General features: G+C 45.6%; 45 protein-coding genes and 1 riboswitch (1 of these 46 only partly in view). Of the genes, 13 read left to right on the top strand and 32 right to left on the bottom strand.

Features of this window, described 5'->3' with window-relative positions:
• Window positions 1-188, top strand: a 188-nt coding sequence (locus tag V7M78_RS08565; RefSeq protein WP_333648434.1) for a hypothetical protein, incomplete at its 5' end; no start/stop codon positions are given.
• Here the strand turns inward: V7M78_RS08565 and V7M78_RS08560 are convergent.
• Window positions 185-1,744: a plasmid pRiA4b ORF-3 family protein gene (locus V7M78_RS08560; RefSeq protein ID WP_333648432.1), complete on the bottom strand. Its 1,560-nt coding sequence runs from the start codon at window positions 1,742-1,744 to the stop codon at window positions 185-187. The genes V7M78_RS08565 and V7M78_RS08560 overlap by 4 nt on opposite strands.
• A gap of 295 nt (window positions 1,745-2,039) precedes the next feature.
• Here V7M78_RS08560 and V7M78_RS08555 point away from each other — a divergent pair, with 295 nt between their 5' ends.
• From V7M78_RS08555 to V7M78_RS08530, 6 genes are all read left to right on the top strand, one after another.
• The gene (locus V7M78_RS08555; RefSeq protein ID WP_333648444.1) at window positions 2,040-2,957 is read left to right on the top strand and encodes a phosphate ABC transporter substrate-binding protein; all 918 of its coding nucleotides are present in this window, start codon (window positions 2,040-2,042) and stop codon (window positions 2,955-2,957) included.
• Between the two features lie 77 nt (window positions 2,958-3,034).
• A complete protein-coding gene (gene pstC, locus V7M78_RS08550; protein ID WP_333648430.1) occupies window positions 3,035-4,024 on the top strand; it encodes a phosphate ABC transporter permease subunit PstC in 990 nt (329 codons plus the stop codon).
• Window positions 4,014-4,922 (top strand): phosphate ABC transporter permease PstA, encoded by a 909-nt coding sequence (gene pstA / locus V7M78_RS08545; protein ID WP_333648428.1) that lies wholly within the window; start codon window positions 4,014-4,016, stop codon window positions 4,920-4,922. The genes pstC and pstA overlap by 11 nt, the downstream gene beginning before the upstream one ends.
• A complete protein-coding gene (gene pstB, locus V7M78_RS08540; RefSeq protein ID WP_333648426.1) occupies window positions 4,919-5,683 on the top strand; it encodes a phosphate ABC transporter ATP-binding protein PstB in 765 nt (254 codons plus the stop codon). Before pstA ends, pstB begins: the two co-directional genes overlap by 4 nt.
• Before the next feature lie 35 nt (window positions 5,684-5,718).
• The gene (phoU, locus tag V7M78_RS08535; protein ID WP_333648424.1) at window positions 5,719-6,381 is read left to right on the top strand and encodes a phosphate signaling complex protein PhoU; all 663 of its coding nucleotides are present in this window, start codon (window positions 5,719-5,721) and stop codon (window positions 6,379-6,381) included.
• Window positions 6,382-6,567: 186 nt separating this feature from the next.
• Entirely contained in the window at window positions 6,568-6,990 is a 423-nt protein-coding gene (locus V7M78_RS08530; protein ID WP_333648422.1) for a GNAT family N-acetyltransferase, read from the top strand.
• A gap of 77 nt (window positions 6,991-7,067) precedes the next feature.
• On the opposite strand, the gene nagA is transcribed toward V7M78_RS08530, so the two are convergent.
• The 5 genes from nagA to V7M78_RS08505 form a co-directional block, all read right to left on the bottom strand.
• Window positions 7,068-8,207, bottom strand: coding sequence for an N-acetylglucosamine-6-phosphate deacetylase (gene nagA / locus V7M78_RS08525; protein WP_333648420.1), 1,140 nt, complete (start codon window positions 8,205-8,207; stop codon window positions 7,068-7,070).
• Between the two features lie 100 nt (window positions 8,208-8,307).
• Window positions 8,308-10,524 carry a sensor histidine kinase gene (locus tag V7M78_RS08520; RefSeq protein WP_333648418.1) on the bottom strand — a complete coding sequence of 739 codons (2,217 nt, stop codon included), beginning with the start codon at window positions 10,522-10,524 and terminating at the stop codon, window positions 8,308-8,310.
• Window positions 10,496-11,209 (bottom strand): response regulator transcription factor, encoded by a 714-nt coding sequence (locus V7M78_RS08515; RefSeq protein ID WP_333648416.1) that lies wholly within the window; start codon window positions 11,207-11,209, stop codon window positions 10,496-10,498. Before V7M78_RS08515 ends, V7M78_RS08520 begins: the two co-directional genes overlap by 29 nt.
• A 189-nt stretch (window positions 11,210-11,398) precedes the next feature.
• Complete coding sequence (locus tag V7M78_RS08510) at window positions 11,399-12,352, bottom strand: 3'-5' exoribonuclease YhaM family protein (RefSeq protein ID WP_333648414.1); 954 nt, start codon at window positions 12,350-12,352, stop codon at window positions 11,399-11,401.
• 47 nt (window positions 12,353-12,399) lie between these two features.
• Window positions 12,400-13,707: a S1C family serine protease gene (locus V7M78_RS08505; protein ID WP_333648412.1), complete on the bottom strand. Its 1,308-nt coding sequence runs from the start codon at window positions 13,705-13,707 to the stop codon at window positions 12,400-12,402.
• A gap of 352 nt (window positions 13,708-14,059) precedes the next feature.
• On the opposite strand from V7M78_RS08505, the gene V7M78_RS08500 reads away from it, so the two are divergent.
• The 3 genes from V7M78_RS08500 (at window position 14,060) to V7M78_RS08490 (ending at window position 18,904) form a co-directional block, all read left to right on the top strand.
• A complete protein-coding gene (locus tag V7M78_RS08500; protein ID WP_333648410.1) occupies window positions 14,060-16,450 on the top strand; it encodes an endonuclease MutS2 in 2,391 nt (796 codons plus the stop codon).
• An 18-nt stretch (window positions 16,451-16,468) separates the two neighbouring features.
• Window positions 16,469-17,179, top strand: coding sequence for a response regulator transcription factor (locus tag V7M78_RS08495; protein ID WP_333648408.1), 711 nt, complete (start codon window positions 16,469-16,471; stop codon window positions 17,177-17,179).
• A gap of 321 nt (window positions 17,180-17,500) precedes the next feature.
• Complete coding sequence (locus V7M78_RS08490; RefSeq protein ID WP_333648406.1) at window positions 17,501-18,904, top strand: sensor histidine kinase; 1,404 nt, start codon at window positions 17,501-17,503, stop codon at window positions 18,902-18,904.
• A gap of 79 nt (window positions 18,905-18,983) precedes the next feature.
• Here V7M78_RS08490 and V7M78_RS08485 read toward each other — a convergent pair whose 3' ends face one another.
• The 3 genes from V7M78_RS08485 to V7M78_RS08475 all read right to left on the bottom strand — a co-directional run bounded on the left by V7M78_RS08485 (window position 18,984) and on the right by V7M78_RS08475 (window position 23,533).
• The gene (locus V7M78_RS08485) at window positions 18,984-20,810 is read right to left on the bottom strand and encodes a flavocytochrome c (RefSeq protein WP_333648404.1); all 1,827 of its coding nucleotides are present in this window, start codon (window positions 20,808-20,810) and stop codon (window positions 18,984-18,986) included.
• 250 nt (window positions 20,811-21,060) lie between these two features.
• Window positions 21,061-22,362 (bottom strand): 2-hydroxycarboxylate transporter family protein, encoded by a 1,302-nt coding sequence (locus V7M78_RS08480; RefSeq protein WP_333648402.1) that lies wholly within the window; start codon window positions 22,360-22,362, stop codon window positions 21,061-21,063.
• A 1-nt stretch (window position 22,363) separates the two neighbouring features.
• Complete coding sequence (locus V7M78_RS08475; protein WP_333648400.1) at window positions 22,364-23,533, bottom strand: NAD(P)-dependent malic enzyme; 1,170 nt, start codon at window positions 23,531-23,533, stop codon at window positions 22,364-22,366.
• Window positions 23,534-23,718: 185 nt separating this feature from the next.
• Between V7M78_RS08475 and V7M78_RS08470 the strand changes: the two genes are divergently transcribed.
• Both V7M78_RS08470 and V7M78_RS08465 read left to right on the top strand, forming a co-directional pair.
• Complete coding sequence (locus V7M78_RS08470; RefSeq protein ID WP_333648398.1) at window positions 23,719-25,314, top strand: sensor histidine kinase; 1,596 nt, start codon at window positions 23,719-23,721, stop codon at window positions 25,312-25,314.
• Window positions 25,307-25,996 (top strand): response regulator, encoded by a 690-nt coding sequence (locus tag V7M78_RS08465; protein WP_333648396.1) that lies wholly within the window; start codon window positions 25,307-25,309, stop codon window positions 25,994-25,996. Before V7M78_RS08470 ends, V7M78_RS08465 begins: the two co-directional genes overlap by 8 nt.
• A 112-nt stretch (window positions 25,997-26,108) precedes the next feature.
• Here V7M78_RS08465 and ehuA read toward each other — a convergent pair whose 3' ends face one another.
• The 14 genes from ehuA to V7M78_RS08395 form a co-directional block, all read right to left on the bottom strand.
• The gene (gene ehuA, locus V7M78_RS08460) at window positions 26,109-26,876 is read right to left on the bottom strand and encodes an ectoine/hydroxyectoine ABC transporter ATP-binding protein EhuA (protein ID WP_333648394.1); all 768 of its coding nucleotides are present in this window, start codon (window positions 26,874-26,876) and stop codon (window positions 26,109-26,111) included.
• Window positions 26,877-26,898: 22 nt separating this feature from the next.
• Window positions 26,899-27,552 (bottom strand): ectoine/hydroxyectoine ABC transporter permease subunit EhuD, encoded by a 654-nt coding sequence (ehuD, locus tag V7M78_RS08455; protein WP_333648392.1) that lies wholly within the window; start codon window positions 27,550-27,552, stop codon window positions 26,899-26,901.
• A 1-nt stretch (window position 27,553) separates the two neighbouring features.
• Window positions 27,554-28,201 carry an ectoine/hydroxyectoine ABC transporter permease subunit EhuC gene (gene ehuC / locus V7M78_RS08450; protein WP_333648390.1) on the bottom strand — a complete coding sequence of 216 codons (648 nt, stop codon included), beginning with the start codon at window positions 28,199-28,201 and terminating at the stop codon, window positions 27,554-27,556.
• Between the two features lie 31 nt (window positions 28,202-28,232).
• The gene (gene ehuB, locus V7M78_RS08445; RefSeq protein ID WP_333648388.1) at window positions 28,233-29,153 is read right to left on the bottom strand and encodes an ectoine/hydroxyectoine ABC transporter substrate-binding protein EhuB; all 921 of its coding nucleotides are present in this window, start codon (window positions 29,151-29,153) and stop codon (window positions 28,233-28,235) included.
• A 213-nt stretch (window positions 29,154-29,366) separates the two neighbouring features.
• A riboswitch (cyclic di-AMP (ydaO/yuaA leader) is annotated at window positions 29,367-29,504 on the bottom strand.
• 144 nt (window positions 29,505-29,648) lie between these two features.
• On the bottom strand, window positions 29,649-30,143 hold the full coding sequence (locus V7M78_RS08440; RefSeq protein WP_333648386.1) for a tRNA (cytidine(34)-2'-O)-methyltransferase: 495 nt from the start codon (window positions 30,141-30,143) through the stop codon (window positions 29,649-29,651).
• 3 nt (window positions 30,144-30,146) lie between these two features.
• Window positions 30,147-31,316: an aminotransferase class I/II-fold pyridoxal phosphate-dependent enzyme gene (locus V7M78_RS08435; protein ID WP_333648384.1), complete on the bottom strand. Its 1,170-nt coding sequence runs from the start codon at window positions 31,314-31,316 to the stop codon at window positions 30,147-30,149.
• Window positions 31,313-31,795, bottom strand: coding sequence for an Lrp/AsnC family transcriptional regulator (locus V7M78_RS08430; RefSeq protein ID WP_333648382.1), 483 nt, complete (start codon window positions 31,793-31,795; stop codon window positions 31,313-31,315). Before V7M78_RS08430 ends, V7M78_RS08435 begins: the two co-directional genes overlap by 4 nt.
• Window positions 31,796-31,811: 16 nt before the next feature.
• Window positions 31,812-32,381 (bottom strand): AIR synthase, encoded by a 570-nt coding sequence (locus V7M78_RS08425; RefSeq protein ID WP_333648380.1) that lies wholly within the window; start codon window positions 32,379-32,381, stop codon window positions 31,812-31,814.
• A gap of 9 nt (window positions 32,382-32,390) precedes the next feature.
• Window positions 32,391-33,893 (bottom strand): VanW family protein, encoded by a 1,503-nt coding sequence (locus V7M78_RS08420; protein ID WP_333648378.1) that lies wholly within the window; start codon window positions 33,891-33,893, stop codon window positions 32,391-32,393.
• A 173-nt stretch (window positions 33,894-34,066) separates the two neighbouring features.
• A complete protein-coding gene (locus tag V7M78_RS08415) occupies window positions 34,067-34,783 on the bottom strand; it encodes a 3'-5' exonuclease (protein ID WP_333648376.1) in 717 nt (238 codons plus the stop codon).
• Window position 34,784: 1 nt separating this feature from the next.
• Entirely contained in the window at window positions 34,785-35,462 is a 678-nt protein-coding gene (nth, locus tag V7M78_RS08410; protein WP_333648374.1) for an endonuclease III, read from the bottom strand.
• Complete coding sequence (locus V7M78_RS08405; RefSeq protein WP_333648372.1) at window positions 35,417-37,222, bottom strand: B12-binding domain-containing radical SAM protein; 1,806 nt, start codon at window positions 37,220-37,222, stop codon at window positions 35,417-35,419. The genes nth and V7M78_RS08405 overlap by 46 nt, the downstream gene beginning before the upstream one ends.
• 1 nt (window position 37,223) lies before the next feature.
• Window positions 37,224-37,718, bottom strand: coding sequence for a deoxycytidylate deaminase (locus V7M78_RS08400; protein ID WP_333648370.1), 495 nt, complete (start codon window positions 37,716-37,718; stop codon window positions 37,224-37,226).
• A gap of 203 nt (window positions 37,719-37,921) precedes the next feature.
• A complete protein-coding gene (locus V7M78_RS08395) occupies window positions 37,922-38,983 on the bottom strand; it encodes an L-threonylcarbamoyladenylate synthase (RefSeq protein ID WP_333648368.1) in 1,062 nt (353 codons plus the stop codon).
• 182 nt (window positions 38,984-39,165) lie between these two features.
• On the opposite strand from V7M78_RS08395, the gene asnA reads away from it, so the two are divergent.
• Window positions 39,166-40,173 (top strand): aspartate--ammonia ligase, encoded by a 1,008-nt coding sequence (asnA, locus tag V7M78_RS08390; protein ID WP_333648366.1) that lies wholly within the window; start codon window positions 39,166-39,168, stop codon window positions 40,171-40,173.
• A gap of 54 nt (window positions 40,174-40,227) precedes the next feature.
• On the opposite strand, the gene V7M78_RS08385 is transcribed toward asnA, so the two are convergent.
• The 9 genes from V7M78_RS08385 to V7M78_RS08345 all read right to left on the bottom strand — a co-directional run.
• The gene (locus V7M78_RS08385; RefSeq protein ID WP_333648364.1) at window positions 40,228-40,923 is read right to left on the bottom strand and encodes an N-acetylmuramoyl-L-alanine amidase; all 696 of its coding nucleotides are present in this window, start codon (window positions 40,921-40,923) and stop codon (window positions 40,228-40,230) included.
• A 78-nt stretch (window positions 40,924-41,001) separates the two neighbouring features.
• Window positions 41,002-42,426, bottom strand: a complete 1,425-nt coding sequence (locus V7M78_RS08380) for a metallophosphoesterase (protein ID WP_333648362.1) — start codon at window positions 42,424-42,426, stop codon at window positions 41,002-41,004.
• 40 nt (window positions 42,427-42,466) lie between these two features.
• On the bottom strand, window positions 42,467-44,131 hold the full coding sequence (locus tag V7M78_RS08375; protein WP_333648360.1) for a glycosyl hydrolase family 18 protein: 1,665 nt from the start codon (window positions 44,129-44,131) through the stop codon (window positions 42,467-42,469).
• 512 nt (window positions 44,132-44,643) lie between these two features.
• Window positions 44,644-44,892: a hypothetical protein gene (locus V7M78_RS08370; RefSeq protein ID WP_333648358.1), complete on the bottom strand. Its 249-nt coding sequence runs from the start codon at window positions 44,890-44,892 to the stop codon at window positions 44,644-44,646.
• Window positions 44,893-44,996: 104 nt separating this feature from the next.
• Window positions 44,997-45,617, bottom strand: coding sequence for a hypothetical protein (locus V7M78_RS08365; protein ID WP_333648356.1), 621 nt, complete (start codon window positions 45,615-45,617; stop codon window positions 44,997-44,999).
• Window positions 45,614-47,161 carry a serine/threonine protein kinase gene (locus tag V7M78_RS08360; protein WP_333648354.1) on the bottom strand — a complete coding sequence of 516 codons (1,548 nt, stop codon included), beginning with the start codon at window positions 47,159-47,161 and terminating at the stop codon, window positions 45,614-45,616. Before V7M78_RS08360 ends, V7M78_RS08365 begins: the two co-directional genes overlap by 4 nt.
• Before the next feature lie 417 nt (window positions 47,162-47,578).
• Window positions 47,579-47,758 carry a putative ABC transporter permease gene (locus tag V7M78_RS08355; RefSeq protein ID WP_442914636.1) on the bottom strand — a complete coding sequence of 60 codons (180 nt, stop codon included), beginning with the start codon at window positions 47,756-47,758 and terminating at the stop codon, window positions 47,579-47,581.
• Between the two features lie 161 nt (window positions 47,759-47,919).
• A complete protein-coding gene (locus V7M78_RS08350; protein WP_333648352.1) occupies window positions 47,920-48,678 on the bottom strand; it encodes a hypothetical protein in 759 nt (252 codons plus the stop codon).
• A gap of 17 nt (window positions 48,679-48,695) precedes the next feature.
• On the bottom strand, window positions 48,696-49,058 hold the final stretch of the coding sequence (locus tag V7M78_RS08345) for a glycine-rich domain-containing protein (protein WP_333648350.1). It continues 1,026 nt past the right edge of the window; 363 of the gene's 1,389 nt are visible here — the last part of the coding sequence; its start codon lies off the right edge, out of view; it ends in the stop codon at window positions 48,696-48,698.

Here is a 49,058-nt window from a genome sequence, read left to right as displayed (position 1 = left end):
GCCTGAAAGAAGTTTTTGCCGCCGTTTTCAGCGGCGAGTTATATCATAACAAAGGGGGAGGGAAATGTCAACAACTTTTTAAAACTTTTTTGTTTATTTTGAAAAACGTGATTTTTGCAACAATTTCCACATTTAACCAGAGCCCGATCTTCTTAATTACAAAGACCAGGCTCCATGGAAAATCTTAGTTTTTCTTTCCGCAGCATTTCTTATGTTTTTTCCCACTTCCGCATGGACATGGATCGTTGGGATATACTTTTTCAATGTTTTTTCTTTGGACAGATTTCTCTTCCAGGCCCTTCATGACCATTTCATAAGGCTTATGGCCTCTGTTGAGCACCAGCCGGGTGTGATTCCAGACATCATTGATAATAGAAGAAAAGGCTTTTGTCTGTTCATCATTTTCAAATACAACTTCTGCCTCTTCCAGATCGTCAATTAGATCCTGAAGCTGCCCTCCTGTGCTGATTTCTGCCTGGACCTGATGCAGAATGTATGGAATCCTGTCTTCCGGAACATTCATTACTTCAGCCAGGAACTTGCCGAGACGGTCTAATTCCTCAGTCATGATAAAGCCTGAGTTGTCCGCCATGGAACGGATTTCTGACCGGGTGGGAATATAATAAGGAACCTTTTTCTGCATTTTCAGCAGTTCCCTAAGACCGTTCTGCTCCATCAGAGCGCCGTCTGCAAAATTGCCGTCTACGTATGCAACGAGACAGCGGTATGGTAAAAGAAGCTCATAGGCCTGATTCAGTTCTTCCAAAGTGAGCTTGGCGTCTTCGTACTTATTAAATGTTTCCAGCACGACAGAGGGAGGGGTAACTGCATACAGGAAATTGGCTGCCAAAAGGTAGTCCCCGATTTTACTGAGGCGTCTGCGCTTTTCTTCAAATTCCGGCGTATTCCATTCTTTGTATGCCTTTATTACTTCTTCTGCTGCCGCAAAACTGCCGTCAGCTCCCGCAGTCACATAGCCTCCTGCGTAAAGAAAGTCCATTCCTTCCAGTTCGGAGTCTAAAAGCTTATGGTTTCCTGCTGCAACCTGTTCAAACAGCTTAATTTCTGAATCACGGGCACAGAGGAAATAAGAGCTCATAACTTCCTTATCTAAAATATGGGCGATAATCTGTTCTGCCAGCTCTTCCTTTTTTAACTTAGAAAGTCCGCTCATGTGGTGTCTTCTTCCGATCTCCAGAAGGCTGTTTTTGTCATAGCAGTCATATATGTCCTTGATATGGACTTCTTCCTGTCCCTGATTTCCATTGCCGCTCAGGCGTTTGTTGACATCTTCTATATGATAAGGCTTAATCTTTTTTGATGCTTGTTCTAAAAGCTCATAGTATCCGGCCATGTCCCCACAGCTTTCCGGAATGGAATCTCCCTTGAACTTAATGACCTGGGCAAAGCTTTCCTTATAATCTGCGATCACGTCTTCCACCTGGATGGCATAGTCCCAATTATGACAGGTATATATAAATTTATTGGCGCCGGACACCAGCTTGTCAATGGCTGTACCGGTCAATATATATTTAGAATTTTGAAGTCCGCCCTCTTCACTTGGAGCAACCCGTACTCCTTCGGACCGGAATTCAAATTCATACAGGTGATCATCGGTCCGGCAGAATGCGGCCTGAATAATCCGGTGCAGTTCTTCAAACGTAATTCCTTCCGGTACAAGAACCCTCCTCCAAACCGGCGGCTTACTACCTTTGATCGTGATTTTCAATTGATATGCTCCCATGAAAACGTCCTCCTGTTTCCCTCCGTTCCTGTACATTTCTGATTAAGGAACGTTTCTTCTTTCTTCTTTTTAAGATCAAGTGTACGTTACAATTTACCACATTTTCGCCCATTCTGTCCAGTCCATCCCTTGTTTTTTTGCAAATCAGGCTAACTTTTCTGATTTATTTCAAATAGCAGCTTTACACAACCTTTACATTTTCTATACAGAAACATGATATCAAAAGAATTTAGAGGCTGATATACTTCATCATGTAAGCGAAAGCAATTTATGAGAAAAGAGGAGAATAACAATGATGAAAAAAAGATATGGCAAAGTATTTGCACTTGCAGGAGCAGCAGCTTTGATTATGGGAAGCTTAGCCGGATGCGGCAGCAGTAATACAGAGACAAAAGCCCCTGAGACACAGGCTTCAGCCGCAGGAACATCTGCCGGAACCACTGCAGCAGCTTCCAGCGAAGAAGCAGCAGCTGATTTAAAGGGTTCCATCAGCATGGTAGGTTCCACTTCTATGGAGAAGTTCGCAACTGCTTTAGGTGAAATTTTTATGGAAAAATATCCTGACGTTACCGTTCAGAGTGAATTCATCGGATCTGGCGCAGGAATTGAGGCAGCCGGAAACGGTTCTGCAGATATAGGAAACTCTTCCCGTAACTTAAAGGATGAGGAAAAAGCAAGTGGCATTGCTGAAAACATCGTTGCAATCGATGGAATCGCAGTGGTTACCCACACTGGTAATACAGCAGAGAGCCTGACAAAAGATGAACTGATTAACATTTACAACGGAACAATCACTAACTGGAAAGATGCAGGCGGCGCTGATCAGCCAATCGTTGTAATCGGACGTGAAGCCGGTTCCGGTACAAGAAGTGCATTTGAAGAGCTGTTAAAACTGGAAGACGCATGCAAGTACAGCAATGAATTAGACAGCACCGGTGCAGTTATGGCCAAGGTAGCTTCTACTCCCGGCTCCATCGGATATGTTTCCTTAGACGTTCTTGATGACTCAGTAAAAGCCCTGAGCCTGGAAGGTACAGCACCTACTCCAGAAAACATCAAGGCTGGTTCTTACTTCTTAAGCCGTCCCTTCGTTATGGCTACTAAGGGAGAAATCTCTGAGCAGAAGGATGTGGTACAGGCATTGTTTGAGTTTATCCACTCTGACGAAGGAAAAGAGCTGGTTGAATCCGTTGGCCTGATTCCGGCTAACTAATAAATAAAAAGATAACATAACAGAGGGATACAGCAGCCAATCCTGTTGTATCCCCGTTTTACGAAAGGAGCTTGTTTATGCAACCAAAGTCTTATTCCATATTCGGAGGACAGGGAAGCAAATCAGGCGTGGAAAGAACTGCAGAAGTGGTCTTTACTATCTGCGGTTCCTTTGCCGTTCTGGCTGTTGCTTCTATCAGTCTTTACATGCTTCTCAGCGGTACTCCGGCGCTTTTTAAGGTGGGAATCCTGGATATTTTGTTCGGTACTGTCTGGCAGCCACAGGCAGCTGTGCCCAGCTTTGGTATCCTCTATGTTATTTTAACTTCCATTGTAGGAACAGCCCTGGCAATTCTTATCGGAGTTCCCATCGGAGTCATGACCGCTGTTTTCCTGGCGGAAACTGCTCCCGCCAAGCTGGCAGGGGTGGTGCGCCCGGCAGTGGAGCTGCTGGCAGGTATTCCTTCTGTTGTTTACGGACTTCTTGGAATCCTGATCTTAAACCCTCTTATGTATAAGCTGGAATTGAAACTGTTTGCAGGCTCCCAGACCCACCAGTTTACAGGAGGCGCAAATTTGATTTCTGCGGTTCTGGTTCTGGCTTTGATGATTCTTCCTACGGTAATCAATATCAGCGAAACAGCCCTCCGCTCTGTGCCTGGGCATTTCAGGAGCGCTTCCCTGGCCCTTGGGGCCACCAAGATCCAGACTATTTTTCATGTGGTGATTCCGGCTGCAAAATCAGGCATCATCACCTCTATCGTACTTGGAACAGGGCGGGCCATCGGTGAGGCCATGGCTATCAGCCTGGTTTCCGGAAGCGTGGTAAATATGCCGCTTCCATTTAACTCTGTCCGCTTTCTGACCACTGCCATTGTATCAGAAATGTCCTACTCTTCCGGACTCCACAAACAGGTGCTTTTTACCATCGGACTTGTTCTGTTTGCATTTATTATGATCATTAATGTTTCCCTCAGCAGACTGTTAAAGAAGTCCGCAGTAGAGGCAGACCGGCCCATAAAAGTCAAGGGAAGCTCAAAGAAAGGAGATGAACGCCATGACCAATAATTTAGTCATTCCAGCCCAGCAAAATCCTGCTGCTTCATACAGCATTTACAACCGGAAAACCAGGATTTCAGATATGGTTCTGACAGCACTCATTTATTTGTGCGCTTCTGTCTCCATTCTGGTCCTGATCGGAATTATGGGCTATGTATTTGCCCGGGGAATTTCCCAAATCAACGTAGAATTCTTGACCACCGTTCCCAGCACAATTAAAGGAACCTTTGGTATTATCGGAAATATTGTAAATACTTTATATATCGTTATTATCACATTGCTGATTGCCACTCCCATGGGCGTGGGGTCTGCCATTTACTTAAATGAATATGCAAAGGGAGGCAGGGCAGTCCGTGTGATCGAATTTACGACAGAAACTTTATCCGGCATTCCTTCTATTATCTTTGGTCTGTTCGGCTACGTATTTTTCGGAACCACTTTAAGGCTTGGATATTCCATTCTCACCGGTTCCCTGACCTTGTCCCTTATGATCCTGCCCCTTATTACCAGAACCACCCAGGAAGCTTTAAAGACCGTTCCTGAAAGCTACCGGTCAGGTGCTTTGGGCATCGGAGCTACCAAGTGGTATATGATCCGGACCATTCTTCTTCCCAGTGCCATGCCCGGTATTGTTACGGGTGTTATTCTGTCCATCGGACGAATTGTGGGAGAATCTGCTGCCCTTCTCTTTACGGCAGGAAGCGGCTACCTTCTTCCAAAGGACTTTTTCGGAAAAGTATTGGAATCCGGCGGAACCTTGACTATTCAGCTTTACTTATCCATGCAGAAGGCCAAATACGACCAGGCTTTTGGAATCGCAGTTGTTCTTCTGGTCATTGTACTGGCAATCAATGGATTGGCAAAGTTTCTCTCCCATAAATTCAATACGGAGGTTAAAGAATCATGAGTACTAATACGGTTAAAATTTCAACAAGCAATTTAAATCTTCACTACGGCACAAATCATGCGTTAAAAAATATTAGCTTAGATCTTTATAAAAATAAAATTACTGCCTTTATCGGGCCTTCCGGCTGCGGAAAATCCACTTATTTAAAAACCTTAAACCGGATGAATGACCTGGTTCCCGGGGTTGTTATTGAGGGAGAGGTTTTACTGGATGGGGAAAATATTTACGATCCAAGAGTGGATACCACCCTTCTGCGCAAGAAAATCGGAATGGTATTCCAGCAGCCTAATCCATTTCCCATGAGCATTTATGACAATGTGGCTTATGGACCCAGAATCCACGGCATTAAGAATAAATCAGAGCTTGACGCCATTGTGGAAAGAAGCTTAAAGGGAGCGGCTCTTTGGGATGAGGTTTCAGACCGGCTGAAAAAATCAGCTCTGGGCCTTTCCGGAGGCCAGCAGCAGCGCCTTTGCATTGCCCGGGCCCTGGCTGTTGAACCGGAAGTTCTTCTCATGGATGAGCCTACTTCGGCCTTAGATCCTATTTCTACTTTAAAAATTGAGGATTTAATGGATGAATTGAAGGAGAAATATACAGTGGCAATCGTTACCCACAACATGCAGCAGGCCACCAGAATTGCAGATCACACCGCATTTTTCCTGGTGGGAGAAGTGGTGGAATACGCTCCCACTACTGAGCTGTTCACCGTGCCCAAGGATTCCAGAACCGAGGACTATATTACAGGACGTTTTGGCTGATCCGGCTTATTTATAGAAGAAGAGGAGATACGAACATGTCAATGAGAGTTAATTATGAACATGAATTGGGTCTTTTAAATAATGACATTAAGGAAATGGGGAGGCTGGTTGAAAACTCCATTGAACAATGCTTTATCGCTTTTGAAGACCAGAATTTTGAAAAAGCAGAGGATATTATCAAAGGGGACAGGACCATCAATGACCTGGAACGTTCTATTGAAGCCCGCTGTCTGTCCCTGATCCTGCGCCAGCAGCCGGTTGCTGGGGACTTGAGAGTGGTTTCCAGCGCCCTTAAGGTGGTTACTGACTTAGAGAGAATCGGCGATCACGCTTCTGACATTGCAGAACTGGTTCTGCGCTTAAAGGGAGAACACGTTTACCATGTGATCCGCCACATTCCGGCTATGGCCGCAGCGGCGAAGGAAATGGTTCACGCTTCTATCGAGGCTTTTATCAATCAGGATTTAGAGGCCGCAAAGGAACTCCAGAAAAAAGATGATGTGGTGGATGAACTGTTTGACAAGGTGAAAACTGATGTGGTGGAATTATTAAAACAGCCCAGCGGACACATTGACCAGTGTATCGATCTGCTGATGGTGGCAAAATATCTGGAGCGTATTGGAGATCACGCTGTCAATGTATGTGAATGGACGGAATTTGCTAAGACAGGGGCTTTGAAGAATGTGAGGATTCTGTAGGGGGTGTTGAAAATGTCAATTTGACATTTCATTATGTTTTTTATATAATTACATTAAAAATATAAACGCTGTGCTTTCTTCACCGGATGAAGGCATATAAGGCATTCAGGAATAAACCGCAGGTACGGTGTGATTTTCACACTATAAGGTTTGTTCCTGGGTGCTTTTTGTTTTGAGGAGGTTCATATGATAATAAAAAAGTACAATTATTTACCGGAAGAAGCTTCGCAAATAAGAATAGACGTGTTTGTGGAGGAACAGGGATTTTGCCATGAATTTGATGCTGTTGATGATACTGCTGTACATCTGGTGATGTTTGATGAGTCATCGCCTGTGGCTACATGCCGTTATTATTGGAATGAAGACAAGAATTCCTACGCTGTGGGACGGATTGCTGTCAGGAAGGAGTATCGCGGAAAAGAGATGGGAGCTAAAATCTTATCAGAAGCCGAAAGACAGATAAAAGAAACAGGCGGACAAGAAGCATATCTATCCGCCCAGGTCAGAGCTGCCGGGTTCTATAAAAAGCAGGGATATTCTGTCTCAGGAGAAGAATATGGAGATGAGCACTGTCCTCATATCTGGATGAGAAAACGTCTTGAAAGCTGATTATTTGTCCAAAAAATCAGGGCTGAAGGCTAAAAACATTCCTTCAACCCTGATTCTGTTTACATAACTCTATGTTCTTACAGCATAGCCGCTCCTCTACAATATGTCTGCACCACATCATAGGAATCTTCAAGGACTACCATATCTGCATCGTATCCGGCAACCAGTCTTCCCTTTCTGTCGTCCACGCCAAGGCACTTTGCCGGGTTGATGGTACAGGAATTCAGCGCCGAATCAAAGGGCACCATAGCCTCTTCCACCAAAATCTTCAGACCTATATTAGACTTCAGCGTACTTCCCGAAATCGTATCCGTTCCCTTCAAATATGCCAGACCATTTTCCCTGATCTCAATACTATGACCGCCTAACTGATATTCATTTCCCGCAGGGCAATGCTTTGCGCAAAGAGAATCCGTAATCATGATGGCATGATCTTTTCCCTTTATGGTGTAATAATTATTAAGCGCCGCCAAATGGGAATGGCAGCCATCGCAAATGATCTCACCGTATATATCACGAACTCTGAATGCAGTTCCCACCAGCCCCGGATCCCGGTGATGATAGGGTGTCATGCCGTTATATACATGGGTCATAGAGGTTGCCCCGTTTGCAATCCCCATAAGCGCCTGCTCATAGGTGGCAGATGAATGACCCATGCTCACCACCACTCCGGTATCCTTGCAATACCTTGTCAGGGCAAAGTTCTCATCATGCTCCGGAGCAAGGGTAATGTATTTAATCATGCCCTTGGCCGCTTCCTGATATTTCTGAAACTGTGTTATGGAAGCGGATGCAATTGCCTCAGGAGGCTGGGCCCCTTTGTACTTCATGTCCAGGTAAGGCCCTTCAAAATGAATTCCCAGGATCTCTGCCCCTTCATATCCGTTTTCCGCCACAAAGGCCACATTGGCAACTGCTTTCTCCAATACTTCCGGCATCTGGGTCACTGTGGTAGGAAGGATGGAGGTTACTCCTTCTTCTGGTATCCGTCTCATCCAGTTCCGCAGCCCCTCCGGTTCTCCGTCATTGGTATCGTATCCATAAGCCCCGTGAGTATGAATATCAATAAATCCGGGAACGATCCGTTTATCGCCATAATCCCGGTCTGCCTCCGACTCTCCGTAAGGGCGGACCGCATTGATCTTTCCGTCTACGATCTGAAGCTGTGCCGGGATGAACTGGCCTGCAATCCATACCCTTCTGCTCTGTATTATCATTAAAGTAACCTCCCTTTTCTGTTTTCTAACCCTTTGTCCTCAGTATAAACAGTTCTTTCCAGATTTTCAAGCAGGTTTCAAAATCTTTTTCAAAGGCATTTTACAAAGGGATGGGCCACCGGATGAGAACGCGGAATAAATCAGCTTCCACTTCCACCTGAAGCCTTCCGTTCTGAAGCTCCACAAAGCTTTTGGCAATCGCCATTCCAAGGCCTGACCCTTCCGTGTTGCGGGACTGGTCGCCCCGGGCAAACCGCTCCGTAATCTCCTGGGGGTTGAAGGTCAGTTCGGAGGCGGAAATATTTTTTAAGGTGATGGTCACATAGCCATCTTCTTTTTTCATATCAATGTAGGCCCTGGTGTCAGGCATTCCGTATTTGATGATATTTGTTAAAAGGTTGTCAAATATCCGGTAGGTCTTCTGACTGTCCAGGGGAAGGACTATTTTTTCATCGGGCAGATTCCAGCGGAAATCAATGGCAGACTCTTCTATCTTATCACTGAGTTCATAGCTGACTTCCTTTAAGAGGCTGACAATGTCCACATCCTCTAAGTTTAAGGTGACATTGTTGCTGTTGGCCTTGCTGATCTCAAACAAATCTTCTATAAGAGACTTTAAGCGCATGGACTTTTGTTCCAGAATGTCAATGTAGGCCTTTCGCTGTTCCGGAGTCACATGCTCTTCTCTTAAAAGATTTACATAGGTTATAATGGCAGTCAAAGGTGTTTTCAAATCGTGGGACATGTTGCTGATTAAGTCTGTTTTCAGCTTCTGGCTTTTTACTTCCTCGTCTACAGCCACCTTAAACCCGCTCTGTATCTTCTGGATTTCCTTTTTAAAGGGTTCAAATACGCCCAGATCTTCTTCAATGGCTATCTCTAAATTTCCTTCTGCGATCTGGTTGGTGGCCTTTAAAAGCACACCGTATTTCTGGCTTAAATCCCTGTAATATTTTCTCATAAGAACAAACAGGGCGATGGAATAGATCACAAGAGCTCCAATTCCCAAAAACCACAGACTGCAGAGAATTGCCAGAATGATGAAGTTCACACCTATGATCCGTAAAATGGTTTTATCCGACTGATCCTGGAGATCAACTCCAGATAAAAAATCATAGACCTTCCTACAAAGCCATTTTACCCATTTCCAGAAATACCCGAAAAAGGTCCGGTCCCTGATGTATGCCTTAAGGCCGATGTGAAACACATCCCTCATGCATAAGACGGCCCAGTATACGATTGCAAAGGGCAGGGCCCACCAAAGCAGGTTCCATAGTTTTACCATCACACCGGCGGCAGTTGGAAGGAAGTTGGCCCGGAGAAGGGTATTTTCCAGTTCTCCTCGGTTGGTCATTGCCACAAGGCCCGTAAGCCCGGCCCCAAAAGCTGCCGCACCGCAGCCAACAGCAAATACCGCTTCAAAGGGAGTTCTCAAAATCCGGCTGTCCTCTGCCCATGTAACATCAAAGCAGGAAAAAAGAAAGGCCAGAATTCCCACTGCGCACGCAAGCCCCAGAAAAACCCAGGGTATAACTCCGGAGACATGATAGGAGTTCCAGTCTGTTCCCTGAGTCTCCTTAAGGGCAGCAGCCTGCTGGGCTGTCATACCATAGGCAAAGGTTATATTCCTGGGGCTTGTGAACTTCAGCTCAGGTTCATAAATGTATTGTCCCCAATAGCTGTTTTCCATGGGATCCCGCTCTCCATATGACTGGATTCTGCCTCCAAAGCCTGCTGCGTTCTCTCCGTCTGCCTCCGCCACCTCCATACGGCCCAGGCTGTCGTAATGAAGCACTGCCTTAAATACATACTCCCCGCTTTGAGAAATGGAGCGTCCCTGGGCATGATCGGATAATATTTCTCCGTTTTCACCCAGAATCTGATAATCCACGTAATGACGCACACTGCCAAATTCCCGGCCCCAGCTTTCGTATTCCTGCATCATGTTTTTGCGCAGAGTCTTTAAATATTCATTTTTATCCTCCGGCCCTTCTTCATATTCCTGAACGGCTGATTCCCCTTCAATCACTGGGGCTTCTTCTCCCACGCTCTTTTGTTCTTCTGCCTGGGGAAAAAAATACCGGAAAGGAGAAATCACCTCTCCCTGCTCACGCTGTGCCTGCTCCATGGCAAGGACGTAATTGCCTGATACCAGCTTCCGGAGGAAGGATTCATCTTCGTAGACCTGTTCTTCATACCTGGCTGATTCATTTTTAAAAAATGGGTACAGGCCCACCATGACTGCCGCTGCCGACAATACCACTGTTATAGCAAGGATCAGGCTGATCCTATGCCTGTTTTTCAATTTTGTATCCAACTCCCCACACCACCTTTAAATATTTGGGTTCCCTGGGATTGATCTCGATTTTTTCCCGGATCTTCCTTACATGAACCATGATTGTATCCGTATTGACAGCTCTTTCATTCCAGACTCTCTCGTAAATCTCTTCTGCGGAAAACACCCGCCCCGGGTTTTTCATAAGAAGGGCAAGAATCTTAAATTCTATGGGAGTGAGCCTGGCAGGCTTTTCATCTACCATTACCTCCACCGTATCTTCGTTCAGTTCCAGGCCGCCTATGACATAGACATTGCTTTTTTCCTTTTCTTCCTTGGCTTCCAGCATATCCATGTACTTCCCATACCGCCTGAGCTGGGAATTGACCCGGGCAAGCAGTTCCATGGGGGTAAAAGGCTTTGACACATAATCGTCGGCCCCGATATTAAGCCCCATGATCTTATCCACTTCCTCTGATTTTGCCGACAGAATAATGACCGGAAAATCATGGTTCTGCCTCAGTTTCACCGTCATGGTGATACCATCCATGCGGGGCATCATCACATCCACAATGGCAAGGTGGATTTCTTCCCGCTCCAGTATCTTAAGGCCCTCAATTCCGTCTGCCGCCTGAAATACCTGGTATCCCTGGCTTCTCAAATAAATCTCTACCCCTTCTCTGATTTCTTTATCATCCTCCACCAGTAAAATGTGGTTTCTCTCCATCTGATTACTCCTTTCTTCATTTACGCCCATGATTTTAGACACACTGGTATGCCATAAGGATACCCAACCATTCTTAAATCCAATAACCGGGAAAACGAAACAATTTCTAAATTTTAAATATAAAAGGCCCAAAGGAAAGTTATGATTTTCCCTTGGGCCCCTTTAAGGAAATCCGGGTTGCCAAAAGGCTTATCGGACGTCCTCGGAAGTCTTTCTTATATTCGTATCCATCAGCCGGTTAAAGCCCAGCCAGCCGTTATTTTCTCCCGCCCCTTTGATCACTTCGATCATGGTTTCTATCTTTGCATCTGTGTTATCTGCAAAGTTTAAGGCAAGGGCTTCAATTAAGGCCGGTTTTTTGGGAGAGCCGTATTCCAGTTCTCCGTGATGGGAAATAATGCAGTGCTTTAATTCAGAAGCCAGCTTTTCCGGGAAACCGTCAATGGTCCGTATCCTCTCTCCCACCATTTCTGTTCCTATGATGATGTGGCCCAGAAGCTGTCCGTCGTCGGTGTAATCATTTTCCGGAAATGTGGAAAGCTCTTTGGTCTTTCCGATATCATGAAAGGCTGCTGCCGTAATCAGCAGATCCCGGTTGATGACGGGATAATAGCCTGCGTAGTAATCACACAGCTTGATCACGCTTAAGGTGTGCTCCAGCAGTCCGCCCACAAATCCGTGGTGAACGCTTTTGGCTGCGGAATGGAACTGAAACGCCTTAGCAAAAGCAGGGTCGTCCGCAAAAAAGCTTTCCAGAAGCTTTTTCAGATAAGGACTTTTTATGGTTCTGATGAAGCCGAGAAGTTCTTCGTACATCAGTCCGATATTCTTGGAGGATACAGGTAAGTAATCGCCTGGAGTAAATTCTTCTTCCCCGGCTTTTCTGATCCGTTTGATATTTAACTGGTTGGAATTTTGGAACACGGTCACATCTGCGTCCACGTATACATAGTCCAGTGTCTCAAAATTCCCAATTCCCGGAGAGCCTAAGTCCCAGATCTTGGCATCGACCGTACCGGTCTTGTCCTGCAGAATCAGGTTTCCGTACTCTTTTCCTGACTTGGTAAGAGCAATCTGCCTGTTTTTACATAAATACACATCTGAAACATGCATTCCTTCCCGGAATGATTCAATATATCTCATTCTTTTCCTCCATATTCTAGCTTCAGGCAACATGGAAGCCAGGAAAATTACCTGGCTCCAATGGTTACCGGATATTGAATCTCTTTATATTCTTCTCTCCCATTGCGGGAAACGGTCACAGATATTAAATCTCCCGCATTTAACTTTTCAAGGGCTACCTGGAAATCCTTCATTGTGACAATGGATTCCTCTCCCATGGCGGTTATGATGTCTCCGCTCTGAATTCCGGCGTTATAAGCAGGTCCGTCTCCGTTTGCATCCACCACGTAAACCCCCAAAGGCATTCCTTTGCTGTTCATGGCGGCGCTCACCTCCTGACCCCTGATTCCAAAGTAAGGGAATGCAACGCCTCCGCTCATCCGTTCCAGAATGCTCTTATAATCGGAAATAGCCATGGCAGCCGTCATATCCTTGCTGCTGTCATTTTTATACTGGTCTGTCACCCAGCCGATGATCTGCCCTGCCGTATTCATGAGAAATGTACCTGTTGCAGCATTGGACTTTGCATCAGAATAAAGGATACGGGTAATGCCGTCGGTGACCTGGACATTTCTGGTGATGTAGGTGATAAATCCATAACCGGAAGAGTGGATCATACCTGCAGGTCCGCCTATGGCTATGACCATATCCCCCTGTTTGACAGAATAGGAATTTCCAAGCTCAATGGCCTTTACTTCCTCCAGCAGAGTCTTGCCAAGGCCATCTGTGGAAACACTGACAATAGCCATGCCTGACGGTTTATCCGTCTGCTTGATGGTGCCCGGCACCTCAGTTCCGTCAAAAAACACCACTCGGATGGCTTCTGCGTCTTCCACCGCACCTTCCGGAGTCAAAACTAAAAACTCCTGGTTTGTGGAGGCGATGACCACACCTGCAAACTGGCCCACATTTTCCACCGGATTGTCAAACCAGTCCTTCTGGGTCCTTACAGAATGGACTGCTACCACACCCTTGTCTGCTTTTTGAACGACACCTTTTAAATTCGCGTACAGAGTATTTAAATCCTCCACAGAAAAAGGATACTTTTCCATGGCTGACTTTAATATGTCTTCAATGGGTTCTGTTTCAACCGTTGGTTCTGTCTCTGTCTCAGTGGGTACTGCCTCAGGATCATCTTTTGGTATGGTAACAGGAGTGCTTTCTTCCCTGGATTCCCTGGCAAAAAACTTCTCAGCGGCAGGCAGGGAAACGACAAACGTAACCGCAGCAACCATTCCGAAAATAACTCCGGTCATGGAAAGTCCCAAAATTCTCTTTAACATGTCCCTCTTTGACATGGGCTGCCTTACTATCTTTTCATTGATAAACTGACGGGGTTTGTCCCTCTTATCATCTGGTCCGTTATGTTCCGGCATACTTACCCTCCTTTGCAGAAGACTTAAATACTATTATAAGGTTCTTCGCCTTTTTATGCAAGGAAAACCTTTGAACTTTGACCAGGCTGGAAACCAACCTGAGGATTGCAGTTTTCCTCTTATTTATGTTATACTGTATCCGACACCATTCACGGCAAAATTTATTATTACTGTTCAATATGTAAATCATCTTGCATGACCTTCAGTCATACAAGATGCATCGAAGGTTGCTCCGATGAGAATAATGATGTAAAAACCAGCTTACAAGCAAGCTTGATGCTGATTTTGACTCCATTACTCCGCCGTACTGAACAGTTACGTAAATATTATAAGAAAGTAGAATGAACAATCTATGAACCATAAAGCATTAAAAACATTAGAATACCATAAAATTATTGCACAGCTTACGGAATACGCTTCCTGTGATTTCGGAAAAGAGCTGTGCAGGAATCTGGTCCCTTCCACAGACTACGGAGAAATCGTCCAGTCTCAGAAAGAGACCACCGATGCCGCAACCCGGGTCCGCCAAAAAGGAAGTATCTCCTTTGGAGGCGTTAAGGACATCCGCTCTTCTTTAAAGCGGCTGGAGGTAGGAAGTTCTCTAAGTATTTCAGAGATCCTTGCCGTCAGCACCCTTCTCACGGTTTCAGCCAGAGCAAAGGCTTACGGCCGTCATGAGGAGGAGGAAGGTTCTGAGGATTCCCTGGAAGAGTTTTTCCGGATTCTGGAGCCATTGACTCCGGTTAACACGGAAATCAAGCGGTGCATCCTCTCCGAAGAAGAGGTAAGCGACGATGCCAGTCCGGGGCTTCGCCATGTAAGGCGCTCTATGAAGTCTATCAACGATAAAATTCACACCCAGATGAATTCTATTTTAAATTCCAGCCGGTCCTATCTCCAGGATGCGGTCATTACCATGAGAGACGGGCGCTACTGCCTTCCGGTAAAAGCGGAACACAAATCCCAGGTTTCCGGTATGATCCACGACCAGTCTTCCACCGGTTCCACCTTGTTTATTGAGCCAATGGCAATTGTAAAGCTGAATAATGACTTAAGGACCCTGGAGATACAGGAGCAGAAGGAAATTGAAATGGTCCTGGCTGACTTAAGCAACCAGCTTGCTCCTTATCTGGAGGAGCTGGAAACCAATTTCAGAACCATTACCCAGCTTGATTTTATCTTTGCAAAGGCAGCTCTGTCCAGACATTACAATGGAAGTGAGCCTGTATTTAATACAAAAGGAATTATCAATATTAAAGAAGGGCGCCATCCCCTGCTGGACCCTTCCAAAGTGGTTCCCATCACCATCCACCTGGGCCGCAGCTTTGACCTTTTAATCGTCACCGGTCCCAACACAGGCGGTAAGACGGTTTCCTTAAAAACAGTGGGCTTATTCACCCTTATTGGACAGGCAGGCCTTCACATTCCGGCATTTGACGGTTCTGATCTGGCTGTGTTTGACGAGGTGTTTGCGGATATCGGAGACGAGCAGAGCATTGAGCAAAGCTTAAGTACTTTCTCCTCCCATATGACCAACATTGTCCAGATTCTCAATAAGGCAGACAGCAACTCCCTGTGCCTGTTTGACGAACTGGGGGCCGGAACAGACCCTACTGAGGGAGCGGCTCTGGCAATTGCTATTTTGACCTTCCTCCACAACATGAAATGCCGCACCATGGCTACCACCCATTACAGTGAGTTAAAGGTATTTGCCCTGACCACTCCAGGCGTGGAAAATGCCTGCTGCGAGTTCAATGTAGAGACCTTACAGCCTACCTACCGGCTTTTAATCGGTGTGCCGGGAAAGAGTAATGCTTTTGCCATTTCAAAAAAGCTGGGGCTTCCCGATTATATCATTGAGGATGCTAAGACTCATTTGGAGGCCAAGGATGAGACTTTTGAAGATTTGCTGACTCATCTGGAGGAAAACAGGGTTACCATTGAGCGGGAGCGGATTCATGTGGAATCCTATAAGCGGGAAATCGAGCAGTTAAAGGCCCGTCTGACCCAGAAAGAAGAACGGCTTGACGAGCGTAAGGACAAGATGATCCGGGATGCCAAGGAAGAGGCTCAGAGAATTCTGAGGGATGCCAAGGATACGGCTGACCAGACCATACGCCAGATCAACAAGCTGGCAGCGGACTCAGGCGTTAACAAGGAACTGGAAGCAGAGCGGAGCAGGCTGAGAAGCAAATTGCAGGAAGTGGATTCCTCCCTGTCCTTGAGAAAAGAAAAACAGCAGTCAGGAAAAGGAATCGATCCCAAGACCCTGAGGCTGGGAGACGGAGTCAGGGTCATAAGCATGAATTTAAACGGAACTGTCAGCTCTCTCCCCAATGCAAAGGGAGATTTATATGTGCAAATGGGAATTCTCCGCTCTTTGGTCAACATTTCCGACTTAGAGCTTTTGCAGGAAAAATCAGTTTCCACTCCTTCCGGGGGCGGTTCCAAAAAAATAGGAAGCGGAAGCAGTTCCACCCGCATGTCCAAGTCCTTTTCCATATCGCCTGAGATCAACCTGATCGGAATGACCACGGATGAGGCCATTCCCCAGTTAGACAAATATTTGGATGACGCTTATTTGGCTCACCTTCCCCAGGTGCGGGTTGTCCATGGCAGGGGAACCGGGGCGTTAAAAAATGCGGTCCACAAGCATTTAAAACGATTAAAATATGTAAAGGAATTCCGGCTGGGCGTTTTCGGTGAAGGGGATTCCGGAGTAACCATTGTTTTCTTTAAATAGACTGATCGGAGGTTTACCATGGCTGAAAAGCAGCGGATATTGATTATAGATGATGATAACAACATTGCAGAATTAATTTCCCTATATTTACTGAAGGAATGTTATGAAACGACAATCGTCAATGACGGGGAAGAGGCTCTCCGGGTATTCCCGGAGTTTAAGCCCAATCTGGTGCTTTTAGACTTAATGCTGCCCGGCATGGATGGCTATCAGGTGTGTCGGGAGATGCGTTCCCTCTCCCAGGTTCCTATTATCATGCTGTCAGCCAAGGGAGAGGTCTTTGACAAGGTTTTAGGCCTGGAACTGGGGGCTGATGATTATATGATTAAGCCCTTTGATTCCAAGGAGCTGGTGGCCCGGGTGAAAGCGGTCTTAAGACGTTACCAGACCTCCCAGATACCAGCCACTCCCAACAGGGACCAGCAGGGGGATTACGTGGAGTACCCGGATCTGATTGTAAATCTCACCAATTACTCGGTTCTCTACAAAGGGCATTCTGTGGAAATGCCTCCCAAGGAGCTGGAGCTTTTGTATTTCCTGGCTTCCTCTCCAAACCAGGTGTTTACCAGGGAGCAGCTTCTGGATCACATCTGGGGGTATGAGTATATCGGTGATACCAGAACTGTGGATGTCCATATCAAACGGCTTCGGGAAAAAATTAAGGATCACGCAGGATGGGCGTTGACTACGGTTTGGGGGATTGGTTATAAGTTTGAGGTGAAGAGGTAAAACCAGAAGATAGAAAGTACTTTGACAATATAATATACTTACCCGGGGAGCCGAAGGGGCGATTACGCCAACCGCCAGGAAGGAGGTTGGTGCTTATGGTATCATGGACTGAATTATTTGCATTTGTTACCATGCTTTGTGCCATTATTACACTTGTTAGGCACAAAAAACAGCGCCCCTGTCCTGGTAAGATAAGGCGCTATTTTTAGCTACATAACTACCGGCGGCTAGGCTGTATCTAGCTTTCGGCTCTCTTGTTAAGTATATTATATGTCAACTTTCCTTATTTGTCAAATATGAAAAAATAGAGGTAAAACACCAGTGACACACTCTCTTTACTACAAATTCATCCTTGGCTACCTGCTGTTCGGCCTTTTAGGATTCATATCCATTGCCACCTTTTCCTCCGAAATCACGGACCGTTATCTGCTCCGCCATCATTCGGAAAGCCTGTATGACGAAGCCAACCAGATTGCTTCCTCTTACAGCGGCATGTATCAGGGAAAAAACAGATATCTTTCTTCTTATCCTGAAATGCTGAAAGAAGTTGGCTATCTCCATGCCCAGATCTGGATTATGGACCGTCAGGGCAAGGTGGTGGCAGACAGCAGGACTCCGGGAATAGAGGGGCAGGTCATCGAAGACTTTGACCCCACCTTTATGGGGAATAAATCCTATACCATCGGAAATTATTATAACCAATTTCCGGAAGAGGTGTTAAGCGTCCATGCTCCCATAACGGGAAATTATACCACCTACGGATACGTGGCGGTTCATCTTCCCGTATCTTATTTAAAAGCGGAGCGAGATGGAATTTTAAATATTATCTACATTTCATCTGCCGTCTTATTCGGCCTATCCCTGATCATCCTTCTGGTGTTTACGAGAACCGTTTACTTCCCTCTTAAGAAGATCACGGCAGGAGCCAACGAGTACGCCCAGGGAAACTTAACCCATCACATTGGAGTCAATACCAGAGATGAAATGGGTTATCTGGCCGGCACCCTCAACTACATGTCGGACGAGATGAACAAAATGGACGAGTACCAGAAAACATTTATTGCCAATGTCTCCCACGACTTCCGCTCTCCCTTGACCTCTATTAAGGGATATCTGGAGGCAATTCTGGACGGAACCATTCCGCCGGAACTGTATGAGAAGTATTTAACACGGGTTATATCAGAAACAGAGAGGCTCAACAGCCTGACCCATGGCCTTTTAACCCTTAATTCTCTGGACAGCAAGGGCTATTTAAACCGCACTAATTTTGACATTAACCGGGTTATCAAGGATACGGCTGCTTCCTTTGAAGGCACCTGCAATGAGAAAAACATCACCTTTGACTTAATCTTTTCCGACAGCATCCAGATGGTTTACGGAGACCTTGGAAAGATTCAGAGGGTTCTTTACAACCTGATTGACAATGCCATTAAGTTCAGCCATCCGGATTCCACCATTTATATCCAGGCTTCCAGCAAATACGAAAAGATTTTTATTTCCATCAAGGACACTGGAATTGGAATTCCAAAGGACAGCTTAAAGAAAATCTGGGAACGGTTTTACAAGACGGATTTGTCCAGAGGAAAGGATAAGAAGGGAACAGGGCTTGGACTTGCCATTGTCAAGGAAATCATCCAGTCCCATGGAGAAAATATTGATGTGGTCAGTACAGAAGGGGTTGGGTCTGAATTTATATTCAGCCTGCCTAAAGCATCCAATTTATAGCCAGAACCACACGGCTCTAATCAAAAACAGCAAAGTCCGAGGCATAAGCCCGGACTTTGCTGTTTTTGATTATATTTTATTACCTGGCATTCTCAAGAGCTGCTGCAACTGCCTCTTTGATTCCATTGGCAGAGTTGGTTGCACCAGATACCCCGTCTACCTCAACACTCTGAGTCTTGATAATGGAAGCAGTGACAGTTTTTTCTGCTGCCTCGTAAATTCCCGGTGTCTCATCATGGTCTATGAGTTTTATAGTTACCAAACTACCGTCTTCTACCAACACTTCTACTGTAATATCTCCGTTGTTTCCCTTTCCGGTTCCAGTGTAAGTTCCGTCTTTGTAATTTCCCTTTACTTCGGGCTGCACTGCTTCCTCTTCTTGTACCGGCTCCATGGTCCTCTCAGTAAATCCACCGTTTTCCATGATATAGTCATAAGCCGAACTTCCAGCCAATCGTCCGAAGACCACGATATCTGTTACAGCATTGCCTCCCAGACGGTTTGCTCCGTGAACACCTCCAACTACTTCACCGGCTGCAAACAGCCCAGGTATTTCACTTCCATCCTCTTTTAGCACCTGAGTATCCGTGTCAATCTTGACGCCACCCATGGTATGATGAACAGCAGGCGCACACAGTCCCGCATAGTAAGGCGGCTGATTTACCGGTACCTCCATACTCTCTCTTCCAAATTCCGTATCAGTTCCCTCCGATTGGTAAAGTGCATACTGATCCAGGGTTTTCTTTAATTGAGTTTCGTCAACTCCTATGGCTTTGGCCAGTTCCTCCGGCGTATTCCCCTGTATAATAATGCCTTGGTCAATATATTTTTCAATAGCGGATAAGCTTTCTCTTACGCTTTGATCAAATACAATAAAGCAGGTCCCCCCCTCCTGGCTTAAAATGGCCTCTGAAACCACATCTCTCGTTTCCAGTTCATTGACAAAACGGTTTCCAGAATTGTTGACTAAAATTGCCCCGTTTCCACGGACCCCTTCCGTGTACATAGTAGTTGTATCCGGATTAACCGTTGGGTGGGTCTGAATCTGATCAATATCCACAAGCCCTGCCTTCAGCTCCTCAGCCATGACTATTCCATCACCGGAAGCACCTAAATGATTGGTAGTGAAAAAACCCGCCAAATCCTTTCTGTATTTCACTACCATCTCAGAATTTGCTCCAAAGCCTCCCGTTGCCAGAATCACGGCTTTACAAGATATGGTATAAGGTTCCCCTCCCTTTGTTACTACCTGTACTCCCTCAACGGCACCTGTCCCATCAAGTAAAATATGCACTGCCTCTGTTTCCAGAAATACAGGTATATCCAGTTCCTTCAGCTTTGCATTAAGGGCTTTTACAAGCATGGGGCCTACTGCAGAAGTGTCAGTGGGGCGATGAATTCTCTTGACGCTGGCTCCGCCAAACTGCCCTACTACCGATAAGTCTCCGCCTATTTCATTCACCCATGCAACTGCATCCGCAGATTGTTCTGCCATCACCTGTACAAGCTTGGGATCATTTAAATCCTTTCCTCCCTTCATGGTATCTTCTATAAACAGCTCAATGGAATCTTCAATTCCCTCTGCCTTTTGATAGGGAGTTTCGGCTGCATTTAAGCCGCCTGTAGCACGCACGGTATTCCCTCCTGTAATCGGCATTTTTTCCAATACAACAAGATTAGAAGCTCCCTTTTTGGCCGCTTCAATAGCCGCTGTCATACCAGCTCCCCCTGCTCCGATAATAACAATATCTGCCTGCTTCTCTTCTTCCGGCTTGCTTTCCGCGACTGTTTCCTTCACACTCGATTCTTCTGCTGATTTGTTTGATCCGGTATCAACCGAACAACCTGAAAGCACAATCACTGCTGCCGCTATGGCAGCAAAACCTATCAATTTTCTTTTTTTCATATCTTTCTCCTTATATTTTCTCTGTCTGTGACAGTGTTATCAAAACTTTAACAAAAATTTAACATACATTATATTACTTAAAAAGCTTTGGAATATAAAAAAACTTATGTAAGTAAAAAAAATAAAGAGATAAACCATATCACAAAATCCTCCAAAAAGTATTTTCCATAATAACTGTTATTCTAAAAAAAGCAATTATTATTTTGAAAACTCTTCATTGGAGGATCTGTTTATATCCTATTAACTATATTTAAAATAATATCTGAGTCAGAATACTTGCCACAATCAGAATGAGTGCACCGCAGATCCTGGTTGCAATCTGGGCAAATGGCAGAAGTTCCATTCTTTTAGCCGCTGAAAGAACCGCAATATCTCCTGTTCCGCCCATATTTGTAGTACAAAGCCCTGCCGTAATTGCAGACTCTACCGGATAAAAACCAACCAGATGGCCACCAATTCCAGCACCTACTGAAACACTTCCTACTACTACGAAAACAAGAAGAAGATACATAGGACTTACTGCCTTAACTACTGCTCCTAAATCAATCATGGAAATTCCAATTCCCACTAAAAGAGCACTGGTCCAGTTCTTCATAACAAACTGTGACCACTGACGTGCTGAATCTTCAAACTTAGCAGGAATGAAACCACCTCCCTTACTAACAGCCACCAGAATAATCATCCATGCATAAGAATGTACCGCTGGAACAAATTTATTAATAATAACCCCCATTAAAAAGAAAACCATTGCGGTGATCATTCCAATTCCCAATTCTTCCAGACTGACAGAAGAGTTGTTTTTTTCGCTCATTTCAGAATTATGATTCCTCATGAGAAGACCGTTTCCAGTTAAGCCTGGTTTTATATCTCCCAGTTTTGCAAGCAATCCTGCCCCCACAATTGCCATTACATTCCCCAAAGTAGATGCCGGTATCATCCTTGATATAATGGCTGCTGAATCTGTATGAAGAGCTTCCGCATACATGCCCGATAAAGGAACCACTCCCGCTCCCATTCCGCCTCCCATCATGGGGATTGCCACATACATAATCGCATCCACAAATCCATATCCGACCAAAGCTCCTACCATACCGACACTTAATATTGCCAAACTCATTGCGCATAGTGCAACTGGCAGAAACCGCACTGCTGCTTTTAACAGAAGGGACCGGTCCATACCAAGAATACTTCCGGTAATCAAAGCAGCTATGTAGAAATTCAAAAAACCGGTTTTGTTCATAAATTGGTCTACGTTTTCCACTATATCTTCCGAAATTAAACCACTATAAACCAGAGCAGCAGAAGCAAAGATACACACAATTGCTCCTCCGCCCAAAAAGGTTTTGACAATAGGCAGATTATTTCCAATGATATTAAAAAGCCCTCCTAATATCATCATAACCAGCAATGCACCGATCATTCCTGAAGGAAGCCACTTCACTGCAATAGAAACCCCGGTAATTATGGTAAAGGCCAGATAAATAGGCAATGGAATTCCGGATATTTTAATATTCATAGCAGGAAAGTCCAAAGTACTTTTTTTGTTTTCCATCTTATTTTACTACCCCCTGCTCCACAGCTTTTTGTTTCACCGCTTCTGCTACCTCTTTTGCAACACGTTCATCGAAGGCACCTGGTATGATGTATTCTTCTGTCAGCTCTTCTTCCTTTATAATTCCTGCAATTGCATAAGCAGCCGCAATCTTCATCTCTTCGGTAATGTCCGTGGCCCTTGCATCAAGGGCTCCCCGGAAGATTCCCGGAAATACCAGCACATTGTTAATCTGATTGGGGAAATCGGACCGCCCTGTTGCAATAATCCTCGCTCCGCCCTCTTTTGCTTCCTCAGGCATGATTTCAGGTGTTGGATTTGCCATTGCAAATACAATCGCATCCTTTGCCATAGAAGCAATCATCTGGGATGTAACCACTCCGGGAGCTGAGACTCCGATAAAGATATCTCTTCCTTCCATGATATCTTTTAAATTTCCCCTTTTATTTTCTGAGTTTGTAACCTGAGCCATGGTCTTTTGGGCATCATTCATCCACTCTTCCCCTTCTGCCAGCGCTCCCTTTTTATCAACCAGAATAATATCCTTCATTCCGATGCTTAATAAGAGTTTGCAGATTGAAATACCGGCAGAGCCAGCTCCATTGATAACCGTTTTTACCTCCTCAATTTTCTTTCCCACTACCTTTAAGGCATTAATAATTCCGGCTGATACCACAATTGCAGTTCCATGCTGATCATCATGAAATACCGGAATATCCAATTCTTCCTTCAACCGGCGTTCTATTTCAAAACATCTGGGAGCTGAAATATCCTCCAGATTGATTCCTCCAAAACCAGGTGCCAGATAACGTACGGTTTTGATAATTTCCTCTGTATCTTTTGTATCCAGACAAATAGGGAATGCATCCACTCCGCCAAAAACTTTAAAAAGAATCGATTTACCTTCCATTACCGGCATTGCTGCTTCCGGACCAATATCCCCTAATCCCAGCACTGCTGTTCCGTCTGTAACTACAGCCACCAGATTCCCTTTTGCAGTATATTGGTATACCTGGGATTTATCATCTCTGATTTTTCTGCATGGCTCTGCCACACCCGGTGTATATGCAGTGCTCAAATCCTCTCTGCATTTTACTTCTACCTTTGAGATTACTTCTATTTTTCCTTTGTTTTTTTCGTGCAGCTCCAGTGCAAGTTTGTTATAATCCATAATCTTTCACCTTTCCCTTTCGTTAACTCGTTAATATAGTTTTTATATTATCACTGATTACGGCCCTTTAACATCTTGTGAACATTATTAAAGACTTATGTAGGTAAAGAAAACAGATTTTAAAATTATCCCGTTGATTTTCCACTCTGCATCTAATACAATAAGGGGTATCAGGAGGGGATGTCATGAACGAAAAACCATTGGAATACCAAATATATGTTTCCCAAGTTTTCAGCATCATCCTTGCTATTTTACTGTCCTTGGGTGTGTCTCTGCATTATAATCTGGTGACAAACAAAAATTCTCTGGATATGAATATAAAAAACGCCGGTATCTTTATTTCCAGAATGCCTGGAGTGGCAGATATGCTAAAAAAAGAACAGCCTTCGGAGTCCTTTAACCAACACATGGATATGCTGATTGAGGAACTGGATTATATTGATGTTGTTACCATCTGTAATATTGACAGCATCCGTTTTTATCATAATAATAAGGCTCTAATCGGAAAAAGCTTCGTAGGCGGTGATGAAACTCCTATTTTAAATGGCTCTTCTCCATACATCACAAATGGAAAAGGAACTCTTGGAAGTCAGCGTCGTGCATTCTTTCCCATAACGGATGAGCAGGGTAAAATCCTTGGCTTTGTAATGGTCTCTGTGCTGACCGCTAACATTTCCCAGAGCACAAGAAATATTCTTATTGTATTTTTCCTTTTAGCTCTGGCACTTCTTTCCATTGGTTATATTGTTTCTCAAATACTATACAACCGATTGAAAAGGATTCTTTTGGGTTATAGGCCTGAAGAATTCCGTAAGATTCATATTGAAAGGAAAGAAGTGCTTGATGCCCTGGAGGAAGGAATCTTTGCTATTAATGCCAAAGGAGAATTGAGCCTGATCAATGAATCAGCCAAAAAATTACTGGATCTGGATACTATGCCTGAACATGGAACAATACTCACTGATCTATATCCGGAAACCAAACTTCCTCATGTCCTTCAGACAGGTATACCGGAATATAATATCAGTCTTATGATAAACGGAAAGCACATCATATCAAACCGGATTCCCATCATAGAAAACGGAAAAACTACAGGTGCTGTATCCATTTTCCGCAACAAAACGGAATACACCCGTCTGGCAGAGGAATTGACGGGAGCACGGTACATGGTGGAAACACTGCGTGTATTAAACCATGAATTTAAAAATAAGCTTCATGTGATCCTGGGCTTTATCGAAATGGGACATCCGGAGAAAGTGACTGATTTTATCATTAATACAAGTATGTCTTCTACCCTGGCTATCAGTGAGGTAACAAAACAAATACAAGTTTCCAGCATAGCCGCCCTCTTAATCGGGAAGATTATCCGTGCCGGTGAACTGGGCATCAACCTCACCATCAAGCCCGATAGCTCCTGTACAGAGTCAGAGCTTCATCTACCTGTTGATTTATATATTACCATTCTGGGAAATCTGATTGAAAATGCGATTGAAGAATTAAATGACCAAAACACCTCCATTAAGGAAATTAATGTGGGTATCAATATATGGCAATCAGGAAGCATCCTTTCTGTTGATGATACCGGAAGGGGAATCCCTGTTGACATGCAGGATAAAATCTTTGAAAGAGGATTTTCCACAAAGGGCGAGGGACGCGGATCTGGTATGTTCCTGATCAACAAGCTGGTATACCAGCATCACGGAACCATTGAGATGGAATCCGAAGAAAATACCGGTACTTCATTTACTATCACCTTTGCAGAGGAGGAATATCATGTATAAGGTAATAATTATAGAGGATGATCCCATGGTGGCTTCCATTAACAGACAATATGTGGAATTAAACAAGTATTTAAAGGTAACCGGTCAGTTTTCCAATGGAAAAGAAGCACTTGACTACCTGAAGAATCATCCTGCTGACCTGGCAATTATGGATGTTTATATGCCGGTAATGGGCGGAGTGGAACTTCTTACTGAGATACGAAAGCTTCAAAAACACATAGATGTCATCATGGTAACTGCAGCAACCGATGCCTCTCATGTAAAGCAGCTGCTAGGACTGGGAGTCATTGATTATCTGGTGAAGCCTTTTGAGTATGTCCGTTTTAATCACGCACTGGCACGGTTTATGGAGCATCAGGAACTACTCAGACAAAAGACTTTCTCTCAGCAGCAGCTGGATTCTCTTTTTGAGCTTTCCACAGGGCCTCCTTTCCGGCAAGAGGGGCTTCAAAAGGGGCTTCAGGAAAAAACTCTGCATACCATTTTGTCCTACATGAAGAAGCACCCTGGCGATGCCCTTACCAGTGAAATGATTGCAGAAGAGGTTCATCTATCTCGCGTAACAGTCCGCAGATATATGAATTATCTTCTGGATAAAAAACAAATTGTCAGTGATATTGATTATGCCACTGGTGGACGGCCCTCCATTATATACAGGTATAATCGGGTAGGAGATAGTTAACTATTTTATCTACAGTCCTCCCACACCACCAGGAGGACCAGGAGCTTTCACCCATTAGAACATGCGCCTGATCTGAGCGCACAAGAAAAAAAGAGGCATCTGCCTCTTTTTTCTATGAATTAAACCTGGACAAAAACGACTGAAGCCTGGGCGTCTGGGGATTGTTAAAAATCTCCTCCGGGGAACCATGCTCCGCTATGACGCCTTCATTGAAAAAGGCCACCCGGTCTGCAACTTCCTTTGCAAAATCCATTTCATGGGTAATCAGAAGCATGGTCATGTCACTTTCAAAGGCGATTTCTTTAATGACCTCCAAAACCTCTCCTACCAGCTCCGGGTCCAGGGCAGAAGTGGGCTCATCAAAAAGCATGATATTAGGCTTCATAACTAAGGCCCTGGCAATGGCAACCCTTTGCTTCTGGCCGCCTGAAAGCTGGGCCGGATAAGCGTCCAGCTTATCTTTCAGCCCTACCTTTTCGATCATTTCTTCCGCCCGAAGCCTTGCTTCTGCTTTGGAAAGCCCCAGAACTGTTACCTGGGCTTCCATCACATTTTTCAAGACCGTCATATGAGGAAACAAGAAGAAATGCTGAAAAACCATGCCGATATTCTTTCTCATTTCCCGAAGGTGCTTTCCCTTTGCCCTGACAAGCTTTCCATTGATCTCTTCCTGCCACAGATTTTTCCCTTCCACCTCAATGGTTCCGGAGTTGGGCTCCTCCAAGGTCATCAAAAGCCTGGCTAAAGTTGTTTTTCCCGAGCCGCTGGGCCCGATTAAGGCCACCTTTTCCCCGGGATAAATATCAAAATCAATATCTTTTAAAACTTCTAAGTCTCCATATGTTTTTGTAATCTTTTTATAGCTGACAATCGGTGTCATAACATACTCCTTTCCGTGTCAATCAGCTTTTTCTGCCAAGCTGAACCTCCAGTTTCTTGACCATTCGGGAAGAGGGGTAGCTCAACAGGAAAAATATAACTCCCACAATGGTAAATCCCTCCAGATATCGGAAGGAACCTGCCCCGATTATTTTGGCTGTCTGCAATATTTCCACCAGGGTTATGGCCGACAGCAGAGGCGTTTCCTTAAACATGGTAATCAGATAGTTTCCTATGACAGGAATGACCGGAGGAAGTGCCTGAGGCAGAATGATCTTTGCCCATGCCTGAGGCTGGGAAAAGTTCAGGGCCTTTGCCACCTCCCACTGTCCGGCAGGAACAGACTCAATCCCGCTTCTGAACACCTCTGATAAGTAAGTGCTGTAATGAATGCCCAGACCGATTACACCGGCCGTAAACGGCTTAAGAGTCACTCCAAACTCAGGCAGCACATAAAAAATAAAATAAAGCTGCACCAAAAGCGGCGTATTTCTTATAAATTGTACAATTCCTTTTACAGCAAAGGATATGGCTTTTATATTCAGCCGGGTCAGAACCGATAACACCAGCCCTAAAAATAAAGCCAGTAAAAACCCGAAAAAAGTTGCGCTTACGGTGATCCCCAAAGCAGACAGTATCTGAGGAAGTATGGAAAAAGCGTAGTCCCAGTTCCACATGCTAAACCCTCCCTTCTGAAACTATTCGCTCCAACAGCTTCATACCCTTAGACAGGGGAAGCCCGATCAGAAAATATATGATCAGAAGCATACTGTACACCTTGGTAGTTTCAAAGGTGGTGGCATTTAAAATATTGGCCTGATAAGTCAGATCTGTCAGCGTGATCATGGAAACCAGGGAAGTGCTTTTTAACAGCTCGATCAATTGGTTGCCCAGATTGGGAATCATCATCGCAAATGCCTGGGGTATGATGACTCTTCTCATACGCTGAGCTCTCGTCATATTCAGGGCAATGCAGGCTTCCGTCTGGCCCGTGGGTACTGCCTGGATGGCGCTTCGTACGATCTCAGAGCAGTAGGCCCCATAATTGAGCCCTATAGCCAGAACTCCAGTGCTGACTGCTGAGAACCGGATTCCCACAATGGGAAGAGCAAAGTAAATCCAGAAAAGCTGCACCAGCAGGGAAGTACCCCTGAAAATTTCAATATACACACTTGAAATAACGCGGATTACTTTATACTTCGACATTCGTGCCAGACCGGATATAAAACCTAATGCAAGGGCCAGAACAGCGGAAAAAATGGTGACTTCAACAGTGACTTTCATTCCCACTTTAATCAGAGAGGCAAATATTTCGTATGTGCTCAAATACGCCACCCCCTTATTCTCTTGATATCCATTATTTGATCAGTTCCTCCAGCGTCATATCTCCGGGAAGCTCTTCCTCCGTAAATCCAAATTCCTGAAGGATCTTCAGCAATTCTCCGGAATCCTGCAGCTTCTTAAGCTCTTCATTAAATGCCTCAACAAAATCTCCATCTTCTTTTCTGAAAGCAGTAGCTCCGTATCCCCGGACACTCTTTCCATCTATAACAGGCTGCTCAAAATCAGTTACCCGCTCGAAATCCGGATTATTTGCCGTATCCAGAGTAGCCTGTAAGGAGGGGCCTGTGGCAGTAATCACATCAACACGGCCTGCCTGTAAAGCTGCAAGAGCGGAGGGCATATCGGGAACTGTCACAATTCTGTCCTTAGCCACGCCAACGGCTGTTAAGTAATCATACTCGATTGCTCCGCCGGGTACGGCAACCAGGGCAGTTTCATGGCCTGCAATGTCCTCATAGCTGTGAAGCCCAAGGGGATTTCCCTTCTTTACGGCAATGGCCTGGCCTATGCTGTATTCAGGATTTGCAAAGCTTACGTCGCCTGCCCGCTCGGGGGTAATAAACATGCCCGCTGTAACCATATCGAACCGCTTGGCCTGAAGTCCCGGAATCAGGGAACCGAACTCCGTGAGCACTCCCTTCATCTCATCAATGCCCAGGTTTTTAAGCACCGCACGGGCAACCTCCACTGCTTCTCCTGTCAGCTCTCCCTCAGCTGTCTGGTAAGCGTAGGGCTTTTCATTGGCAAAGCCAATGGTTACAGAGCCTTCTCTCCGGGCTTTTTCAAGTGTGGTTTCACCTGCTGCCGCACCCGAGGAACTATTTTGACTCCCCGTCTTTGCACACCCTGTAAATGAAAAGGTGACCATTGCAGCTGTCAGCAGCATGAAGCAGATTCTTCTTACGTTTTTTGTTTCTGAGTGAAATAAACTCATAACATCTCTCCCTTCTAATATCTGCGGCACTAAAAATGCCGGAAATAAAGTTAAGAGCAGTAAAAAACGTCTACAGCGCTTATTTAATTTTGTTTTGTTGGATTTTGGGTAACACAAATAGGGCTGTAAGGCCCAAAAGAAAAAATAAACGTATCAATTTAAATCTGAATGAAACAAATGAATGATTGATTCATTTAAAAGAATTGTTAATTAAAATTCTGTTTCACACGCTTACGAGGTTAGCTGACGGGTTCGGGCAGAAACTACCCTATGGCCTGCTCCAACACAAGCCAATGCACCCCAGAAAATGGTTCCCCCGTTTTCCTTTTGGAAATTCAGCAAAAATTAATTCACTGAGTTTTTTATGCTCTTATAAAAGGCTAACATAAATTAAAAGCCATGTCAACCGTAAATCCCTTTTTCTGTAAATCACCCTTTTTTCAACAAAAAAGGACATAGGCAGTAATTTCTCCTATGTCCTTGGGAAATAAAAGCTCATTTATTCCAGTGCAGATGATGAAGTTCTCCCTCCATGGTCATATGCTCAAAGCCATTTTGACGGTAAGCCTCATACAGCACGATGGATACAGAATTCGACAAATTAAGAGACCGGATATCTCCCCACATAGGGATTCTGACACAGCGGTCCTGATTTTCCACAAGAATATCCTCCCGAATTCCTGCACTTTCCTTGCCGAACATGATAAAACAGTCCGGCTCATAGGCTACATCCGTATACACATGCTGCCCCTTGGTGGTAGCCATGTAGATCTTGGCTCCCGGATTTCTGTCCAGAAAGTCCTGGTAATCGCTGTATACGGTCACGTCAAGCTTATCCCAGTAATCCAGTCCTGCCCGCTTGATCAGCTTGTCATTGAGTTTAAAACCCAATGGCTCGATCAAATGCAGCCTTGTATTCGTAGCCACGCAGGTCCGTCCGATATTTCCGGTATTGGCCGGCATTTCCGGCTCCAATAATACCACATTCATAGTTTACGCCTTTCCATCCAGTTTATTTACAAATCGGCTGATGCGGCTTAATGCTTCCTTTAAATTCTTCAGGGAATAAGCATAGGAAATCCGCAGAAAGCCTTCTCCGCAGTCTCCAAATGCAGTGCCCGGCACAACCGCTACCTTCTCCTCCATCAACAGTCTGGTGGCAAACTCATCAGAAGTCATGCCAAACCGCTTGATGCTGGGAAACATGTAAAAAGCACCGTAAGGCTCAAAGCATTCCAGCCCCATTTCATCAAAAGCATGTTTTAAATAGCGCCGTCTCTGGTCATAGGATTCCCTCATTGCCTGAACATCCTTATCCCCGTCCTTAAGAGCTGCTATAGCCGCATACTGGCTGGTAGTGGGGGCGCACATGATGGCAAACTGATGGATTTTTAACATCTGCTCTAAGATCAGCCTGGGAGCAGCGGCATAGCCGAGGCGCCAGCCGGTCATTGCATAGGATTTGGAAAAACCGTTAATGAGAACGGTTCTTTCCCTCATGCCCGGAAGGGCTGCAATGGTGGTGTGCTGGCCGCCATAAGTAAGTTCCGCATAAATTTCATCGGATATAATAAACAAGTCCTTTTCAACCACAATTTCAGCGATCTTTTCCAGTTCCTCTTTCACCATGACAGCTCCCGTGGGATTGTTGGGGAAGGGCAGAACCAGAACCTTGGTCTTTGGTGTGATCTTTTCCAGAAGCTTTTCCGGCGTCAGCTTAAACTCATCTTTTTCTTCCAGTTCAATGATCACCGGAACACCGTTTGCCAGAATGGTACAGGGAACGTAGGAAACGTAGCTGGGCTGGGGAATCAGCACCTCATCACCTGGGTCCAGCATGGCTCTTAAGGCCACGTCAATGGCCTCACTGCCTCCTACCGTCACCATTACCTCATGATCAGAGTCATAGGAAACGCCAAAGCGTCTGCTTAAGTAGCTGCATATCTCCACCTTCAATTCCTTAAGACCGGCATTGGAGGTATAAAAGGTCCGCCCTTTTTCCAGGGAATAAACTCCCTCCTCGCGGATATGCCAGGGCGTATCAAAGTCAGGCTCTCCCACGCCTAAGGAAATGGCGTCTTTCATCTCGCTGACAATATCAAAAAACTTCCGGATTCCGGAAGGAGGAATCGTTACGATTCGGTCTGACAATGGATTTCTCATGGAGTGATCAGCATCCTTTCATCGGTAGTTTCTTCTGCAAGAACAGTGCCATGGTCTTTGTATTTTTTCAGGACAAAATGAGTGGCTGTGCTTAACACCGATTCCATGGGTGAAAGCTTCTCGGAAACAAACTGGGCAACCTGCCTCATGGTTCTTCCTTCGATAAATACGGTGAAGTCAAAGGCCCCTGACATGAGGTAAACGGCATTTACCTCGCTGTACTGATAAATGCGCTCTGCAATCTTGTCAAATCCCATTCCCCGCTGGGGAGTTACCTTAACCTCAATCAGAGCCACCACCTTTTCATCACTGGTATTATCCCAGTTAATCAGGGTGTGGTAGCCGCAGATAATCCGCTCTTTTTCCATTTCCGCAATCTCATTGGCAATGGCAGCCTCGCTTTCTCCTAAAAGAATTGCCAGGTCCTTTAAATCAATCCTGCTGTTTTTTTCAATCACTGCCAGTATCTTTTCCCTCATAATCCTTACCTCCTGCTCATTCTGCCAAAACCTTATAAATCTCATCCCTTGAGGGCCGCTCCAAATAGCCTGTGCTCTCTTCATGGGTGATAATCCTCTTAATTCCGTCCGTCACCTTGCCTATGACAGCCCCGGTTATTCCTTCTTTCTCTAAAGCTAATACCAGATCTCCTCCGTTGTCAGCCAAAAGGACCAGACAGCCGGTAGAGAAAAGGCGGTACGGGTTTAAGTCGTACCGCTCACAGATTTCGATGGTTGCCTGATTAACCGGGATTTTGCCAAGGGAAAAACAGATTCCGGTCATATACGCCCCTGATAAGTCCCAAAGGGCCTTTAACACTCCGCCTTCTCCCGCCGCCTCACATTCTGATGCTCCGGCTTTTTCCCACTTCTCCAGGTTTCCTTCCAAGGACATGGACCCGTTTTCCAGTATCCGGTCCAGATAATCCTCAGAAAACCATTGACGCAGGTCATCTTTTTTATGTTTTACAATTTCTACAGTTCCCCAAAGCCCGGCATATCCTGCTATCACAATATCCTGCCCAGGCTTCATGGTTCCTGTATTTTCTCTTTCAATCCGTCTCATACTTCTTTCCTAAACTCCCGGTCCTATAGGGCCTTGGGAGGATTCGTCTCCCGGTCCCTCCGATGTTGCCGGAGGCGCAGGCGGCAGCTCTGCCGGAGGCGTCTCTGCAGGCACACTTTCTCCTGGAGGTACAGGAACACTTTCTCCCGGCTGTACAGGCTGAACCGTTACAGGTGCCGCAGGCCCCACTCTTATAATGGCCTTTGAAGGATTATAAGTATCCGTATGGAGAATCTCCCGGCTCTGCTCCACGCCGTCAACATAAATGATTTTCCAAAGTCTGGATTTGATTCCTGTATGTGCCGACTGGACCTGTTTTCTGCTGCCCGGAGCCATGGCAGGATCTACAATTTCCTTGGGAGCTCCCGGGTCCGTAACCTTTAAAGTTTCAGAAACAAATTCAAAGGTGCGGTTTCCCGGTCTCGTTTCCTTGCCGTATATGGTAAAGGTAAGGGTCTTTCCGGAAATGCTTCCTTCCACAAAAATAGGAGTGCTGTAATTATTGGTAAATTTCAAGTCCTTGTAGGTGCCTGCAATGGCAGCATCCTCGGAGGGCTTTACATAAGTTACGATCATGGAATGATTCTGCCTCTGGGCAACGGCAAGCTCTGCCCGGAGCACTGCATTGTAAAGAGTGGTGGAAATCTGGCATACGCCGCCTCCCACGCTGTCAATTACCTGCCCGTTTTCATAGGCCGCCGCAGTGGCATAACCGTTAGCCACGGTGAAGGGATGCATGCATTCGTAACCGGAAAGAGTCTCTCCCGGCATCAGCACCCGTCCATTGATCTTGTTGGCACCAACCTTTAAGTTTGTAGACCTGGAAGCGCCGCTGGAGGCAAAACTGGTGGAAAATGTTCCCAGCACATCCTGAATGGAAGCCAGATCCTCTGTCAGGATACCAGGTTTTTTCTCTTCAATCACAGCCACCGCATTGACAGGCTCATCAAGCCCTTCAGCAAGAGCCGCGTCAAGAGCCTGCTTTGTGGCTCCGATGTCCACGGACTTTCCAATGACCGACGGAGTCACCACAAAGGCGCCGTTTTGTCTGACAATGGTGGCATTCCTTGCCTCTGTCTCCACAGGTGCGCACTTTTCTGCCACAAAAGCAGCCACCTTTCCCTCGTCAAGAGCTGTCTCCAGAGGAATGATGACATGGTTCTTTTCAATGTCCTTCTTATTTAAATACCGCTTGATTAAATTTCCGCCCTGCCAGGCTGATGCGGCCTGGGATACTGCTTCCGGATTACTCCAGTGAAATCCCAGTTCCTTTGCCGTGGTTTCCACGGGCTGTCCGTCTACCACCAGGGTGATCTTCTGGCCTTCCATTTCATCTACCAGCCCCTGGATCTTTTGACCGGCCTCCTCTTCTGTCATGCCTCCCAGATTGTGTTCTCCTACATAAATCCCATCGGGAAGGGAATCAGCCATGGCATGGATGGGGGAAAGAACTCCTATTCCCGCCGCCAAAATCACTGCTGCCAGGCTCATTGACAATATTTTCTTTTTCATATTCATTCCTCATTGCTTGCTGGGTCAATACGGTATCTCCGGTTCTCCTGATTTTACAGGACGCTCAGCAGCACGGGAACTACCATTGAAGCTATCAGCAGAACTACTACCGCAATCATGGCCGCAGATAAAATTTTTTTATTTTTTCTATTGTTAAAATTCATCATTTCGTATCACCTCTCTCTTATTCTTCCATACTGTGCTATGATTCTATCCGTAATTCTGGATATTTCATTTCTGGACAAATGGTCTGTCTGCACAGATAAAACTATTTTATGATATTTTAATAAATCCTGCAAGTGTTCTTTTTGCCTTTTTGAAGCAGGCTGCTCCTTTTTCACCTTATAAATTAGGTCTTGAGAACCAAATACGGAAAATTCTTCCTCTCCATGGCATTTTACCATCTCCTGATAGAGAAAATGGGACGCTCTGGCGTCTGCCAAAGCCCGGTGGCTTAAATTCATTTCCACTCCGAAATATTCACAGGCTGCCTTTAAGTTCTTCTTTTTCTCAGGAGGCATAAACCTTCTGGCCAGCTTTAAGGTATCAATTCCCCGGCGCTCAAAGTTAAGGCCCTGGTTGACTGCAGCCCGTTTTAGAAAGCTGTAATCAAAGATCACATGATGGCCCAAAAGGGGCAGGTCTCCTGCAAACTCCAGAAACGCCTTTATCACTTCTTCGATTTCCGGGGCAGACTCCACCTGACCATCCCTGATTCCCGTAAGGGCTGCCACCTCTTCCTCCAGCTTGCGGTGAGGATTTACAAAGGTTTCAAAAACTTCCCTTATCTGTCCGTCCAGTACCCGTACCGCACCAATCTCAATGACCTTATCCAGTTTCGGGTCCAGGCCCGTTGTCTCCAAATCCACCGCAATATAAGATGATACCACCCTAATGTTCTCCTTTTCCAGCCTTCGCCGGCATAGCGCTTGGGCACAGTTCCCGTAAGAAGCATTCCCCGCACTTGGGGCTTCTGGCAACGCAGATGGTTCTTCCAAGGGTGATGATGTGGATATTCCATAAGATCCAATGCTCCTTTGGAAGCACCTTCATCAGCTCAAATTCGATCTTTTCCGGGTCCTCTGCCTTTGCAAAGCCCAGTTTTCTGGAAATCCTCTTCACATGGGTGTCCACCACAATGCTGGGTTCGTTATAGATATTTCCCCGGATGACATTGGCTGTTTTCCGTCCTACTCCTGCCAGGGAGGTCAGTTCCTCTATGGTAGAGGGCACTTCTCCGCCAAATTTCTCCACCAGATCCTTACAGCAGGATATGATATTCTTTGCTTTCATATGATAAAAGCCCAGGGAGTGGATATCCTTCTCAAGCTCTTTTAAATCCGCTTGGGCAAAGCTTTGGGGAGAATCGTATTTTTTAAATAAATCCACTGTCACCATGTTCACCCTGGCATCGGTGCACTGGGCGCTTAAAATAACTGCAATTAAAAGCTGCCACGGGGTTTCGTGGTTTAAGTAGCAGATGTATTCTGTTCCATATTCCCGGTCAAGAGCTTCCAGCACCTTTAATACTCTGGCCTTCTGCTCTGCTTTTGTTTCTTTTCTTGCCATTCATTCCTCCATATGCCAATCTCATAATTTGCTGCATTATGGGATAAGGCATCCCGTTTCTTATAATCAAAAAGCACTGCCCTTCCATCCCGGAACACCTCGATGTGGGCCATTTTGATCAGTTGTCTTGCCTCATAGCCTTGGTATCCTTCTTTTAAGTAGCGGAAGGAAAGGGCTTCCTCTGCAAAAAATGCCCTCACCCGGTCCTTAAAGGGTTCCTGGTCTGCTGCAAAGGAAGGACGGCTCTTTAAATTCTCTCTTAAGTAAAGGTCATATACCAGAAGGTCCCGGTACTTGGGAAGCTTTTCCGGCACCAGGGTTCCAATAAACTGCTCCAATATATCATACCGTGCCATGCGGCTGTGGCTGATCCCAAAAAGCCCCTGGTTCTCATAATATCCGGCCAGGGCTTCAAACAGGTCAAAAGGCGTTTCAAATTCCCTGCAAAGCTCTTTTATGGTAAGCCGGAACTGGCCGCTGTTTCCGTAGACCTCCAGCATTTCTTCCAGAGCCTTTAATTTTAAAACCTCACCGTAATTAAGCCATTTGGTAGACAGCACCTCATAAGGCGGCTTCTGCCTGAATCTCAAGCCGTATTCCTCTGCCATTTCTGCCATATAGGAGCCTTTCAGCACCTTTAAGAAGCCAAGCTGGAGCTGCTCCGGCTTCATATCCCAGACCTGGTTAAAGGAATTTCGGAAACTTTCGTAGTCTTCATAAGGAAGACCTGCAATCAGATCCAGGTGCTGGTGGATATTTCCAAAGCTGTTGATGCGGGCTACCGCATTTTTCAACAGAGTCAAATCCATTTTCCGCCGGATTTCCTCTATGGTGCGGGGATTGGTGCTCTGAACCCCGATTTCAAGCTGGATCAGCCCCGGCCTCATGCGGGACATCAGCTCCAGTTCCTCTTCATTTAAAAGGTCCGCAGAAATCTCAAAGTGGAAGTTGGTCACCCCATTGTCGTGTTCTATAATATGGCGCCAGATTTCCCTGGTATGTTTCCTGCTGCAATTAAAGGTTCTGTCCACAAACTTCACCTGGGGAACCCCTTTTTCAATGAAAAAATCCAGCTCCTTTAAAACCAGGGACGTATCCCTTAAGCGCACCGACTTATCCAGGGAGGAAAGGCAGTAACTGCAGGAAAATGGACAGCCCCGGCTGCTTTCATAGTAAATAATGCGGTTTTCAAAGCCTGACAGGCTTTCGTACAGAAAAGGGATGGAACTCATGTCCGCTGCTGTTTTTAAAGGATTTTCAATGACAGCCCCATCTTCATTTCTCACCGCCACTCCGTCTATGGTACAGAGGGCGGAAATCTTGTCCTTGTTATGAGACTGGTTTCCTTTTAAATAAGCCTGTACTACCTTTAAAAATGTTTCCTCCCCTTCTCCCGTCATAATCCCGTAAACCGACCGTTCCTGTTCCAGAATCCGGGAGGCGTCATAAGACACTTCAGGACCTCCCAGCCAGATCTCCACATGAGGGAGAACCTTAGGAAGGTCCCGGACCAGTTCCAAGACAAAGGCAATGTTCCAGATGTAGCAGGAAAATCCCACTGCATCCGGTTTCCGGCTGTAAATATCCTTTAAAACCTCATCGGGCTGATTGTTAATGGTATATTCCCCGGTCTCAATCTGAAAGCTTCCATCCTCCAGTTCCCGTTCCTTCCCATGGGCTTTGGCATAAGCCTTTAAGCTGTAAATGGCCGGATTGGAGTGGATATACTTGGCATTGACAGCCGCCAATAAAAACTTCATATTAAACCTCGATCTCTATTTTTCTTCCCGTGGACTCGTACTGGTAATGACGGACCCCTGCTGCATTCATCATCCGCTTGGAGGCATTGACAGCCGGAGTATGGGCGTACTTGTCCGAGCCGTATACAACGGTTTTGATTCCAGCCTGTATAATGGCCTTGGCACATTCATTGCATGGAAACAGGGTCACATAAAGCTTGCTGCCTTCCAGACTTCCTCCCCTGTAATTAAGAATAGCATTTAATTCACTGTGGGTGGAATAGAAATATTTGGAATTATAGGGGTCTTCCTGTTCACTTTCCTTGGTCCAGGGAAATTCATCATCAGAGCAGCCCAGAGGAAATCCGTTGTAGCCCATGGATAAAATCTTATTATCCTGGCTGACAATACAAGCACCCACCTGAGTGCTGGGGTCCTTGGAACGCTTCCCCGAAAGAAGGGCCACTCCCATAAAATACTCGTCCCATGTAATGTAATCTTCTCTCTTTCCAGACATATCCGTTTCTCCTTTTACGTTTCTATAATATAGCTTATGAGAAGTTATATTTCAACTTCCATAAAAGGTGCGCTTTTTTGCTCCGTCCATCCGATTATGAAAACGCCTTTTTGTTTTCATAATATAGCTTATGAGAAGTTGCTTTTGGCTTTTCATAAAAGATGCCGGTTTTAGCACCGTCCATCCGATTATCAGAACACGTTTTATGTTCTGATAATATGGTATCCTGCCGCCTTTACCAGGCGGTTCATAATGGCCTGTCCCAAATGATCCTTGGAAAAGCTTTCGGAATAAATATAATCCGCTTCCAGATCATCAAATTCCCTCAGCACCGAATAAAGGCTGTGGGCTATGGTCTCTTCTTTTGTCCGGGTTCCTAAGCTGCGGACAATACCATTAGGATAGCTGTTCTTGGTTTCTTCCGTACATATGATTCCCACCCGGAAGTCTTCGGAAAGCCTATCCTCTGTCAGATGGTTAATGGTCTTCACCACGTCTTCCATCTCTCCCTCTACCAGAGTCAGTTCTGCCTTGGGGGCATAATGCTTATATTTCATTCCCGGCGCCTTTGGCTTGACTTCAGCCTTCATAGGGCCTGAGGCAATGGCAGGGTCTAAGTGGATTTCCTGTCCAAGGACGCTGGAAGCCATTTCCTGAGTGACGGCGCCGGGCCTTAATATGACAGGTTCTTCCCCCGACACATCAATGATGGTGGATTCCACACCGATTCCCACCGCCCCTCCATCCAGGATCATGTCTATTTTCCCGTTCATATCCTGCCACACGTGATCTGCTGTGGTAGGGCTGGGACGCCCGGAGGTATTGGCGCTGGGCGCTGCCACCGGAACTCCTGCAAGGCGTATGAGAGCATTTGCAATCGGGTCAGCGGGCATACGCACAGCTACTGTATCAAGGCCGCCTGTGGTGCCATAGGGAACCAGCCTGCTTTTTGGGAAAATAAGGGTCAGGGGGCCGGGCCAAAAGGCTTCCATCAGCTTTTTTCCGGACTCCGGCACCTGGGAAACCAGGGGAATCAAGTCGTCGAAATCAGCAATATGGGCAATCAAAGGGTTATCGGAAGGTCTTCCCTTTGCCTCGTAAATTTTCTTCGCCGCTTCTTCATTTAAGGCGTTGGCTCCCAGGCCGTAGACTGTTTCCGTGGGAAATGCTACCAGACCGCCGTTTTTTAATATTTCCGCAGGTTTTTTTAATAATTCTTCCTCCGGATGTTCTTTATTTTCTATTATAATTCGTTCTGTTTTCATGTGTCTCAGCTCTTTCCTTTTCGCTTTCCTAATCATATCACAGGGGCAGTGACCATGCAACTTTTTTACCGTTGTATGGGGTTTTAAACTTGATTTTCCAGAATTATGAAGAAAACAATGGTTGCAGGATTTCTATAATAATGATACCATTAAAAAAACATTTTATTTTGGAGGAATACCACATGGCACTGATTATACCCAAAGGTTACGACCCCAGGCTCTCCGTACGGGAGACCCAGGAGGCTATCAAATACATAAGGGATACGTTTCAGAAGGAATTCGGAAAAGAAATGAACCTGGAACGTATTTCAGCCCCTCTGTTCGTGGAAAAAAGCAGCGGTTTAAATGACAACTTAAACGGCGTGGAGCGTCCGGTAGCTTTTGATCTCTTAGGCATTCCCGGTGAAACCATTGAAGTGGTTCAGTCTCTGGCTAAATGGAAGCGCATGGCCCTTTATGAATACGGTTTCCAGCCCGGCGAAGGGCTTTACACCAATATGAACGCGATCCGCAGGGACGAAGAAATGGATAATCTCCACTCCTGCTACGTGGACCAGTGGGATTGGGAAAAGGTCATTACCAAAGAGGAACGGAATGAGGATACCTTAAAGGATACCGTCCGCACCATTTTTAAGATCATCAAGCACATGGAGCATGAGGTTTGGTATAAATATCCCAATGCAGTCAAACAGCTTCCGGAGGACATTACCTTCATCACCTCTCAGGAATTGGAGGACCGTTTCCCTGATAAGACTCCAAAGGAGAGGGAAAACCTCATCACAAAGGAATACGGCTGTGTTTTCCTCATGAAAATCGGAGAGAAACTAAGCAACGGAGAGCCTCACGACGGAAGAGCCCCTGACTACGATGACTGGCAGTTAAACGGAGATATCCTCTTCTGGTTCGAAAATTTAAACTGCGCCCTGGAAATCTCCAGCATGGGAATCCGTGTAGACGAAAAATCCCTGGCAGAACAGCTTGTAAAGGCTGGCTGCGAAGACCGCCAAGGCCTTCCATACCACCGAATGCTGTTAAATGGGGAACTGCCTTACACCATCGGAGGAGGCATCGGACAGTCCCGTCTCTGTATGCTCTTACTGGACCGTGCCCACGTGGGAGAGGTTCAGGCCAGCATCTGGCCCGCCCAAATGCGCAAGGAGTGCAGGGAACACAAAATTTTTCTTCTTTAAAATAAATAAAAAACGGTCATCGCAGAGGTGTATTGCTGCAATGACCGTTTAATTTTATCTTCCATTTAAATATTCCATAATCCCCATGTGGATGGTCCATGCCATCCGGTCCTGGTAGTCCTCTGTATTCAAAAGAGCCGCTTCCTTCCAGTTGGTCAGGAAACCGCATTCCACAATGACAATAGGAGTCTTTGCATGCAAAAGCAGGAAATAATTATCATTTGGCTTTGCCAGTCTGGTGTTTTTCTCTCCCAACACATAATCAAATCTTTTTTGCAGGATTTCAGCCAGCTTCTTTCCTTTTTCCGACCGTTTATAGTAAAATACCTGTCCTCCGTAAACCTCCTCCTGGTGATAGCTGTTCTGATGAATGCTCACCGTTAGAGCGGGTTTTGCCTTGTTGATGATTTCACAGCGCTTATTCATATCCGCCACCTTTTTTCTGCTGTCCTTTTCAGAATATAGGCCGTTATCATCTTTCCTGGTCAAAATCACTTCCACGTCAGAGGCTTCCAGATACTTTTGCAGCCGTTTGGCTATCTGCAGGTTGATGTCCTTTTCCAGACTTCCGTCAACCCCGATTTTGCCCGGATCATTTCCTCCGTGTCCTGCATCTATCACCACCACAGGCTTTTCTTTTCCTGTCTTTACACTGATTCCTGCGGCCATTTTTCCGGCACGGCTGGATATTATGTATACCAATACCAGCAAAAGCACTGCCATAAATGGTTCCCATCTTTTTAATTTCACATTTTCTACCCGATATATTTTCTTAATGAATTATATCTTTCTGCGAATTAAAAAAGAACCGTTCCCATGACTTTCCCTCTATTCCCCTGTCAAAACATTGTAGTCCTTTGTTCCGTCTCTGACGATCCATTCCAGATACTGGGACAGGATGCTTGGATATCCCTCATCCATCCATAGCTTGTAGCCGTTCTTCGCCATGGCTTTATCCCGGATTTCAAACACTTTTCCGGAAGAGCAGGCCACATTCAGCTCCGCATAGACTTTTGCCATCTGTTCCCTTTGGTTGGGAGTCAGATTCTTTAATGAATCCAGGCGCTTAAATTCATCCTGGGCCAGGTTATAAAATACCTTGCTTAAAAATTGTTTTCCGAATTCATTAAAATTTAAAAGCTCTTTGTTGGTGACTCCTGCCTGCTTTGCCCAGCCCTCCATATCCAGGGCCTTTGTATGGTACTGGAAACTGCCGTCGTCTCCGTAGTCCAGAATACCATACTGGCAGGGCGGTGTGGTTAAGGAACTGGTGACTATTTCGTAAATTCCTGAATCCTCGCCAGACCGCATGTGATGCTGCACGTGAAGGTGGCCGCTTAAAAACAGGGGCACTTCCCAGCTTTCTAACTGGTCGATCAGCTGCTCACTATGTTCAATGGTGCAGTCCTCCAGATAGACCTCGCTTTCATCAAGGAGGTTGTGGTGAGCCACTGGGATCACGTTCATTCCCAGGTTCCACGCTTCTTCCATCTGCTCTTCAATCCAATCGTATGTATCATTTTTTATCATTCCGCCTACCAGATTTCTGGGATAGTACTGGCATGAATCAAGCATCAGGGCTCTGGTATAGTCATTGACTTGGTATACATAGCTTAAAGAGGCGGAATCGCGGCTGACAGCTTCGTTGTAGCCAAAGTTCTGGTAAATGTCTTCAAAGTCCTCGGCCTCTATGGACTCAATTCCCTGGACTGAATCTCCTGAAAAACGGACTGCATAGCGGTTGTTGATATCATGATTTCCCGGAATAACAATGACAGGGATTCCGGCTTCTTCAATCTCCTCCAGCTTTTCGGCAAACTCAATATGGCTTTCCCATTCTCCATTGTAGGTTAAGTCCCCGCTTAAAATTACCAGATCCGGATTTTCTTTTTTTACTTCATAGATAAATGCATCTGTAATCTCCCAAACGTACTGCATGACCTTTCCATCCTCGTGCTCTACACGATTCGTAAAGCTGCTTTGGAAGTCAGTCAGTTCCCTTGCCAGATAATGCATGTCAGTGGCGATGATGATGCGGCTGCCGCTGATTTCTGGCTCAGAAGTTTCTTCCGGCGTGGTTTCTTCCTGGGAGGGCGGCTCTGTTGTTTCCTTTGCTGTTGTTTCCTCTGTTGTGGTTTCTGCAGGTACCGTACTTTCTGCTGTTGTGCTTTCTGGTTCCGGCTCCTTGAAAGAGCAGCCTGCAAATATGCAGATTGCTGTCAAAACTGCTGCCAATACTATCTTTTTTTTCATAACCTGACCATCCTGTCTCTCCCATTTCTCCTATTCGCTCTTATTCGTTTTGATCCATCCGTACCTGGTCCCACAACCCGGATGGCTCAAATCCCAGCTTCCAGCAGGCTACTCCTGCCAGATCGTATTCTTTGATTAAATCCATTTTCAGACCGATGGAGCGCTCTTCCTCCATCCATACTTTTTTAAGGCCTTCTTCTGACTGCAATTCTCCGTAATACTGTCCCAGCTCCTCCTGCCAGTACAGTTCTATCTGGTTTTCATCGATCCATTTCTGTGCCTGTTCAATGCCAAGGGCAGAAGAAGTGGTGTTTCCGTCGTCTCCTTCGGTCCATACTCTGGTGTAAAAGGGAATGGCATTGATCACCTTTTCCTTTGGTACCTGGGCCAGGGTATTTTTGATTCCATTTTCCACATATTCGATGGAAGCTACAGAACCGGCATCTCCTCCGGCATAATGTTCATCATATCCCATGATGATCACGTAGTCGGCTACAATTCCCTGTTCTTTTCTGTTGTAGAACTGGGTGCCTGCGGTGGGAACGTAGTTGTCTACGGATAAGACGATTCCTTTTTCTCTGCATGGGATGGATAGTTCCCGGATGAATTGGACGTAATGGACTCCGGCCTCTTCCTTGATTCCTTCAAAGTCCAGGTTCAGTCCGTCCAGATTGTAGCGCTCCACTTCTGCCATAAGGCCTTCGATCAGTTTTCTTCTGACAGAGGTTTTTGACATGAGAATTTCTGTGTTTACGTCGGTGCTGAAGTTGTTGATGAGAGCCCATACTTTAAGGCCTTTTTCATGGGCTTTCTTTACATATTCTGTGTCGGCTAAGGAGCGGAAGCTTCCCTCATTGTCGGTGAGTTCATACCAGGTGGGGGAAATTACATTGACTCCTTTGGTGTTGGCGATTACTTTGTCGAAAGAAGCGTTTCCGTCCGGGCTGGTTACTTGGTGCCAGGCAAGGCAGACTGGCTCTTCCATGGAAATGCTTTTATAGGTTGGAGGGGTGAAGGTGCTTTGCGGGGTCTGGCTGGTGACGGTTCCGAGACGCTTGCGTTCTATGTAGCCAATGAAGCCATCCTGGGTGCGTACTTTATCCCATTTTTCCATGGATTCCAGAACTGTGACCTGGGAACCAGGGGTTATTTCGGTTATGATAGGGCTTTTTACGCCGCCTTTTACCCGGATGCTGCCTTCTTTGACTGCTGCTGCTTTGTTTTCCGGCTCCCAGAGGTTGTTGATGAAGATGCGTTTGTGTAGGTCTTGGTCGTATGTGGATAGGCGGATGTTTGTATAGTTGGCTATCAGGCCTATGGATAGGTAAACGCCGTCCTCATTGACCCATATTAAGGGCTTTCCGGAAGAGCCCAGGGTGGTGTGGTCTGCGTAGACGATGGTGTCTGGCAGGGCATATACCAGGATTTTCTCGTTTTCGTCCCAGTAAAAGCGTTCGTTTAAGGTTTGATTTACCCATTCGATAGGGAGGTATGTTTGGCCTTGGAGGTAGAGTCCTTTTTCTTCTTCCAGGGTTTCGTTTAAATAAAGGGCTACTTCGTTTTCCTTTACTCCCAGCAGTTGTGATAGATCAGCCGGTTCTTTTGAGGGGATGAAACGGTCTAGGAAACGGTAACCGAAAAATATTGCAATTATTAATAAAATTAATCCCAGCGCTGCCAGAACCGGCATTGCTTTCCTCTTCATCTGTTTTCCTCCTAGGCATGTATGTGTGGAATGAATTCTTTTTGGGGTGGCCGAGTACGCAGTGGGGACCATGAATTCGGCGGGCTCGTGAATTTATGGACATTGGCCGATTCCGTAGTGCAGTCCATGAATTCGGCGGACTCGTGAATTTATGGGCGTCGGTCCAGTCCGCAGTGCGGGTTGCTAATTCTGTGGCTTTGTGAATTTATGGGTATTGTTGGCCAAGTCCGCAGTGGAGCTCACGAATCCTGCGGACTCGTTCGCTCACGGGCATTCGCCCTATGAAACAGAACGCAGAAGAATTTTCTTATGTGCGAGCACAACGAAAATTCTTCTCCATTCCGTTTCGCACTGCTCATTGCTTTCATGGAGATTATACCACACTTCTCCCCAATTGGAATTTACATTTTCATTACTTTGCAATTTCCCCTATCCCGCCCTGGCGCACCTGTTGACCAGCTTAAGGCTGAAGATGGTATCCCGGATGCGCCCCTTTTTAAATATGAGGCTGATTACTTATTATAAACACGGTCAAATCTTATTTCTTTGAGTTTTCCGGTTTCCTCATCGGATATGTAATCAGCCATATAGAAGCTGTTATCCTCCCTTACCTCAAATATTTTATTCCAGTCCTTTTCCGGCAGTTCCTCTCCATCAACGCAAATGGTGATCCCCTGCTCACGATACCTTTTCAGCCCGGCCAGGCACTGTTCCTCTTTTGTGAGTTCCTGACCTAAAGCCTGGTTTTGCTCTTTTTTCATCCATTTTCCCCTGTATTTCTCTTTTTGTATTGTAAATCCTTTCAGCTTTCATCATATCCGGGAGAAGACCACTGGAAAGCTGTAGTGACATATTTCCTCTCCCGTCATTTGAAAAACTGCTGGTAAAAGCATATGGCTTCTCCGGTGACAGCAAAAGCGTCTACTGAAACCGGAACTCTCCGTACAGGAATTTTAAGCCTTTTTTCCATGTTTTTTCTGGCCTCCTCGCTTCCAAAGGTCACGAGAGTCTCCCAGCTTTTTTCGGTCTTATCCCTCTTTCCTTCGAATTCCAGAAACGCCTCCATCTGCCACTCACTTAAGCTCCCAAGAACAAACTGCCTGTCACATCTTAAAAATTCTCTCAGACTGCTTTGACTTACGGTTCCGTAATCCACAATCACCGCCTGATATCCGGACTTTTTACACAATAATAAGGTGTCTATCCCGGCTCCTTCGTAATAATCCGCTTCCAGAATCCGGCAGCCTCCATTCAAATCCTTCTCTTTCCCGCACATCTTTCTCATGCGCAGAAAATCCCCATGGCTGTTCCACTCTAAAACGGCACACCGCTTTCTCATGACTCCACTTAAATACCCGGCTGTCATGACCGCCAAATGGGTCACCCCAACGCCCAGACCGGTTCCTATGATCCCAATGATCTGCTGATCCTCCGGTTTCTTATGGGGAATCAGGCTTTTCCATAGTGCTTTTATCGTTCCTTTCATTGGGCTTTATCCTTTCCAGACGGAGGGTATCTTTCCTTAAACCGCAAACCACCTTGGGGAGCCTGTGTACGGCCTAACTTAAGAATCTGTTTAAGGGCATGTTTCAAAGTCTCCTTAATCTTCTTTAAAACCCTGTTCATGCCGTTTTCCTTCCTGCTTTTATGACCCCATATTCCCTCTAAAAGCACTTTGTAAAAATCCCTGAATAAAGGGCCTGCCTCAAAAGGGTTGGAATCATAGGGTGCCCGGAAACAATAGGAAGGGTCAGCCCCTTCAGGAAGCCTGATCCTGGTTTTCTTGTCCGTGTGGTTATATACAATTCTATAAGGTACATTTCCTTTAATAATCCGGGCTGCTGCCTCCCAGGCCACTTGTCTGCTCCATAAACTGGTATCACATACCAGAATCAGAACATCCGGATTTTTTAACAAAGCCTGTTCCACATCGGTTCCATAGTCCAGAACCCGTATTGCTACCGGCGGCTCCTTCAGCTTTACGCCCGGCCCGTAATATGGTTTCCATAGGAAGCCCCGGTACTGCATCAGGCCATACTGATCCCGTTCTGCACCCGTAAATGCTCCCAGTCCGGTTCCCATGCCGGAGTCGTTCATTTCTGTAAATAGGTTGGGGTATCCGTGATTTTTAAGATAAACAGACAAGCCGATGGCGATATGAGTCACCCCGGCTCCAGATTTGCTCCCTGCAAGAGCAATGATAAGAGATGATGATTGTAGACTGTTTTTTGCAGCCGTTCCTGTGCTGCCAAGTTGTTCAAGCCGTTCCTTAAGCTCCTGTGCCGATGAAAAACGGTCTTCCTGACGGGATTGAACGCATCCGTTTATGACTGCGGCCAGATCAGCATCCATGGAGGGTGCCGGCACATACGGCAGTTCAGGAAATGTTCCGGAATAAAGGTAATGGAGGACAGCACCAATGGCATAGATATCTGTTCTTTCATCCAGCACTCCATCCTTTAAATACTGTTCCGGAGCCGCACATCCCACGGTTCCGTACCGCTCTCCCGACATATTGGCATCAGCAAGAGAAGCGGCAAATCCAAAGTCAATCACCTTCAGGGTATCGTGGCACAGCAACAGGTTTTTCGGCTGTAAATCTAAGTGTAATATGGGGTTTGATCCTGCGATATGCAGGTAATTGATGATACGGGATAGCTGAATTCCATAGTAAATGGTCAGTTCCCGTGAAAGATGGCCCTGTTTTTCTACAAGGTCATATAGAGAGTTACCAGCAAGAAACTCTTCAATCAGATAGCTGTAAGATTCATCTTCTTCTACGTCGTAAATAATTGGGATTCCAGGATGGCGAAGTTCTTTGAGGACCAGTGCCTCATGCCTGATGTGTTCATAATTCAGAAAGCTTTTAGGCACCCGCTTGATAGCGCGGTACTCTTCAAGCCCAAGATGAACCGCCAGAAAGACAGTCCCTGCCCGGCCGGTTCCCAGGATTTTACATAATTGATATTTTCCAAACAGTTTTTGGTCAAGAACGCTGCTGACTGCAGCCACCTCCTTTTGCCTGTCCAATATCATCTCTTGTGGTACATTGTAGTATAGTTTGTGACTTTTTTCAACTATTTTCTGTTAAACTTTTAAAATTTATAAAATGAACTACTTAAACAAAGGCTATATCTTTAGAGAATTGGATTCCTGTGCTTGAAATTGCAACAGCGGCAGAACTTTTTATGCAGATGAGAATATGGAGATATTGTTGTTTTGCTAATAAATGATTCGAAAAGGCCGTTGATGAGGTGAACTTTATAACGGAATAAAAAACCGACAAAAATGCACTTTTAATCGTAAAAAATAGGGAATAGAAGAGTGATGAACTCAACTATTCCCTGTAAATTATTCATGTCTCATATATCGTTTAAAATAAAGTATAATGTGGCCGTTCTTCGTTAAATATCCAATATCTTAACCAGTCATCAAACACGATACCTGTCAGACACAACGGCAGCCACAGAGCACAAAAAAAGGGCATATCTGCCCCATAATACTTCCAGGAATATGACTATAATCCCAAACTCCCCAACCAAATTGGATATTGACTATGTATCCAGTTATAAATTCAAGAATAGTTACGATTATATCTCCAAGTAATATCTGCTTATAAAGTGGCATTTCCCATGGAATTAATTTATTTATTAGACCCAATGCAATAAAGCAAAAGGAACCAAGAATAAACATAGTCCAATGCGAGGAGCCTCTAAAGCTCAATTCTATAATTATATAAGAGGTTCCTCCAACTAACCAGAGGAATAAGTATTTAAAGATCTGTTTCATCATTCTGTTCCATCGGTTATGGCTGTGATCTGAGCCAGATAAGCCTTTAGAACCTCAGATTGATACTCCTCTGGCACGTCAGCCCCGTAATAAATAGTCTCCAACTCACTATTCATCTCTGCTCCATCAATCCACGCCCTTAAACTATTCGCATATGTAGTATGGTATGAGGCATGGAACATGGCTTTTTCAATTAAGAGAGTAATGTCAGAAGCTGGATAGAAACAGCAGGGTTGTCCATCCGCATGGTAGATGATCTGTGTCACTCCTAAGGCGATTTGCGCCTGAAGACCAAGAAGATTTAGCTGGTCTGTTTGGGAGAGGCTGAAGTGCTCAAAGCCGGTGGACAGCTCCACGGTGATTCCGTTGCAAATATTCTGGCCGCAGGCTGCATTTACCTCTACTCTCTTTACTTCTTTTAACTCCTCTAGAGTAGGCTGAATGGTGATTCCTGCCTCCACGCCTATTCCAGTTATTTTTGATAGATGAGAAATCTGAGAGTCAACAATTTTAACCTGTTCTTCGGCAGTCGGAACATAGTTGATTATAGTTTCTTTTCCATCTTCTCCAATCCTATAAAATATCCCATCGCAATACTTGTCGCCAATACCGCAAGGATATTGTAAACAGTCAACAGCAAAAGCCTCATCACCATAGGAAGCTCTGGTCAGCCAGTTAGCCATTTCGTAATCATTACAAACAATAATATTTTTTATTTCCTCATTATAAATTTGTGCAAAAACCTGATGTACAATCATTTTTTATATCTCCCTTCTTAATATCCCCAGCGAATGATACAAATTCCGGCTGCACCTCCTGAATTAGCCATATCCCCCATAGTCATTCCTTGACCACCACCGCCGCCGCCTGTATTTGCAGTAGGTTTAATTGGAGGGGCTTGACTTCCTCCCCCGGTACCACCGCCACCTGCACCACCTGCACCAGCTGCCGCGGCATAGGCTCCACCGCCACCGCCACCTGCATATAGTGTTCCAGAAGCCTCCCCAAATGCTCTAGTTGTAGTTCCTTGACCAGCTCCTCCACTAGCACCCGGTATAGAAGCCCCGCTGCTTCCGTTGCTTGCACCAGCGCCTCCACCCCATGTTTGATTAGTGGGGGAACCAGTTCCGTACCAGCC

It is taken from the genome of Lacrimispora sp. (assembly GCF_036758025.1).
Classification (GTDB): Bacteria; Bacillota; Clostridia; order Lachnospirales; family Lachnospiraceae; genus Lacrimispora.
The sequence above is the reverse complement of the archived record's forward strand: the minus strand, read 5'-3'. Positions and strand labels throughout refer to the sequence as shown.

What these genes read in the sequence shown, in the direction of transcription:
- ehuA (WP_333648394.1), bottom strand. Translation starts at nt 26,876, where the DNA reads ATGACACCGATTGTCAGCTATAAAAAGATTACAAAAACATATGGAGAC.
- V7M78_RS08420 (WP_333648378.1), bottom strand. Translation starts at nt 33,893, where the DNA reads ATGAAAAAGAAAATATTGTCAATGAGCCTGGCAGCAGTGATTTTGGCG.
- V7M78_RS08440 (WP_333648386.1), bottom strand. Translation starts at nt 30,143, where the DNA reads ATGAATGTGGTATTATTGGAGCCGGAAATGCCGGCCAATACCGGAAAT.
- ehuD (WP_333648392.1), bottom strand. Translation starts at nt 27,552, where the DNA reads ATGTGGAACTGGGACTACGCTTTTTCCATACTTCCTCAGATACTGTCT.
- pstC (WP_333648430.1), top strand. Translation starts at nt 3,035, where the DNA reads ATGCAACCAAAGTCTTATTCCATATTCGGAGGACAGGGAAGCAAATCA.
- V7M78_RS08435 (WP_333648384.1), bottom strand. Translation starts at nt 31,316, where the DNA reads ATGAGAAATCCATTGTCAGACCGAATCGTAACGATTCCTCCTTCCGGA.
- V7M78_RS08530 (WP_333648422.1), top strand. Translation starts at nt 6,568, where the DNA reads ATGATAATAAAAAAGTACAATTATTTACCGGAAGAAGCTTCGCAAATA.
- V7M78_RS08350 (WP_333648352.1), bottom strand. Translation starts at nt 48,678, where the DNA reads ATGATTGTACATCAGGTTTTTGCACAAATTTATAATGAGGAAATAAAA.
- V7M78_RS08515 (WP_333648416.1), bottom strand. Translation starts at nt 11,209, where the DNA reads ATGGAGAGAAACCACATTTTACTGGTGGAGGATGATAAAGAAATCAGA.
- V7M78_RS08510 (WP_333648414.1), bottom strand. Translation starts at nt 12,352, where the DNA reads ATGAGATATATTGAATCATTCCGGGAAGGAATGCATGTTTCAGATGTG.
- V7M78_RS08465 (WP_333648396.1), top strand. Translation starts at nt 25,307, where the DNA reads ATGTATAAGGTAATAATTATAGAGGATGATCCCATGGTGGCTTCCATT.
- V7M78_RS08380 (WP_333648362.1), bottom strand. Translation starts at nt 42,426, where the DNA reads ATGAAAAAAAAGATAGTATTGGCAGCAGTTTTGACAGCAATCTGCATA.
- V7M78_RS08560 (WP_333648432.1), bottom strand. Translation starts at nt 1,744, where the DNA reads ATGGGAGCATATCAATTGAAAATCACGATCAAAGGTAGTAAGCCGCCG.
- V7M78_RS08355 (WP_442914636.1), bottom strand. Translation starts at nt 47,758, where the DNA reads ATGCCACTTTATAAGCAGATATTACTTGGAGATATAATCGTAACTATT.
- V7M78_RS08480 (WP_333648402.1), bottom strand. Translation starts at nt 22,362, where the DNA reads ATGGAAAACAAAAAAAGTACTTTGGACTTTCCTGCTATGAATATTAAA.
- V7M78_RS08375 (WP_333648360.1), bottom strand. Translation starts at nt 44,131, where the DNA reads ATGAAGAGGAAAGCAATGCCGGTTCTGGCAGCGCTGGGATTAATTTTA.
- V7M78_RS08505 (WP_333648412.1), bottom strand. Translation starts at nt 13,707, where the DNA reads ATGCCGGAACATAACGGACCAGATGATAAGAGGGACAAACCCCGTCAG.
- V7M78_RS08430 (WP_333648382.1), bottom strand. Translation starts at nt 31,795, where the DNA reads ATGAGGGAAAAGATACTGGCAGTGATTGAAAAAAACAGCAGGATTGAT.
- nagA (WP_333648420.1), bottom strand. Translation starts at nt 8,207, where the DNA reads ATGATAATACAGAGCAGAAGGGTATGGATTGCAGGCCAGTTCATCCCG.
- phoU (WP_333648424.1), top strand. Translation starts at nt 5,719, where the DNA reads ATGTCAATGAGAGTTAATTATGAACATGAATTGGGTCTTTTAAATAAT.
- V7M78_RS08470 (WP_333648398.1), top strand. Translation starts at nt 23,719, where the DNA reads ATGAACGAAAAACCATTGGAATACCAAATATATGTTTCCCAAGTTTTC.
- V7M78_RS08395 (WP_333648368.1), bottom strand. Translation starts at nt 38,983, where the DNA reads ATGAAAACAGAACGAATTATAATAGAAAATAAAGAACATCCGGAGGAA.
- V7M78_RS08405 (WP_333648372.1), bottom strand. Translation starts at nt 37,222, where the DNA reads ATGAAGTTTTTATTGGCGGCTGTCAATGCCAAGTATATCCACTCCAAT.
- ehuB (WP_333648388.1), bottom strand. Translation starts at nt 29,153, where the DNA reads ATGAGTTTATTTCACTCAGAAACAAAAAACGTAAGAAGAATCTGCTTC.
- asnA (WP_333648366.1), top strand. Translation starts at nt 39,166, where the DNA reads ATGGCACTGATTATACCCAAAGGTTACGACCCCAGGCTCTCCGTACGG.
- V7M78_RS08555 (WP_333648444.1), top strand. Translation starts at nt 2,040, where the DNA reads ATGAAAAAAAGATATGGCAAAGTATTTGCACTTGCAGGAGCAGCAGCT.
- pstA (WP_333648428.1), top strand. Translation starts at nt 4,014, where the DNA reads ATGACCAATAATTTAGTCATTCCAGCCCAGCAAAATCCTGCTGCTTCA.
- V7M78_RS08485 (WP_333648404.1), bottom strand. Translation starts at nt 20,810, where the DNA reads ATGAAAAAAAGAAAATTGATAGGTTTTGCTGCCATAGCGGCAGCAGTG.
- V7M78_RS08500 (WP_333648410.1), top strand. Translation starts at nt 14,060, where the DNA reads ATGAACCATAAAGCATTAAAAACATTAGAATACCATAAAATTATTGCA.
- V7M78_RS08425 (WP_333648380.1), bottom strand. Translation starts at nt 32,381, where the DNA reads ATGAGACGGATTGAAAGAGAAAATACAGGAACCATGAAGCCTGGGCAG.
- V7M78_RS08365 (WP_333648356.1), bottom strand. Translation starts at nt 45,617, where the DNA reads ATGAAAGGAACGATAAAAGCACTATGGAAAAGCCTGATTCCCCATAAG.
- V7M78_RS08400 (WP_333648370.1), bottom strand. Translation starts at nt 37,718, where the DNA reads ATGTCTGGAAAGAGAGAAGATTACATTACATGGGACGAGTATTTTATG.
- pstB (WP_333648426.1), top strand. Translation starts at nt 4,919, where the DNA reads ATGAGTACTAATACGGTTAAAATTTCAACAAGCAATTTAAATCTTCAC.
- V7M78_RS08475 (WP_333648400.1), bottom strand. Translation starts at nt 23,533, where the DNA reads ATGGATTATAACAAACTTGCACTGGAGCTGCACGAAAAAAACAAAGGA.
- V7M78_RS08495 (WP_333648408.1), top strand. Translation starts at nt 16,469, where the DNA reads ATGGCTGAAAAGCAGCGGATATTGATTATAGATGATGATAACAACATT.
- V7M78_RS08370 (WP_333648358.1), bottom strand. Translation starts at nt 44,892, where the DNA reads ATGAAAAAAGAGCAAAACCAGGCTTTAGGTCAGGAACTCACAAAAGAG.
- nth (WP_333648374.1), bottom strand. Translation starts at nt 35,462, where the DNA reads ATGGCAAGAAAAGAAACAAAAGCAGAGCAGAAGGCCAGAGTATTAAAG.